Origin of the sequence: Campylobacter sp. US53 (assembly GCF_004378995.1) — a bacterium.
Classification (GTDB): domain Bacteria; phylum Campylobacterota; class Campylobacteria; order Campylobacterales; family Campylobacteraceae; genus Campylobacter_D; species Campylobacter_D jejuni.
On sequence record NZ_RYYH01000003.1, the window covers coordinates 1 to 57,671 of the forward strand.

Genomic DNA, 57,671 nt, shown 5'->3' on the forward strand with positions numbered 1-57,671 from the left:
AAGGTTGTTAAACTCTTTTTGGATTGCAATCATTCTTTTAAAGTATTTTAAAAACTCAACAAAAATTATAACAATACAATTATTTTAAATTATTTTAATACGAATAAAAAGAAGTGAAGAGGATTAAAGATTAATACATTTGGTTGCGAAGGGGAGATTTGAACTCCCGACCTTCGGGTTATGAGCCCGACGAGCTAACCACTGCTCTACTTCGCGGCATATAAGATATTTGAAATATAAAATAAGAAGTGGATGGGGTAAAGGGATTCGAACCCCTGAATGACAGGACCAAAACCTGTTGCCTTACCGCTTGGCGATACCCCAATAAATATTTTTTTAAAAGTGTGATTATAATGAATTTTAATTTATTTGTCAAGCAATTTAAGTTATAATTTTAAAAATTTTAAGGAAATAAAGATGAAATTTGTTAGTGTAGAACAAGCAATTAAGGATTTACAAGCAGGAAAAATGCTTGTTATGGTAGATGCAGAAGATAGAGAAAATGAAGGCGATTTAATCTTTCCTGCACAATTTAGCACCCAAGAAAAAGTAAATTTCATGATAAAAGAAGCTCGTGGTGTGGTTTGTGTAGCCTTAGATGAAGCTTTAGCAAAAAAATTTGAACTTCCTTTAATGGTGCCTAAAAATACTTCAAACCACGAAACTGCTTTTACTATAACCGTAGATGCAAAAGATACTACAACGGGAGTTAGCGCCTATGAAAGAAATATGACTATACAAATTTTTGCCGATGATAATGCTAAAGCGAGTGATTTTGTAAGACCAGGGCATATCAATCCTTTAATCGCAAAAAAAGGTGGGGTTTTAGAACGCACAGGTCATACAGAAGGCACGGTTGATCTTTGTAAATTAGCAGGATTAAAAGGTGCTTGTGTGATTTGTGAAATTGTAAAAGATAATGGAGATATGGCAAGAAGAGAAGATCTAGAAATTTTTTGCCAAAAACATGATTTAAATATGATAGCCGTAAGCGATCTTATAGAATATCGCCTAAAACATGAAAGTCTTATTAAGCTTGAAGAAAAAAGTCAAAGTGTTTTAGCAGGCTTTAAAGCAGAAAAATTTATCTTTAGTGATCATAATCAAACCCAACACATAGCTTTTTGCTTTAAAGATATCAAAAAATGCGAAAATGTTAAATTTCATATCAGTGGTAGTGATTTTGAGCTTTTAACTTCAGATAAATTTTCAAAACTTTTAGAGCAAATCAAATTTCTTAGTGAAAATGGTGGCGTTATAGTTTTCATGCAAGGAGAAAAATCCAGTACCACTCAATACAAAAACTATGGTATAGGAGCACAGATTTTAAGATATTTTGGTATAGAAGAAATTAAACTTTTATCTCAAAGTTGTGATAAAGACTATATAGGCTTAGAAGGTTTTGGTTTAAACCTTAAAGCTTGTAATTTTAACTAAAAAGGAAAAAAATGACTTTAAAAGAACAAATTTTAAACGATATCAAAGAGGCAATGAAACAAAAAGATGATTTTAAAAGAGATAGTTTAAGAACTCTAAATGCAGCTTTTAAGCAAATAGAAGTGGATGAAAGAATAGAATTAGATAATGAAAGAATTTATAAAATCATTGCAAGTGAAATCAAAAAACGCAAAGACGCAATCGAACTTTATCTTAAGGCAAATCGTGAAGATTTAGCACAAAAAGAACAAAATGAAATAAGTCTTTTTGAAATTTATCTGCCTAAACAACTAAGTGATGAGGAGTTAACTTTAGTCTTAAAACAACTTATAGAAGAATTGGGTGTAAGTTCACTAAAAGAACAAGGTTTGGTAATGAAAGAAGCTAAAATAAAATTAGGTGCGAGTGTTGATGGCAAAAGACTTAATTTAGCACTTAAAGAGCTTTTACAATAATTTTTTGGAGTGTTATTATGAAAGAGTTAAGCGGTTCAGCAATGATTTGCGAGGCTTTAAAAGAAGAAAATGTTAAAATTGTTTTTGGTTATCCTGGAGGCGCTGCACTTAATATTTATGATGAAATTTACAATCAAAAATATTTTAAACATATTTTAGTGCGTCATGAACAAGCGGCCTTGCATGCTGCTGATGCTTACGCAAGAATGAGCGGAGAAGTGGGTGTAGCTATAGTTACAAGCGGACCAGGTTTTACAAATACTATTACAGGTCTAGCTACGGCTTATAGTGATTCTATCCCTTTGGTGTTGATTTCAGGGCAGGTAGCAAATTCTCTTATTGGTACAGATGCTTTTCAAGAAATTGATGCAGTAGGTATTTCAAGACCTTGCGTGAAGCATAATTATTTAGTTACTTGCATAGAAGAGTTTCCACGCATTTTAAAAGAGGCTTTTTATATAGCAAGAAGTGGTAGGCCTGGGCCTGTGCATATAGATGTGCCAAAAGATGTAAGTGCAACTTTGGGACTTTGGGAATATCCTAAAGAAATTTCTATGAAAACTTATAAACCCGTTTATAAGGGTAACTCAAAGCAAATTAAAAAATTTGCAGAGCTTTTAAAAGAAGCAAAAAGACCTTTATTTTACTTGGGTGGAGGTTGTATCAGTTCTAATGCAAGTGAGCAAATCAGAGAGCTTATAAAATTTACAAAAATTCCAGCAGTTGAAACCTTAATGGCGCTTGGAACTTTAAGAAGTGATGATGTTTTTAATCTTAAAATGGCAGGTATGCATGGAAGCTATGCTGCTAATATGGCTTTAAGTGAGTGTGATTTGCTTGTGAGTGTAGGAGCAAGATTTGATGATAGGATTACAGGAAAAACAAGTGAATTTGCTAAACATGCGACTATAGTTCATGTTGATATTGATCCTAGTTCTATTTCAAAGATTATCAATGCACATTATCCTATAGTAGGAGATATTAAAGAAGTTCTTAAAGAGCTTTTAGAAGAGCTTAAAAAGGAAAATTTTAATACAATTTTTAAAGAATGGCGCGAAACTTTAAAGCGTTATAATGAACTTTATCCGCTTTCTTATGAAGATAGCAATGAGATTTTAAAACCGCAATGGGTGATTGAAGAATGTGCGAAAATGGCTCCAGATGCAAGGATTATTACTGATGTGGGTCAGCATCAAATGTGGGTAGCACAGTTTTATCCTTTTAATTATCCAAGACAACTTGCAACAAGTGGAGGGCAAGGAACTATGGGATATTCTTTACCTGCTGCCTTGGGTGCAAAGCTTGCTGTGGGTGAAGAAGTGGTGATTAATTTCGTAGGCGATGGATCGGTTTTGATGAATATCCAAGAGCTTATGACTGCTCATGAGTATGGTATAAAAACTATAAATATTATTTTAAACAATGCCTTTTTAGGTATGGTAAGACAATGGCAAAGTATGTTTTATAAAGAGCATTTTTCACAAACAGATTTAAATACTCAGCCTGATTTTATCAAAATTGCTCAAGGTTTTGGTTGCGAAGGTTATGAAATTTCAAACAAAGAAGAATTCATTCAAGCTTTTAGCCAAGCTTTAAAAAGCGATAAAACCTCTATTTTAAATGTAAAAATTGATCGTTTTGAAGATGTTTTACCTATGGTACCTGCAGGAGGTGCGATTTATAATATGATTTTACCAAAGGCAAAGGATAGACAATGAGAAGGGTTTTATCGGTAATTGTTTTAAATGAGCATGGGGTTTTATCTCGTATAGTAGGACTTTTTTCAGGAAGAGGCTATAATATTGACTCGCTTACAGTAGCACCTTTGGAAAATAAAGAATTTTCGCGTATTAATATAGTCACTTCAGGAAATGAAAGAACTTTTGAGCAGATAGTCAAACAACTTCATAAGCTTATTCCTACTTATAAAGTGATAGAAAGTGAGGAATTTATTGACAAAGAAATGGCTTTGGTGAAAATTCCTTTAAATGAAAATTTAGGTGGACTTGATGCCGTTTTGAAAGCTTATAATGGTACTATTGCAAATAGCAATGAGAATTTTTTGTTTTTAATGGTTGCTGATGATGCAAATCGCATTGATAATTTTTTAAAAACAATTAAAAAATACAATCCTAGTGATATAGTTCGCAGTGGATCTGTTTTGATGGAGATTAAATGAAATTAAGTGAAATAGCAGAATTTTTAAGCTTGGAATATAAAGGCGAGGATATAGAAATCAGTGCTTTAAATTCTTTATTGAAAGCAAATTTTACAGAGCTTACTTATTGTGATGGTGAGAAAAATACCAAAGATATACCTCACACAGGAGCTGCTGCTATTTTAGTATCTAAAGAATATGAAAATTTAGTACCTAAAGATACTAAAGCTTTGATTACTCAAAGTCCACATTTGAGTTTTGCTTTTTTAAGCAAGCTTTTTGCTAAACCTTTGATAAGCACAGCTAAAGAAAAAGTACAAAATATTGCAAAAAGCGCAAGAATCATGCCTAATGTTTATATAGGTGATAATGTAAATATCGGTGAAAATGTAATCATTATGGCAGGAGCTTATATAGGCGATAATGTCAGCATTGGTGATGAGAGTATTATCCATCCTAATGTAGTTATTTATAATGACACTAAAATCGGTAAAAAATGTCATTTGCTTGCCAATTGTGTAATAGGAAGCGATGGCTTTGGTTATGCGCACAATAAAAACGGCGAACATTATAAAATTTATCATAATGGCAATGTGATTTTAGAAGATTTTGTAGAAGTAGGGGCTTGTACAACTATAGATAGAGCAGTTTTTGATAGCACTATTATCAAAGCAGGTACTAAGGTAGACAATCTAGTTCAAATCGGACATAATTGCAATATAGGTCAAAATTGTATCATTGTGGCGCAAACTGGAATTTCAGGTTCAAGTGAGTTAGGACGCAATGTTATTATGGGTGGTCAAAGTGCAACGAGTGGACATTTAAAAATAGGCGATTTTAGCACCATAGCTGCAAGAGGCGGTGTGAGTAAAAATTTAGAAGGCGGGCGTGTTTATGGTGGTTTTCCTATCATGCTTCAAAAAGATTGGCTAAAACTTCAAGCTAAAATAGCAATAAATTTTAAAGAAAAATCACAAGATTAACATCGCATCGCCATAAGAGTAAAAGCGATATTTTTCTTTTATGGCGAGTTCATAAAGTTTTAAACACTGTTCTCTACCGATAAAAGCTGAAACTAGCATGATAAGAGTAGATTTTGGTAAATGAAAATTGGTTAAAAGATGATTTTGTCTTATAGGTGGATTTTGCGGGTGTAAAAAAAGATCACAAAAACCGCTTTTTGTTTTAGTTCTTGCATAATATTCTATGGTTCTTGTTACCGTTGTTCCTACGCCTAAAATAGCTTGTTTAGAATCTATAATTTCACATGCTTGCTGCGGAATATTAAAAAATTCACTATGCATTTTATGCTCTTGTATATTTTCACATTCCACGCTTTTAAAGGTTCCAGCTCCTACATGTAAGGTTAAATGATAAATTTCGTGTTTTTTTCTTAAATTTTCAAGCATAGTCTCACTAAAATGTAAACTTGCAGTCGGAGCAGCCACTGCACCTAAATTTTTTGCAAAGATACTTTGATAATCTTTCAAATCGCTTTTTTCATCTTCCCTTTTAATATAAGGAGGCAAGGGTATATGTCCTATCTTGTCAAGCAGGTTGTAAAGATTTGAGGTGTCTAAGGTTTTATCATTTTGAAAAAATTGAACCTTTCGAAGACCATCATCTAAAAGTTCTACAACGCGCGCTTTTAAATCCTCTTTAAAATATAAGATTTCATCTTTTTTAACCCGCCCTTTAATTTGAGCTAGAAAAAGCGGATTGTGAGAATTTAAAAAAGGTTGATGTAAGAAAAGCTCTATTTTTCCTCCGCTTGCTTTATTGCCATAAATTCTTGCTTTAATAACTTTGGTATCATTGAAAAAAATCGCGCAGTCGGGTAAAAAGTCTTTTAAATTTTTAAAAGTAGTGTGAAAAATTTCTTTGTTTTTGCGATCAAAAACCAAAAGCTTAGCATCTTCTTTTGGATTTGCAGGATAGTTGGCTATGAGTTTATTAGCTAGAGTGTAATCATAGCTTGAAAGAAGTAAGTCTTTATTCATCGCTTTCTTTATCTTTTGGGGCAGGATTTACCTTTTGAACAATTAAAATAGAAAGTCCATAAAGTCCGCAAAGTGGTCCTGCCATTAAAAATTGAGATAAAACATCAGGTGGAGTCATAAAGGCTGAAAAAACAAAAATAACTAAAACAGCTATGCGAAAATGGCGTTTTAAAAAACTATCATCTATAAGTCCGATTTTAGCAAAGAAAAAGGCAATTACAGGCATTTCAAAAGCTAAGCCAAAAGCCACAACAACTTTCGTAAAAAAATCTACATAAGTTCCTATGGTAATCACAGGATTAAAATCTTCATTTAAACCAAAATTAATCAAAAATTTAAAAGCCAAAGGCACTACAACAAAATAGCAAAAACAAGCCCCCAAGGCAAACATAATGCTTGCAAAGCTAACAAAAGGCACCACAAGGCGTTTTTCATTATCATAAAGTCCTGGAGCTACAAATTTCCAAAATTGCCAAAAAATCACAGGTAGAGAAAAGATAAAGGCTGCAAAAAAACTAACCTTCATTGCGGTAAATAAGGCTTCTTGTACTTCAATTACATTCACATGTTTGGCTACTTCGGGTAAAACAGCTATAAGTGGAGCTTTTAAAATATCTAAGATATAGCTTCGTAGAGCAAAACATACAATAAACATAACTACAATGCAAGCAACGCTTATAAAAAGGCGTTTTCTAAGTTCTATTAAATGAGGTCTTAATTCTTCAAACATTTATTTTTCCGTTTTATCTTGTGTTTCTAATTTGCTAAGATTTGGTTTTTCTTCTGTATTTAAATTTTGTCCGCTAAGGTTATTTTTTACGTTATTATCTCTGCTATCAAAGGTTAAATCTACCTTTGTTTTATCTAAAATATCTCTTTTAAGGTCATCAAATTCTTCAAAACTGAGTTTTTTGCGTATATTTTCATTAGTGCTTGAAAATTCATCTTTGTATTTCTTAGCCTCTTCTTTTAAGTCATTGATGCGTATTTCTTTTTCTATGCTTGATTTTGCATCATCTATGTTGCGTTTTACAGCCTTTAGAATTTTTGCTATTTGTACTATAGCTTCTGGAAGTTTATCAGGCCCTAAGACTAAAATCGCTACAACTAAAATAACTATAATTTCACCAAAACTCATTAATCGTTACTCTTTGATTTGATATTTTAAATAAATATTTTACTTAAAAAACTTAAATTTAAGATGAGAGATATAAAGCAAGTTCGTCGCTAATGAGAAAATTAGGATTAAAATATCTTTTATTTTTGTAAAAAAGTTTTTTTTCTTTTAATAATATATTTATTTTGTCTTTTTGCCATTGATTGAGTTTTGTTTCATCAATCCCTACTATACTTCTAAGTCCTAAAAATAGATGTTCTAAATTCAAGTCTTTGGAGCTTAGTTGCTCTATAGATCTAAAAGTAGGATTTTCTATGTAATTTTTTAAATTTTTTGCTGTATAAAAACGCTTATTTTCATAAAATCCTACCGCACTTAATCCACAAGCTAGGTAGTTTTTTCCTTGCCAATAAGCAAGATTATGTTTGCAAATTTGGGCTTTGGTTTTTGAAAAATTACTGATTTCATATTGAAAAAAGTCAAGCTCTAGAAGTTGTTTGATGAAAAATTTCATTAAATTAGGAGCATTTTTTTTGAAATGTTCTTTTTTGGCAAAGGCTGTGTTTGATTCTATGGTTAAATTATAAGCACTAAGGTGTGTGATTAAAGCCTTGATTTGTTTTAAGTGTAAGAGTTCAAATTCAAGCATTTTTTTATTGTCTAATTTTGTATCATAAATAAGATCTAAATTGATATTTTTAAAACCTACTTTATTTGCATTTTCTAATGCTTTGATAATCATTTCTTGATTATGAATTCTTCCAAGAAAGTGAAGTTTTTTAGGATGAAAACTTTGAGCTCCAAAAGAAATGCGATTAACTCCTAAATTTTTCATATTTTTAAGCCAATTTAATGTTGCTGAGTTGGGATTAGCTTCGCATGAAATTTCTACATTTTTATCTAGTAAGGGATATAAAATTTTAAAAATATCTTCATAATTATACGCATCGACACAACTTGGTGTTCCTCCGCCTATGAATAAGGTTTTAATTTGATTTGATTGAATGTTAAATTGTTTTAATTGAAAAACAATATCTTCTTTTAAAGCCTGAAAATAAGCTTTTTCATAATCATTTTTTTTCAAACTTGTAAAAGCGCAATAATTACATTTGCTTTCACAAAATGGAATATGGATATAAAAATACATAAAAACCCTAAAATATTTTATTAAATTTTTAATGTATTTTAATAAAAATTTGATTTGATTTAGGTTAAAATTATATTCTTGAGATTTAAGGAAAAATATTGTGGAAAACGAGAAAAATTATAGACCAAATGTTGCAGCTATTGTTTTATCAAGTTCTTATCCTTTTGAGTGTAAGATTTTTATAGCTAAAAGAAGTGATATGGATAATATTTGGCAATTTCCACAAGGAGGTATTGATAAAGGTGAAAGTGTCAAAAACGCTTTATTTAGAGAACTAAAAGAAGAAATAGGCACTGATGAGGTTGAAATCATTGCTGAGTATCCAGAATGGTTGAGTTATGATTTTCCGAGTAAAATTGTTAAAAAAATGTATCCTTATGATGGACAGATTCAAAAATATTTTTTAGTGCGTTTAAAGCACGGTGCTACAATCAATATCAATACCAAGCATCCTGAATTTGATGATTATCAATTTGTGAGTGTTAAACAAATTTTTGAAATGATTAATCATTTCAAAAAAAATATTTATGTTAGAGTGATCAAATATTTTGAAGAGAAAGGTTATATCTAAAATGCTTATAGTTCAAAAATATGGTGGAACAAGCGTTGGAACACTTGAGCGTATCGAAGCAGTAGCCAATAGGGTTATCCAAAGTGTACAACAAGGTAATCAACTTGTTGTTGTAGTATCTGCAATGAGTGGGGTGACAAATACTCTTATCGAGCAAGCTGAATATTTTAGTAAAACTCCTAATGGTAAAGATATGGATATGCTTTTAAGCAGTGGAGAGCGTGTAACAAGCGCTTTACTTTCCATCGCTTTAAATGAAAAGGGTTATCCTGCTATATCATTTTCTGGGAGAAAAGCGGGAATTATTACAGATAGTGTTTTTACAAAGGCAAGAATTCATCATATTGATACAAAAGCGATAAAATCAGAACTTCAAAATGGTAAAATAGTTGTTATAGCAGGTTTTCAAGGTGTAGATGAGGAAGGTAATGTAACTACCTTAGGGCGTGGTGGAAGCGACTTAAGTGCTGTGGCGGTAGCAGGTGCCTTAAATGCGGATTTGTGTGAAATTTATACCGATGTTGATGGGGTTTATACAACAGATCCAAGAATTGAACCAAAGGCAAAGAAATTGGATAAAATTTCTTATGAAGAAATGCTTGAACTTGCAAGTTTGGGTGCAAAAGTTTTGCAAAATCGCTCTGTAGAGCTTGCAAAAAAATTAAATGTTAACTTAGTAACTAGAAGTAGTTTTAACAATAACGAAGGAACAATGATAACAAAGGAAGATGGAATGGAACAAGCTTTAGTAAGTGGTATTGCTTTGGATAAAAATCAAGCAAGAGTGACTTTAAGAAATGTAGAAGATAAGCCTGGAATCGCAGCTGAAATTTTTTCTGTTTTAGCAAATGAAAATATTAATGTAGATATGATTATACAAAATGTTGGAGTTGATGGCGCTACAAATTTGGGTTTTACGGTTCCTCAAAATGAACTTGAATTAGCTAAAAATGCTATGCAAAAAATTTTAAGCTCAAAAACAACTATAGAAAGTGATAGTGCCGTAGTAAAAGTTTCTATAGTCGGTGTAGGCATGAAATCACATTCAGGAGTGGCAAGTAAAGCTTTTAAAGCTTTAGCTGATGAGGGGATTAATATCGGTATGATTTCTACTAGTGAAATAAAAATTTCAATGATAGTTCATGAAAAATACGGAGAACTTGCAGTTAGAGCACTACATGAGTGCTACGGACTTGATAAATAAATGAGTGATTTTTTAAGTTTTACTCTTGAAAATATTCGCAATGGCGGAGCTTTTATGGCATGGTTGGAGTCGCGTCGTTTAGAATGGGCTCCTTTGATGGCTGCAAGACTTAAATATCTTTTAGAGGGACGCACTTTTGTCTTAATGTGCGATGAACAAAGATCTTGGTATGAAGAGTATTTTTTAAAAAATATAAATTCAAAAGCCGCTCGTCCCATGCTTCCTTTTGTGTCGTTAAATTCTTTATGCAAGAAGAAAGTACAAAGTTCAGAAGATATAGCTTTACTTAATGACTTGCTTGACATTTCTTTTCCTAATGGTTATGTGTATTTTTACATAGGAAGTGCTTCTGATAATAAATCTTTAATCGCTAAATCAAGAGATGATAGTTTATTGTGGCTTTTTGATGAGCAGTTACAAGATAGTTTTTATTTAAATTCTAAAGATAAAGACTTGGATATCAAGCTTATTAGTTTATATCAACTTTTTGATGTAAGTTTGGATGCAATATTATTTTCCAAGGTGCAATTAGGATAAATATTTTGTTTATTAGTAAGATTATTATCAGTGAAGATTTTTTAGGTATTAAAGAAGAAATGATTAATAATTTTGGTATTAAAAAATTAAGATTTTTTATGCCACAAAATGAATTTTTACTTGATGATGCAAGAGCAGTTGAAAAAGAAAGCTATATCGCAGAAACCGAAGAAAAAATTATTGTTTTAATGGCGGATTCTTATAGGATAGAAGCACAAAATTTTTTACTTAAACTTCTCGAAGAACCTCCAAAAAATATTAAATTTCTTATTGTGGTACCTTCTAAAAATTTACTTTTACCTACTATAAAATCACGTCTTATTTGTGAAAAAAGAAAAGTTGAAAAGGAAGTTAAAAAACTTGATTTAGATCTTAAAAGAATGGATTTAAGAATGCTTTTTGATTTTTTGCAAAAAAATGAAAATTTGGATAAAAATGAACTTATGGATCAAATCGCATTACTTGCTAAAGAATGTGTGAAATATAAAGATTTTAATGCTGAAGAATTAGAGTTTTTTTATGAAGGCTATGAGCTTGCAAAATTAAATTCTAAAAGCGGGGTGCTTTTAGCTACTCTTTTACTAAATTATTATACAAAGAAATAAAATGAAATTTTTTAAAATCAATCCAAATACCGATTTTAATTTGCTTTGTTCTTTCATAAATCCCCATAAAATGGGACAAAAGATTATGAGTGAAAAAACAAAAATTCATTTTATTTTTATCAAAGATATTTCCACTCCTGCAGCAAATATTTTAAAACAAGATGCTTTAAGAGTAGGAGCTGAACTTATTACTCATAAAGAAGTAATTACTGCAAAAATCACTCATTCAAATGCACTTTTAATGGCAAGTAAAGAACAAATTCAAAAGCTTATTGCTAAAGAAAAGCTTCAAGATTTTGGACTTAAAAATTTGGCTCTTTTTTTGCAAAAAGATTTTTTAAAACCAAAAAAAGCTGAGCTTATGGTAGTGATTAATGTCAATGAAGACAGTTTTAATGCAAAAAGTCGTGTGAGCGAAGAAGACTTTGAAAAAAGGCTTAATGACTTTCTTGCTTTAAAGCCTGAATATATCGATATAGGTGCGGTAAGTTCAAGACCTGGGAGTGAGTATTGTGGTAAGGAAGAGGAATTTAAAAGACTGAAAAAAATACTTGACTTAATTTATGAGAAAAATTATCATGAAAAAGCGATTTTTAGTTTAGATAGTTTTGATGAATATTGTCTAGAATATGCTTTAAATAAGGGTTTTAAACTCATTAATGATATTACAAGTTTAAGAAATCTTAATCTAGCCAAACTTGCAAGTAAATATGAGGCAAAATATTGCTTAATGCACATGCAAAACAATCCAAATAACATGCAAGATAATCCTTTTTATGAAGATTTACTTGATGAGATGACTTTATTTTTTAAAGAAAAACTTGAACTTTTAGAAAGTTTTGGAGTAAAAGAAAGTATTTTAGATGTAGGTATTGGTTTTGGAAAGAGTGCGGGGCATAATATGATTTTAATCAAACACTTAGAGCATTTTTTGCAATTTAACAAGCCTTTGCTTATAGGTGCGAGTCGCAAAAGTGTGATTAATGCGTATTTTCAAAGCGAGATTAAAGATCGTTTAGCAGGAACTTTGTATTTGCATTTAAAGGCTTTTGAAAATGGTGCTAGTATTATAAGAGTGCATGATTTATATGAGCACAAACAACTTTTTGCTTTAGCGCAGGCAATGGATAATATAGGAGTTTAGATGAAAAAAGAAGAGTATTTAGAAAAAGTTGCTTTAGCCAATTTGTGGATGAGGGCATATTATGAAAAAGATGAACCCTTGGCTAGCGATGAAGAATACGATGCTTTAATCAGAGAATTAAGAGCTTTTGAAGAACAAAATAAAGATGAAATTTCAAAAGACTCTCCAACGCAAAAAATAGCTCCTACTATACAAAGCGAGTTTAAAAAAATAGCTCATTTAAAGCGTATGTGGTCGATGGAAGATGTGTTTGATGAGAGTGAGCTTAGGGCTTGGGCAAAACGCGCAAAATGTGAAAAAAACTTTTTTATAGAGCCTAAATTTGATGGAGCGAGTTTAAATTTGCTTTATGAAAATGGTAAATTAGTAAGCGGTGCCACTAGGGGCGATGGCGAAGTGGGTGAGGATATAACGCTTAATGTTTTTGAGATAGAAAATATACCTAAAAATATAGCCTATAAAGAAAGGATAGAAATTCGTGGAGAAGTGGTGATTTTAAAAGATGATTTTGAGAAAATCAACGAAAAAAGAGCCCTTTTAAATCAAAGTTTATTTGCCAATCCACGCAATGCTGCAAGTGGGAGTTTAAGGCAGCTTGATACAAGCATCACCAAAGAAAGGAATTTGAAATTTTATCCTTGGGGAGTAGGGGAAAATACCTTAAATTTTACCAAACATAGCGAGGTGATGCAATTTATCAGAGAGCTCGGTTTTTTAAAAGATGATTTTGTAAGACTTTGTGTTAATTTAGACGAGGTTTTAAAAGCTTATGATGAGCTTTTAGCTTTAAGAGAAAAAAAGCCTATGATGATGGATGGTATGGTGGTAAGGGTTGATGATCTTGCACTTTGTGAAGAATTAGGCTATACAGTAAAATTTCCAAAATTTATGGCAGCTTTTAAATTTCCTGCACTTGAAAAAACCACGCGTTTAATAGGTGTAAATTTACAAGTGGGAAGAAGTGGAGTGATCACTCCTGTGGCGGTTTTAGAACCTGTAAATTTAGATGGGGTTGTAGTAAAATCAGCCACACTCCATAATTTTGATGAGATTGCAAGACTTGATGTTAAAATCAATGATTTTGTAAGCGTGATAAGAAGTGGCGATGTTATCCCTAAAATCACTAAGGTTTTTAAAGATCGTAGAGAAGGTTTAGAGATGGAAATTTCACGCCCTAAGCTTTGTCCTACTTGCCAAAGTGAGCTTTTAGATGAAGGAACTTTAATAAAATGTCAAAATATAGACTGTGAAGATAGACTTGTAAATTCTATCATTCATTTTGTTTCTAAAAAATGTCTTAATATCGACGGACTGGGAGAAAATATAGTAGAGCTTTTATACAAGCACAAAAAAATCACTACACTTGAGAGTATTTTTCATTTAAAATTTAGTGATTTTGAAGGTTTGGAAGGCTTTAAGGAAAAGAAAATTAACAATCTTTTAAATGCCATAGAACAAGCAAGAGAATGTGAGCTTTTTCGTTTTATCACAGCTTTAGGAATAGAGCATATTGGCGAGGTTGCGGCTAAAAAATTAAGTTTAAGTTTTGGTAAAGAGTGGCACAAGCAAAGCTTTGAAGCTTATGCCAATTTAGAAGGTTTTGGAGAGCAAATGGCTTTAAGTCTTTGCGAATTTACGCGTGTTAATCGTACAAGAATTGATGAGTTTTACAAGCTTTTAAATTTGAAAATAGAAAAACTTGAAATCAAAAGCGATGGTGTGATTTTTGGTAAAACTTTTGTAATTACAGGCACTCTTTCACGCCCAAGAGATGAGTTTAAGGCTTTGATAGAAAAGCTTGGGGGTAAGGTAAGCGGCTCAGTTTCTAAAAAGACTGACTATGTGCTTTTTGGAGAAGAGGCAGGTTCTAAGCTTAGTAAGGCTAAAGAGCTTGAAGTAAAATGTATAGATGAAAGTGCTTTTAATGAGCTTGTTAAAGAATAGTTCTTATATTTTAACGCTTTTAAGCCTTTTTGGCTTTTTGCTAACTTGGCAAAGGAGTGCTTTTTCTTTATTTTTTTTAATTCCTATTTTTTTAACACTTTTTTGGGAATTCTTTTTATTTTTAAAGCTTAGAAAAAATATTATAAAAGAAGCTACTTTGATTAAGGGAAGTTTGTTTTATCGTATTAGTATGGGGGATTTTTATCTTTATATTTTTAGTTTTTTCTTGGCGATTTTTGGACTTATTTCTTTATTTTTAAATTTTTTAAATCTTGAAAAAATTGATTTTGTTTTTATATTTATAATTTTGCCTTTATTGATGATATTTTTAAAAAAAGAATTACATTTGCAATTTGTAGATAATGCTTATAATGATTTTAGAATAGTTGTTATCGCTAGTTTTTTTACTGCTTTATTTTATGCATTTTATGGGCTTTTTTTTACTTACAATGAACTTTTAAATTTAGAACTTTTTTCTAGGAAAATCATCGCTTATAAAAGTTCTTCTTTTGTTTATTTTGATTTTTTATCTGAATTATTGTATTTTGTTTCAAATTTAAAATTTTTTATTTTTTCTTATTTTGGATATTTGGGATTTAGGGTTTTAAATTTTATTTTTGATTTTTTTAATTTTTTTATGTTTTGTTCTCTTTTAGCTTTTGTTTTTAATTTTGTTTTGAAAATAAAGATAAAAATAATTGTTTTATTTTTGTGTTTTATCATGGTTTTAGGAAGTTATTTTTTAAAAGAGCAAAGAAATAATGCCTTAAAATCCGAACAAGAACAAATACTTTTATGGATGAATAATTTTGATTTTTTAAAAGATCATAATTTAAGTTTAATTCAAAAAGAAAAAGATCTTTTTGAAAAAGATCTTAAAGATCTTAGAGAAATTTTTAAAAAAAATGCTTTTGAAATAGGCATTTGGTGGTTTTCTAAAGAAAAAGAAGACTTAGAAAAAAGAATAAATGAGAGTTTAAAATGAGATTTGATTTTTTTGTTTCAAAGCGTTTAAATATCAGTAGAAATAAAGCCTTAGAGCTTATAGAAAATGAAGAGGTTTTGCTTAATGGTAAAAGTTTTAAAGCTTCTTTTGATGTGAAAAATTTTTTAGAAAATTTAAAAAAAACGCAAGATTTAAATCCTGAAGATATACTTTTAACCAATGAGTTAAAATTGGATCTTTTAAGTGAAATTTATGTTTCAAGAGCAGCTTTGAAATTAAAAAATTTTTTAGAAGAAAATAATATTGAAATAAAACATAAAAATTGTCTTGATATAGGATCTAGCACGGGCGGTTTTGTGCAAATTTTACTTGAAAATCAGGCTTTAAAAATCACTGCTCTTGATGTGGGTAGTAATCAACTCCATCCAAGTTTAAGAGTAAATGAAAAAATTATTTTATATGAAAATACAGATCTTAGAGCCTTTAAAAGTGAAGAAAAATTTGAACTTATTACTTGTGATGTGAGTTTTATTTCTCTTATTAATTTACTTTATTATATCGATAATTTGGCTTTAAAGGAAATTATTTTACTTTTTAAACCTCAGTTTGAAGTGGGAAAAAATATCAAAAGAGATAAAAAGGGTGTTTTAAAAGATGACAAGGCAATCTTAAAAACAAGAATGGATTTTGAAAAAGCATGTGCTAAGTTAGGTTGGCTTTTAAAAAATACGCAAAAATCAAGCATTAAAGGAAAGGAAGGCAATATTGAATATTTTTACTACTATATCAAAAATTAATATTACCTCTTTGGCTATAGGTTGTTTTGATGGCGTGCATTTAGGACATCTAAAACTTGTAAAATGTTTAGATGAGAATGGGGCTTTATTAGTTATTAATAAATTTAAGGGTCAATTTCTTTGCTCAAATCGTCAAAAAGAAGAAATTTCAGGAAAAAAAGTTATAGAAGTGGATTTTGAAAGTATAAAATCTTTAGATGGTAAAGATTTTTTAAGTTTTTTGAAAAAAGAATTTGTCAATTTAAAATTTATAGTAGTGGGATATGATTTTTCTTTTGGGAAAAATAGGGCTTATAGTGCTAAAGATATTGAGTCTTTAAGTGGGATAAAAACTATAATAGTTGATGAATTTAGCATAGGTGGAATAGGTGTTCATGCAAGTTTAATTAAGGATTTTTTATCAAAAGCAAATTTGCAAAAAGCAAAAGAATTTTTAGGAAGAGATTATAGCATCAAAGGGAAGATGATTAAAGGACAAGGTTTGGGTTCTAAGGAACTTTTTGCGACTATAAATTTAGATTGTAAAGGCTATTTTTTGCCTCAAAATGGTGTTTATGCTACTTTGTTAAAAAGCCAAAAAAATATTTATAAAAGTGTGAGTTTTTTAGGTGTAAGATCAAGCGATGAAAATTTTGCTATAGAAAGTCATATTTTAGAAGAATTGGGTGAAAATTTCACACAAGGGGAGTTTTTTGAACTCGAGTTTATATTTTTTCTAAGAGAGAATCAAAAATTTCAGGATCTAAAAAAACTTAAAAATCAAATTACCAAAGACATAGAACAAGCTAGAGAATTATTAAGGAAAAATGATGAAAGATGAACTTTTTAAACAAAGCCCTAAAAAACAATTTGAATTTGATAAAAGCGTGGCTAGTGTTTTTGATGATATGATCAATCGTTCTGTACCATTTTATAGAGAAAATTTAGAACTTTGTGCTAATTTATTGGCTAAAATTTTACCTACAAGTGCAAGTGTTTGTGATTTAGGCTGCTCAAGTGTTAATTTTTTGATTTTTTTGGCAAATCTAAGAAAGGATTTTAAACTTTTTGGCGTGGATAATTCTGCTTCTATGCTTGAAGTTGCAAAGTCAAAAACTAAAGCTTATGGACTTGATATAAGTTTTTTTGAAGCTAATTTATGTGAGTTTGATTTTTTTGTTTGCGATGTTTTTGTGGCAAATTATACCATGCAGTTTATTCGCCCTCCTAAAAGACAAGAATTGCTTGATAAAATTTATAAAAATTTAAACTCTAAAGGCATTTTGATTATGAGTGAAAAAATCCTTTATGAAGATGCTTTTTTGTCTAAAAATATCATAGAACTTTATGCTGATTATAAAGAAAAACAAGGCTATTCTAAGTTTGAAATTGCAACTAAAAGAGAAGCTTTAGAAAATGTTTTAATTCCTTATAGTCAAAAAGAAAATTTAAATATGCTAGAAAAGGCAGGTTTTAAGAAAATAGAAAGTATTTTTAAATGGGCGAATTTTGAAACTTTCATAGCTTTTAAGGATTAGAAATATTTTCATCTTCCCATTCATCTTTTGGAAAACCTACCTTATATGCATTAACACAATCTTGACTGATGATAGCTTTGTGTCTGCATTCTAAACTTCTTTTTTTTGCTTCTTCAGGATGATTTTGATAATATTCTACACTTTTGGTTTGTTCGCATGCTGCAAAAAATATACCAATAAGGCTTAAAAAAAGAGTTATTTTCATGGTAATTTTTCCTGTGTTATATTGATATCATCGCTAAAGATAGAACTTTGATTGTTTTCTGTTGTTTTGGAAGGATAAATTTCAGAAGGTGTTTCTGTTATAGGTGGTATTATAATACTTTTATTATTTTCTGAACTTTGGTTAATATCTTTTGTGGTTTTTTCTTTTTCTAAATCATTTTGTTTTAAAGTTTCTAATATTTGATTATCAGATTTTTTTGGTATGTTCGGACTGTATTTACTCTCTTCATTTGTTGGCTTAATACCAACTTTTAATGCATTAATACAATCTTCGCTAATAGTTCCGCTTTCTTTGCATTCTTTCGCTTTTTCTTTTGCTTCTCTAAGATGATTTTTGTAGTAATTTTCTGTTTTGTTATCGCAAGCTGTTATATTGATAACTATTAAAATCGTAAGTAAAATACTTATTCTTCGCATTTATCAATCTCCTAAAATTTTTAACATCTTAGCAAACTTGTATAAAGCAACGATAAATTATTTTTCTTCATTGTAAGAAAAAATAGGTAAAGACCATTGATATTTGATAGCTAAAAGCCTTGCAAAAACTCCTATAAAAAGAGTTAAAAGTGTGCAAACTAGGGCATTAAGCTCAAGCCAAATTATTAGAGAATAATAGATTGCTCCTGCAATTATGGCAATTCCTGCATAAATTTCTTTTTGAAACACCAAGGGGATTCTCATACATAAAATATCTCTTAAAATTCCACCAAAAACACCGGTAATTACAGCAGCAGCAACGGCTATGATAAACCCATGGTTTTGATCTATAGCTATTTGAGCTCCAAGTATACTAAAAACAACAAGTCCTATAGCATCAAGAGTTAGAAATAAAGTTTCAAGTTTGGTTACTACGCGTGGAATTTTTGTGGCTACAAGGGCGCAAAAACAGATTAAAATAATATATTCAGGATGTTTAACCCAAGTTAAAGGATAATGTCCTAAAAGCACATCTCGTATGCTTCCACCTCCAATTGCTGTTACGAGAGCAATAAAAATAACTCCAAAAAGATCCATTTTATGGCGTCCCGCAGCTAAAGCCCCTGTCATTCCTTCTGCGGAAATACCTATGATATAAAGAGTGGTTATCGTAAGAGCATTTATCTCCATAATTTATACCTTAAAATTTATCACAATTTATTTGATACTGTTTAATATTTTCATCATTTACTTCATGGTTTGGTACTTGATAACATTCTTTAAATTTCGGAGTTTTAATAATTTTTACATAAAAACTTGGTATAGCAATACGGTTTTTAATGTATTGTGGTTCTTTATCGTAAAGTACTAAATTTAAAACTTCGATACTTTGAAATTTTAAAGCTAAACTTCTTTCTCTTTGTTCGATTTCACTCCAAATTTTATTATTTATTTGAGCAATTTGTGGGGTAATATTGCTCATTAAAAATACTGAATTTTGAGCAGCTTTACTAAAGCTAAAAGAAGCATTGGGTGCAGTGTGTCCTCGCGTGTAGCCGCTGTTTTTATAATCATTCCAAGTAGTGCGGTATTTTTTAGGAATATTTGTATCATCTTCAAAGCGCGGCCGTTTTTTAATTTGCTTATCTTTCAAATTTGAAGCTTCTATTTTATAAGCAACGGCTTTTGTACCTTTGAGTTTATAATCATAGCAATTTAGATAAAAAAACTTATCTAAGATTTGCGAACAGTTTATATTGTTAAAATAAGAAGAAAAATTAGCACTAGGCTTGTAAGGTTCTAAGGCAAAAATATTAAGAGATATAGCTAGTGAAAAGATGAAAATTTTCATTTAAGTTCCTTATCTTTACTTTTGCAAAGATGATTTAAAAAACATTCTTTACATAAAGGTTTTTTAGCTTTACAGGTATAACGTCCAAAAAGAACCATGGCTTGATGAAGATAGTTAAGATTGTCTTTAAATACACCTGTTAAATCTTCTTCCGTAGCTTCTGGAGTTTTTGCTTTGCTAAGTCCTAAGCGGTGAGAAACTCTAAAAACATGAGTATCTACAGCCATGAAATTTGCTCCGCACCATTCTATTAAAACTACATGAGCGGTTTTTTGTCCTACGCCTGCTAATGATTTTAAATTTTGTTCATCAAGGGGAATTTTTCCGTTAAAATTTTCACAAACTGCTTTTGCCATTTTTATAAGATTTTGTGCTTTATTATTAAAAAATGAACAAGTTTGTATATAGGTTTTAAGGCTTGATAAATTTGCATTTGCAAGGGATTTGATATCAGGATAAGCCTTAAAAAGATCAGGAGTGATGAGATTGACTCTTTTATCAGTGCATTGGGCTGAAAGCATCACACAGACTAAAAGCTCGTATAGGTTTGAAAATTTAAGCTCTGTTACAGGCTTGTCAAAATGTTTTAAAAAAAGTTCTTTGATTTCTAAATTTCTTTTCATTTTTTAATTTTAGTTAATTAGCTTTAAACCAAGTTTAGATATAATTGATTTTATATACATTTTATTAAAAAGGAAACCTAATGAAAAAATTTTCTTTAGTCACAGCAGCTTTGATTGCAGGTGTAGCTTTAAATGTAAATGCAGCTACGGTAGCCACCGTTAATGGCAAGAGCATTAGTGATACAGAAGTAAGTGAATTTTTCGCCCCTATGCTTAGAGGACAGGATTTTAAAACTTTGCCAGATAATCAAAAAAAAGCTCTTATTCAGCAATATATTATGCAAGATTTAATTTTGCAAGATGCTAAAAAACAAAATTTAGAAAAAGATCCTTTATACACAAAAGAACTTGATCGTGCAAAAGATGCAATACTTGTTAATGTTTATCAAGAGAAAATTTTAAATACTATTAAAATTGATGCGGCTAAAGTTAAAGCTTTTTATGATCAAAATAAAGACAAATATGTAAAACCTGCAAGAGTGCAAGCAAAACATATCTTAGTAGCGACAGAAAAGGAGGCTAAGGATATTATTAACGAACTTAAAGGTTTAAAAGGTAAAGAACTAGATGCTAAATTTAGCGAGCTTGCTAAAGAGAAATCAATTGATCCAGGTTCAAAAAACCAAGGTGGTGAGCTTGGTTGGTTTGATCAATCAACTATGGTAAAGCCTTTTACAGATGCTGCTTTCGCACTTAAAAATGGTACTATTACTACAACTCCGGTAAAAACGAATTTTGGTTATCATGTAATCTTAAAAGAAAATTCGCAGGCTAAAGGTCAAATTAAATTTGATGAAGTAAAACAAGGTATTGAAAACGGACTTAAATTTGAAGAATTTAAAAAAGTTATCAATCAAAAAGGCCAAGATCTTTTAAATAGTGCTAAAGTGGAATATAAATAATGGGTGTTTTAGACATTGTAAAAGCAGGGGTGATTAGCGGAGATGAGCTTAATAAAGTTTATGATTATGCCAAAGCAGAAGGTTTTGCTATCCCTGCTGTTAATGTTGTAGGAACTGATTCTATTAATGCAGTTTTAGAAGCTGCAAAAAAAGTTAACTCTCCAGTTATTATCCAGTTTTCAAATGGCGGGGCAAAATTTTATGCAGGGAAAAATTGTCCTAATGGAGAAGTTTTAGGTGCAATTAGTGGGGCTAAACATGTGCATTTACTTGCTAAAGCTTATGGTGTACCTGTGATTTTACACACTGATCATGCTGCAAGAAAACTTTTGCCTTGGATTGATGGGCTTATTGAGGCAAATGCACAATATAAAAAAACCCATGGACAAGCTTTATTTAGTTCTCATATGCTTGATCTTAGCGAAGAAAGTTTAGAAGAAAATCTTAGCACTTGTGAAGTTTATCTTCAAAAACTTAATGTTTTAGGTGTCGCGCTTGAAATAGAACTAGGTTGTACAGGTGGCGAAGAAGATGGAGTGGATAATACAGGTATTGATAATTCCAAGCTTTATACCCAACCAGAAGATGTAGCACTTGCATATGAAAGACTTGGAAAAATTAGTGATAAATTTTCAATCGCAGCAAGCTTTGGAAATGTACATGGAGTTTACAAGCCAGGAAATGTTAGTTTACAACCTGAAATTTTAAAAAATTCGCAAAAATTTGTAAAAGATAAATTTGCTTTAAATAGCGATAAGCCTATAAATTTTGTATTTCATGGCGGTAGCGGTAGTGAGCTAAAAGATATTAAAGATGCAGTAAGTTATGGCGTAATTAAGATGAATATTGACACAGATACTCAGTGGGCCTTTTGGGATGGGGTGCGTGAATATGAACTTAAAAATAGGGTTTATTTGCAAGGACAAATTGGAAATCCAGAAGGTGATGACAAGCCAAATAAAAAATACTATGATCCGCGTGTTTGGTTAAGAAGTGGTGAAGAAAGCATGATAAAGCGTCTTGAAGTCGCTTTTGAAGATTTAAACTGTATAAACAAAAACTAAGCATTTTAAAGGCTTAGTTTTATTTTGTTTTAAAAATTTTTATCAAATTAAGTAGCAATCTTTAAAATAAAATTTTTAATGAGGTATTGGTTTCATGGATATTAAATCAGATGAAATTTCAGAACTTGTTTTGCCTGAAGGCAAAGATGCAAGAGGTTCTTTGGTTTATTTTAAAATTATTTTTATTCCAGCTTTTCTTTATATTTTGATTTTATTGGGTTATTTTAATGTAATTGACTTTAAGGTTGAATTACATACGGTTATTATGACAGGTGTGATTTTTTTTACAGCATTGATTTTTGCTAGACATAGTGCTGAGTATGCGTATAGTATTTTTGAACAACAAAAAGATGAATTTAAACAGGCTTTAAAAAGATATATTATGAGGCATTTTCTTGCCATAGGTAAAGACACAAAATCAAATGCCAATTTTGATGACTTTGCTTATACATATATTAAAGGTGCAAGAAATGAGAATTTTGCTAGCATAGGTTCGGCAATTTTTCCAATGATGGGAATTTTAGGGACTTTTATCAGCATAGCTTTTTCAATGCCAAATTTTAGCTCTAGTGATACAGCCGCTTTAGAACAAGAAATTGCAGATTTGTTAAGTGGAGTAGGAACTGCTTTTTATGTTTCAATTTATGGAATTTTTCTTGCATTATGGTGGATGTTTTTTGAAAAATATGGTAAAAGTAAAATAGATCGTTTACTAAATCGTCAAAAAAACGCTACAAGTGGATTTTTTTGGACAAAAGAAGAGCTTGATCAAAGATATTTAACCGAGAGTTTGCAACATTTTGAAAAAATTGGAGCAATTTTTAAACAAGTTAGTAATGATGATTTTTTTGCAGAGCTTGATCATGCTATTGATAGAAAATTTGGTATTTTCCAAGATATGCTAAATGTAGAAGAAAAGGCTATTAGATTAAGTAGTGAACACATCAAACAAACCATGGGTGAGCTTAGTAAAGCACAAAGAGATCAACGCGATCTTGGAAAGCTTTATAGTGAAATGTTAAATGGTATAGGTTTGCTCAATCAAAATTTAAAAGAAATCAATACAAGAATGTCAGAACAATATAATCGTTTGCTCGATATCAGTAGTGATAAAATTCATCATCTTGATAAGACGCTAAGTGCATTCGATGAAAAAGTAGAGCGTTTTGGTAAAAATTTTGAACTTTATGAAAAAGCAATGTTGGAAAGTCAAGAAAAGGTTTTTGAGGGATTTAAAGCAAGCTTGTTTGAAGGTATGCATAAATTTAAAGAAGTATACGAAGAAGAAAAAAGTATCGATGCTAAAATCAAAATGATGGATGAGCTTAAAAAAGAAATGAAAGCACTTGATGAAGAAACAAGTCAAATGATGAGCAAGCTTTCTGGGGATGAAAATCAGAATAAAGAAAATGAAACCAAACAAATAGAAGATTTTTCAGAGTCTAAGACTGAAGAAAATCAAGATGAAATTCAAGCAGAAATATCTAAGCAAGAAAGCAATGATGAGTTAAAAAATGAAGATAAAGAAAATAAATGAAAAATGAGTCAAAAGAAGATAGCAATTTTTGGATAGCTTATGCTGATTTAATGGCAGGATTGCTGTTTGTTTTTATTTTGCTAATAGGTGCTATTGTTGTAAAATATGTTTTAACTCAAAGTGATTTAAAAGAAATCAAAGATAATCTCAATAAACAAGAGGCGCGCTTAGAGGAGAGCAAAGAAGAGCTTAGAAATAAAGAAGCCATAGTGTTTAAACTAAGTTCTGATTTAAACAATGCTTCTAGTGCTTTAAATCTTGCTAATTCTCAAAAAGCAGAATTAGAGGCTAATATTACAAATTACAAGCAGTTAAGTAAAGATTTGAACTCAACTTTAGATAATAAAGATAAGCAAATTTTGATTTTACTAGGTCAACTAGAGAAAAAAGATGAAGAGCTTAAAAATTTACAAGAAGATTTTCAAAAAGCTAAAGAAAAGGTGCAAAATCTTGGCTTGATTCGTGAAAATTTAAGCAAGGAATTGCAAAGCAAACTTGATAATAATATCACTATAGATGAAAAGACAGGATCTATTTCTTTGCCTGCTGAAGTACTTTTTGATAAAGATTCTTATGTGTTAAAAAATGAGGCAAAGGCAAGTTTGAGAAAAATCTTAAGCGAATATTTTGATGCTATTCTTGAAGATCCAAAAATTTTTTCTAGCATTGAAAATATCATTATTGAAGGACATACTGATAGTGATGGATCTTATATTTATAATTTAGATTTGTCGCAAAAAAGAGCTTATGAGGTGATGAATTTTATCTATACTTTTTATAAGGGTGATAAGCTTCAAAAGCTTTTAATGGCAAGTGGACGTTCTTTTTCAGATCCTGTGTTTGTCAACGGAGTTGAAGATAAGGATAAGAGTCGTCGCATAGAAATAAAATTTAGCATTAAAAATGATAATGCTTTAAAGGATGTAGAAAAATTCTTTGAATTTCATTAAAACAATTAGTCCTATACAAAAAATCAATTTTAACGGATTTGAATTTTATATTAAAAGAGATGATTTATTAGGAGAAATTAATGGAAATAAAGCTAGGAAACTTGCTTTTTATATCCATCAAAGATATCCTAAAAATCAATCTTTTGTAAGTTATGGAGGAAGCCAAAGTAATGCTTTGGCGGCATTAAGTATTTTTGCTAAACAAAGATCATATAAGCTTGTTTTTGCTTGTGAAAAAATTTCTACTTTTCTTAAGAATAATCCTTGTGGAAACTATGCTTTAGCTTTAGAAAATGGTGTTGATTTTGTAGAAAATATCCATTCTTTATCCTTAAAGCAATTTGCTTTTTCTTTGTGTAAAAAAGATGATATTTTTATAGAACAAGGCATAGCTAATTTAGAAGCTCAATATGGCTATATGGAACTTGCTCAAGAAATTCAAATGCAAAGTCAAAGTTTAAAGCTTGATTTTGATATTTTTTTACCTTCGGGTACAGGCACTTCGGCAGCTTTTTTGGCAAAGTATTCTAAATTTAAAGTATTTACTTGCGCTTGTGTAGGTGATATTAAATATCTTAAAAAACAAATTTTAACATTAGATCCAAGCTATGATTTTTCAAATTTAGAATTTTTAACAAGTGATAAAAAATATCACTTTGCTAGACCGTATAAAGAATTTTATGAGCTTTATATGGATTTAAAGTTAAAGTGCAATATAGAATTTGATTTGTTGTATGATATTTTAGGATTAAGTATAGCATTAAAACAAGAGTGGAAAAAACCATTGCTTTATATACATCAAGGTGGAATTTTAGGAAATTCCACTATGTTAGAGAGATATAAATTTAAAAAATTAGTTTAAAATTCCATAGATAAAAATGATTAAAATAATCAAAGGTGCTATATATTTTACATAATAAAACCAAATTCCAAACCATGAACTTTTAAGTGTATTGTTATTGCTAAGTTCTTTTAGACTTTCTTGTTTGCCTAAAATCCAACCTACATAAATGCAGCAAAAAAATGCAGTTAAAACAAACAAAATATTTCCACTAATGAAATCAAAACTATCAAAAATGTTTTTTCCTTTTATGATAACAATGTCACGCCAAGGCCCATAAGTTAGAATACAAGGAAGATTGCCAAGTATGAAGATAAACCCTAGAGTTAGGTTAATAGAAAGATTTTTAGAATATTTAAATTTTTCTTCTAATACGCTAATAATAACTTGATAAATTGGCAAGCTTGTGGTTAAAGCTGCAATCAAGAGTAAGACAAAAAATAAAATACACACAATGGTGCCAAAATGGATATGAGAAAATGCTATAGGTAAAGTTTCAAAAACCAAAGAAGGCCCGCTATCTGGAGCAAGTCCCGCTGAGAAAAGTGCTGGAAAAATCATAAAACCAGCCAAAACAGCTATGATAGTATTTAAAACCCCTGTATAAATAGCGGTTTTTGCCATATTTTCATTTTTATTAAGATGAGATGAAAGTGTTATCATTACCCCAAAGCCTAGGGATAAAGCAAAAAAGACTTGTCCTAAAACATCGATTAAAAGTTTTGGTGATAAAATTTTACTAAAATCAGGTTCAAGATAAAATTTAACTCCAGCCATAGCTCCATCAAGGGTTAAATTGCGTCCTACAACAATAATAAGACAGATAAATAACAAAGGCATTAAAAATTTTACGGATTTTTCTATACCATCTATAATGCCTCTTTTTAAAATAATATAATTAATAATTACAAAAACAGTGGTAAAAATACCAACTCCTAAAGGATTGAAGGCTATTTTGTCGTTAAAAAACTGATGAGTAAATTCTTTGCTTACTACATTGGCAAGACTAAAATTCCCTAGGGTTAATTCCCAAATATAAACTAAAACCCATCCTCCAAGTACCATGTAGTAAGCCATTATGCCAAAGCTTCCTAAAAGTCCCATATATCCAATACTTTGCCATTTTTGTTTGAAAGCATCTACGCTATTTGTCATCGCTTTTCTGCCTATGACATTTTCAACTAAAATAACAGGAATGCCTATGATAATCATAGCTATACAAAAAACTAATACATAAGCACCGCCACCATTTTCTCCTACAAGATAGGGAAAACGCCAAGTTGCTCCAAATCCTATGGTTGCTCCAGCAACTGTTAGAATATAAGTTAGTGTGCTACTCCATGTTTGTCTTTGCATGATTATCCTTTCGAAAAAGAATTATTTTACCTAAAAATAACTTTAAAAACTTATAAGCTATCCATATAGCTTATATCGTAAGTATTTTTTAAGCGTTTGTGTATCGTTTCGTGCCAATTTTGAGATATGAGAGAGTTTAATTTTTCTAATTTATCTAATAAATTCGGATTTTGTCTAAGAGCTTGATGTGGGGAGTAAAAAAGTTGATTGAGTTCAAATACACTAAGTGAAGTAGAATTTTTTTCTAAAATTTTAATATTTTCATACTTTCGTATTTGTCCAACTTGTAAAACTTTATAATACCATCCACTCAAACCCGTTTTAAAAATTTCATGTGTAAAATTTGGATTATTGTGAATTTTAGAAATTTTTACACAAGGTTTTCTAGGTTCGCTTACTTGCAGTATTGCATTTGAAATTTGATGTATATCACCTATGCAAACATTTTGTTCACAAAGCCCATCGATGCTCAAATTTTCACCCATTGAGCCAAAATTTAGCTTTTTATTAAGAAATCTTTCCCATATAGGATAGTTTTGACAAGAGTTGGCAAAAATAGCCTTATGGTAGCCTCCATGATGAATTTTATCAGCTATTTGATCATCTAAAATACCTAGAAAATCAATTTGTGTTTCTTCTAGGTAAGTATCTTTAATAAATGCGCTTTGGAAATTTTTATAGTTTTTAATTTTCCCTATTTGCAAACTTTGAATTTTCATGGTTCTAGTTTTTTTAATAAATCATCAGCACTGATAAAACCCGTGATTTTTAATTTTTCTTTTCCATTTTCAAAGAAAATTAAAACAGGTGGGCCAAAAACATTAAATTCTTTCATGGTTTTAATTTGTTCATTATTATTTTCGCTTACATCAACTTTGATAAGTTTGTAATTTTGCATTTTTTGTATGATTCTTTCATCGCTAAAGGTTAATTCATCTAAAAGTTTGCAATTTTCACACCAAGATGCAGTAAAATCAAGCATTATGGGCTTTGTATTTGTTTGTATTTCTTGCTTTAATTGTTCAAAATTGTTGATATAATCATAGCTTAAAGCAGGTTTTGAGGCAGATATAGTATTGAAATTTAAAGGATTTAAGAAATTTTTAGCCCCAAAAAGTCCCCCTAGGAAAATACTTAGAGAATAAGCTAAAATAAGAATTAAAATACTTTTTTTAATTTTAGAAATTATTGTAAAACTTTTTTCAAAAATTCCCATAAAAACACTAAAAAATACACCTAAAATTCCATAGGCAATTAAAATGTAATTTTCTTCAATAATTCTAGAAAGTATCCAAATAGCCATAGTCAACATAACAAAACCAAAGAAAATTTTTACTTTTTCCATCCAAAAACCAGGTTTAATAAAACCTAATCCTAAGCCTATGAAAAGCAAAGGTATACCCATGCCAAAACTCATGATAAAAAGCGCACTACCGCCTAATAAAGCATTGCCTGTATTGGCTATATAAATTAAAGCACCTGCTAAAGGAGCTGCTACGCAAGGACCTACTATTAAAGCAGATAAAAATCCCATGATGGCTATACCTAAAACTCCTTTCCCTTTTTCGCTTTTTTTATGTATAAAGGTTTGAAATTTTAATGGCAATTCAAAACGAAAAGCTCCAAACATAGCAAAAGCAAAAGCTATGAAAATTAGAGCAAAAAGAATTAAAATAATAGGTTTTTGTAAAATTCCTTGAATACTTGCTCCTAGAAAACTTGCTATAACTCCAGCAATAGCATAGGCTAAAGACATGAAAAAAACATAGATAAAAGAGAGAAAAAAACTATATTTTTTTGAAAATTTAGCATTACTTTTTGCTACGATAAGAGAAGATAAAATCGGAATCATAGGTAAAATACAAGGTGTTAAGGAGAGTAAAAGTCCATAGCCAAAAAAACTTAGCAAAATCCAAAAAAAGTTATCTGTTGCTAAAAAATTTGCTATAGAGCTTTCTTCAGATTCAATTTTAGTTTTTTTATCTGTTTTTTGAGTTTTGTAAGGTTTTGAAATTTCAAAAGCATCTTTTTTAGAAATGAGATCAAAGTACCAAGTTTGAGGATTATAACACAAGCCTTGTTCGGAACAACCTTGAAATTCGAGTTTGATTAAATTTGTGGTATTTTTTGCAAAGCGCTCTAGTAATAAATTTGGCAAAGCTAAATTTAATTTTTGATAATAAACATTTTCATTATCTCTTGTAGAACTTTGAGGTAGATTAATCAAAGAACTTATATCTTTTTCGTTTATATATAATTTAAGTTTATTAGAATAAAGATAAATATCTTTTCCAAGTTCAATATCAATTGAGATAGAGTTATTATAAGAGTTTGATTTTACATTAAAAGCTTCCTTTAAAGACAATATAGAAGCAAAACATAAACAAAAACTTAATAAAATAATACCAAAAATACGCATAAATTTCCTAAAAACTTATTTTTTCCTTTATTTTTAGCTTCAATTATAATTTATTATGGTAAATTTGCTTTAAATACTTTATAAAGGTTTGAAAATGCAAGAAAATAATTCTCCAAAAACGCAAGTGGCTGTTAAAAAGAATGAAATTTATGTTTCTGTTAAAAGAAAGAAAAGTACAATAGAATATGAAAAAGATTTAAAGAATTTGCAAATTGAGCTTTTGAAATTTCAAAATCATGTTAAAGCCAAAGGTTTAAAGGTTCTTATACTTATAGAAGGGCGTGATGCGGCTGGAAAAGGTGGAGCGATTAAACGTTTGATTGAGCATTTAAATCCGCGTGGTTGCCGCGTTGTGGCTCTTGAAAAACCTAGTGATGTGGAAAAAACACAGTGGTATTTTCAGCGTTATATAGCACATTTGCCCTCAGCCGGTGAGATTGTGATTTTTGACAGATCTTGGTATAATCGTGCAGGAGTAGAACCGGTTATGGGTTTTTGTACACCGCAACAACATAAGGATTTTTTAAGAGAGGTGCCTTTGTTTGAAAATATGATTTCAAATAGTGATATTATTTTTTTTAAATTTTATTTTTCAGTATCAAAAGATGAGCAAAAAAAACGTTTTGAAAAACGCCGAAGTGATCCACTTAAACAATATAAATTATCTCCTGTGGATCAAAAATCGCAAGAATTATGGGATAAATATACTTTAGCTAAATACTCTATGCTTTTAGCATCTAATACTCCAACTTGTCCTTGGACTATTATTTCTTCTGATGATAAGAAAAAAGCAAGATTAAATTTATTGCGTTTTATACTTTCTAAGGTAGAATATCCAAATAAAAAAACTGGAGATTTTTCCAAAATTGATGCAAAATTAGTGCGTAGCGGAGAAGAAGAAATACGAAAAATGGAGGCGAATTTGGAAAAACTTGACAGTAAAAAAGCAGATGAAAAAATAAAAGATTTAGATTAAGGAAAAGAATGCAAAAGCTGGTTGAAAATTTAGCACTAAAGTACTATGATAAAGTAGTTGATTTAAGACATCAAATTCATATGCATCCTGAGCTTGAATTTGAAGAAGAAAATACAGCTCGTTTAGTGTGTAAAATTTTAGATGAGTTTGGCATTAAATATCAAAAAAATATTGCAAAAACAGGAATTTTAGCTACTATAGAAGGAAAAAAGAAGAGTCAGAAAAAACCAAAATGCGTTCTTTTAAGAGCGGATATGGATGCTTTGCTTGTACAAGAAAAAACTAATCTAAGTTATGCTTCAAAAATTGATGGTAAGATGCACGCATGTGGACATGATGGACATACAGCAGGACTTTTGGGAGCTGCTTTGATATTAAATGAGCTCAAAGATGAATTTTGTGGCACGATTAAATTTATGTTTCAGCCCGCAGAAGAGGGAAGCGGTGGAGCTAAACCTATGATAGAATCAGGTGTATTGGAAAATCCTTATGTTGATGCGGTTTTTGGTTGTCATTTATGGGGGTCTTTGCTTGAAAATACTGCTCAAATTGTAAGTGGCGAAATGATGGCTGGAACGGATATTTTTGATTTGGAATTTATTGGCAGAGGAGGACATGGAGCTCATCCGCATACTTGTATAGATCCTATAATTATGGCAACGCAATTTGTAAATAATATACAAAGTGTTGTTTCTAGGCGTTTAGCCCCTTATGAAGCAGGGGTGATTACCGTAGGTCAAATTTGTGCAGGAACTACTTATAATGTTATTCCTACAAATGCTTATTTAAAAGGAACCGTGCGTTTTTTAAATGATAAAACACAAGATATTTTAAAAAGTTCTCTAGAAGAAGTGGCTGCTGCTACAGCAAAATCTAATGGTGGAGATTATAAGCTTAAATATACTAAAGAATTTCCTCCATTGATTAATGATGAAAAAGCTGCTTTAATAGCAAGAAAAGCTTTTGCAAAGGTCTTAGGAGAAGAAAATATCATTGTTTCTTCTAAACCTGACATGGGGGCTGAAGATTTTGCTTTTTTAACACGAGAAAGAATGGGAGCTTATGTATTTGTTGGAATTTCAAAGGATTTAAATCATCCAGCTTTGCACCATAGTTCTACTTTTTGTTGGGATGATGAAAATTTAAAAGTTTTAATGCAGGGTGATGTGATGATGGCTTTAGAATTTTTAAATTTATAAAATAGAATTAAAAATTCACAAAAAATTCACAAAAAATGAGTAAAATTTAATCTTGATTTTTCTTTAGGATTTGTTATTATGAAAAAGAAGATTGTTTTAATCATTTTAATTGCAATACTTGGAAGTGTTGGGGCTTATTTTATTTTTTTTAATAATGATGGAAAAATCAGCTATTTAACTCAAAAAATACAAAAAAAAGATATATCTCAAACCATAGAGGCAGTAGGAAAGGTATATGCCAAAGATCAAGTCGATGTGGGTGCTCAAGTTAGCGGACAAATTATAAAACTTTATGTTGATGTGGGAACTCATGTAAAGCAAGGTGATTTGATCGCTCAAATTGACAAAGATAAACAACAAAACGATTTAGATATTACAAAAGCTCAGCTTGAAAGCGCTAAGGCTAATTTAGAGAGTAAAAAAGTTGCTCTTGAGATTGCGAATAAGCAGTATCAAAGAGAGCAAAAACTTTATGCAGCTAAAGCAAGTTCTCTTGAAAATTTAGAAACTCAAAAAAATAATTATTATACTTTAAAAGCTAATGTTGCAGAGCTTAATGCTCAAGTAGTTCAGCTTGAAATCACTCTTAAAAATGCACAAAAAGATTTAGGTTATACAACCATTACTGCTCCTATGGATGGTGTTGTGATTAATGTAGCTGTAGATGAAGGACAAACAGTTAATGCTAATCAAAACACTCCTACTATAGTCCGTATAGCTAATTTAGACGAAATGGAAGTAAGAATGGAAATAGCAGAGGCTGATGTGAGTAAGATAAAAGTAGGAACAGAGCTTGATTTTTCTTTGCTTAATGATCCTCAAAAAACTTATCATGCTACTATTGCAAGTATAGATCCAGCTGATACTGAAGTGAGTGATTCTAGTACAAGCTCAAGCTCATCAAGTTCGAGTTCTTCAAGCTCAAGCTCATCAAATGCTATTTATTATTACGCAAAATTTTATGTAGCCAATAAAGATGATTTTTTGCGTATTGGTATGAGTATACAAAATGAAATTGTCGTAGCGAGTGCAAAGGCTGTTTTAGCAGTGCCAACTTATGCAATTAAAAGCGATCCAAAAGGCTATTATGTTGAAATTTTAGAAAATCAAAAAGCTGTTAAAAAATATGTCAAACTTGGCATTAAAGATTCTATCAACACTCAAATTTTAGAAGGTGTAAATGAAAATGAAGAATTGATAGTAAGCTCAAGTGCTGATGGCTTAGCTCCTAAAATGAAGTTGAGATTTTAATGATTTTTCTTAAAAATATTTGCAAGAATATAGGCGAAAATGCCATTTTAAAAAATGTAAGTTTAAGTATAGAAAAAGGTGAATTTGTTGCCATTATAGGACAAAGTGGAAGTGGTAAAACTTCACTTTTGAATATCATAGGAACATTAGATACACCAAGTAGTGGAACTTATGTTTTTGATGAGTATGAAGTCACTAAACTTAATAACGATGAAAAAGCAAGATTAAGGCGTGAAAAAATAGGCTTTATATTTCAAAGATATAATCTTTTAAGCTTGCTTAGTGCTAAAGAAAATGTCTCTTTACCTGCAGTTTATGCGGGAAAAAATTTACAAGAAAGAAGTCAAAACGCTAAAAAACTTTTAAATGATTTAGAACTAGCTCATAAGTTAGATTCTAAACCGAATGAATTAAGCGGAGGACAGCAACAACGCGTTTCTATAGCAAGAGCTTTAATCAATGGCGGAGAGCTTATTTTGGCTGATGAGCCAACGGGAGCTTTGGATAGTAAAAGCGGTATTATGGTACTTGAAATTTTACAAAAACTTAACGCGCAAGGTCATACTATAGTCTTAGTAACTCACGATCCAAAAATCGCAGCACAAGCTAAAAGGGTTATAGAGATTAAAGATGGAGAAATTTTAAGCGATACTAAAAAGGAAAAAGCTCAAGAAAAACTCACTTTAAAAACAATGTCTAAAGAGAAAAAAACATTTACTTTGCTTAAAAATCAAGCCTTTGAGTGTTTTAAGATAGCTTATTTTTCTATACTTGCGCACAAACTTCGTTCTATTTTAACTATGCTTGGAATCATCATAGGTATTGCTTCTGTAGTTTGTGTTGTAGCTTTAGGATTGGGCTCGCAAGCTAAAGTGCTTGAGTCTATTGCGAGACTTGGGACAAATACTATTGAAATTCGCCCTGGAAAAGGGTTTGGGGATTTGCGTTCGGGTAAAACAAGGCTTAATTTTAGCGATTTAGAAACGCTAAGATCCCTAGAATATTTAGAAGCAGTGGATGCTCATTCAAATACTTCAGGTGTGGCAACTTATACCAATATTTCTTTAAGTGCAAGAGCTGAAGGAGTGGGGGTAAATAATTTTGCTATAGAAGGTTTAAGGATAGATGCGGGAAGAATTTTAAATAATGATGATGTAAAAAATAGTACCAATGTTGCTGTGCTAGATTTTAATGCTAAAAAAAATCTTTTTCCTGATGAAAAAAGTGAAAATATTTTAGGTCGTGTGGTGCTTTTTAATTCTCAACCTTTTAAGATCATAGGAGTTTTGCAAAAAGATACAGACAAACCTATAGAAGATAATGTAGTGCGTCTTTATATACCCTATACAACACTGATGAATAAGCTTACAGGAGATAGAAATTTGCGTGAAATTATAGTTAAGGTTAAAGATGATGTGAGTTCAACTTTGGCTGAAAATGCTATTATAAGAATTTTAGAAATTAAACGCGGACAAAAGGATTTTTTTACTTTTAATTCTGACACCTTTAAGCAAGCTATTACAGCAAATAAACGCACTACAACCATACTTACCGCTTGTGTGGCTGTGATTGCTTTGATTGTTGGGGGTATAGGAGTGATGAACATCATGCTTGTTTCTGTAAGTGAAAGAACAAGAGAAATAGGCATACGCATGGCTATAGGGGCTAGAAGAGAAGATATTATGATGCAGTTTTTAATCGAAGCGGTTATGATTTGTACTATAGGGGCGATTTTAGGTGTGATTTTATCGATTTTTGTTATTTTTGCTTTTAATACTTTAAGTACTGATTTTCCTATGATTTTAAATGCCTATTCTGTGCTTTTGGGACTTTTAAGTTCTATGTTTATCGGTGTGGTTTTTGGTTTTTTCCCTGCAAGAAATGCAGCAAATTTAAATCCTATTAGTGCATTATCAAAGGAATGATATGAGAGTAATATTTAGCATTTTTTTAGCATTTTTCTTGAGCGCTTGTGGTGCAAAACTTAGCTTGCCTAAAGAAGTTGATTTAACCCAAGAACAAATGAAAGATTTAAATCTTACTTATGATTGGTATAGATCTTATGATAATGCAAAATTAAATGAATTTCTAAATTTTGTTTTATTGAATAATAGCGATATTAATATTGCTAGAAAAACTTTGCTTTCAGCTTTGGCTAGAGCCGATTTGATTGATTATGATTTATATCCGACTTTAAGTGGAAATTTGGGTTTTGGTGGAGATAAAGATTTAAATTCAGGCAAACAAAGTAAAAATTTCAATCATTCTTTAAATTTAAGCTATGAGCTTGATATTTATGGAAAATTAAGAGATAGTGCAAGTGCGAGTGAATTTAGTGCAAAAGCAAGTGCTTATGATCTTGAAAATTTAAAAATAAGCATGATCAATACAGCTTTAAATGATGTTTTTGAGCTGGCTTATTTTAACGATGTAGATAAATTGCTTCGAGCTTATCTTTCAAATTTAGAACAAATGAAAGAGCTTTATAGTTATAAATACAAGCTTGGAAAAATAGAAGAATTAGATCTTTTAAACATAGAACAAAGCTTATTAAGAGCTAAACAAAATTTATTAAGCAATGATCAAAATCGTAATTTACTCATAAAAAATTTACAAGATTTATTAGCAAAGCAAGAAGGTTTTGCTTACATAGAGTATTTTAAAACTTTATCTTTAAATGATTTTAAAACCTTAAGTCCTGATTTTAATATACCTTTAAAAGCTTTAGCGTACCGTGCAGATGTGAGATCTAAACTCAATAGCTTAAAATCAGCCTTTAAGGATTATTCTTCCATACAAAAATCTATTTTGCCTAGTATTTCTTTAGGTGGAGCATTAAGTGGGAGTGATAAAAAAATTGATGATAGTTTTAAATTTGAAATTTTAAGTGGTAATGTTAAGATTTCTTTACCTTTCTTAGATTATGGTAGAGTAAAGCAAAATATCAAAATTTCTCAATTTACCTATGAGCAACTTTTAATTTCTTATGAGCAAGCCTTCCAAAGTGCGATGAATGAATTTGCATTGAATTATAAAGATTATCAAAGTAACACCTTACTTTTGCAAAATTTGCAAAGTATTAACATTAAACAAGAGCTTATCACTAAGGCGTATTATGAAAAATATATTTTAGGAAAAAGTGAATTAAAAGATTATTTGGATGCAAACAATACTTTAAAATCTACCCAGCAAGAATTTTTAAGAGCTAGATTTAATCTTTTAAAAACCATTAATTCTTACTATCAAATCACAGCTTTAAGTTTTAATGATGAAAGCTTAGAATTTCCTAAGTATTAATTTAATAATCGATGATATTTTTTAAATCCTCGAGTAATTTTTTAGCCATCAGCTCATAGCCTTTTATAGTAAGATGTACATCATTGAGCGAAAGCTTTTGCTCTATCCATTTGTTTTTTCCTCCGCTATCTTGCATAAACTGATGCATATCAAAAATAAGAGTTTTTTCTTCTTTAGCAACTTCATATAATGCTTTGCGTATAGTAAAAAAATCAGGAGCAAGCTTGTAGTTTTTACCTTGTTTTTGAACTACTGTTGGTGGAGAGATTAGCATGATAACAGCGTTTTTATTGTAAGTTTTTAAAATGCTAATCCATTTTTTTAAATTATTTTTGAATTTTTGTTTTTCAAACCCTTTAAAGAGTGCATCATTAGAACCATAGGCAAGAATAATCAAATCATTGTGTAAAAGTCCTAGTTCTTTTTTTACAACTGCTTGATTCCAAGAGAGCCATAAATCACTTTTGGCACCATTGATTGCAATGGTATCTAAGAAAACATTATTATTTTTATTTGTGATGAAATATCCTCCTAGTTCAGCATCCTTTTGTAAAGCTGAAATTTGCAAAGGAAGATCAAGTTCTAGTTCTTTATAAGACCATTTGTTAATTTGTGTAGTTCTTAACTCATAGCTTTGGTTTTTTGCATCTTTGATGCTAAAAGCATTGGTATTTTGCTTGGCTTTAAATAAAAATCCTATCTTGAATTTTTTTTTATCTAAGGTTGTATCAAGGTTGATTTTTGCGCCTTTGATTTTTGCTTTGGCTATTATCCCACCTAGTGGAAAATTATGTCCAGTATTAGCAGGATTTCTTGAGTTTAAAATTTCAAAGTTTTTATAAGAATAAACAAGATTAAGATTTTGTTGATATTTGGGCTGTAGAGGATAGGCAAAACCTATAGAGTTAGATCGGATTAAATATCCTCTTATGACACGCGGAAAGAAATCAGCCGCCATATGAGAATCTCCATAAATTCTAATTCCTATGTTTTGATTTTTTTCTAATTTTTTTTCTAGATTTTTAAGATCTTTTTTTAATACATAACTTGTTAAAGCAGAGTGATTTTTGTTTTGATTGAGCATGGAATCTATTGTGTCATTTGTATTTAAATTTTGTGCATAAGAGCTAGTAAAAATAATAAAAAACAATAAGATAATTTTAAATTTATTTACTAGCATTTTCTTCCTTAAGTTTTATGTGTTCTAATAAAAGTTTAGACATTTCTCTTGCGCCACTTGGAGTAAAATGAACCCCATCATCTGTTCTTACTTTTATACTTCTATTGTTTTCATCTTTTATATAAGCTGAGTATTCATCATTGACACTAAAAAATAGCTTAGTGTTGATAAAAATTTCTTTATTTTTAAGAATTTCATCGCTGTAAATTTTATTGAGCACTTGTATTTTTTTGTTCAAATCTTCTTTTTTTACAGGAGGGATTTCAAACCAAAAAACTTTGGCTTTATGTTTTTTAGCGATTTTAATGATTTCATCTACACGATTTGTATAAATATCTATCCAAGAAGGGGAGCCAAAACGATGGTAATTTCCTCCTTTTTTAATATCCCAAGGATCATTAGCGCCAAGAAGAACAACAAGATATTTAATATTTGAGTTTTTAACAAAAGCTTCATTGGTGGCTTTTGACCAGTCAAAATAGGATTTATAAGAAAGGCCTGTATTTTGTTTACTAAGATCGGTTACCTTAAGATTTAAATTTCTTAAATCTCTATTTAAGGCTATTGCAACACCTTGCATTAAAGAATCTCCGATAAATAAAAACTCATCTCCATTTTGTAGTTCTAATTTGGTATTGTCGATAAAACTAATATTTGCATCTTGGATTAAGGTTGGATTTGTTTCTTTATGAGAAGTGTTTTCATCATTTTCTAAAGTGTTTAGAACTTTATCTATTTTACTTAAGTTTTCATCTGTTGATTTACTTTCTTGATTTGTAGTTTCTTCATTGGTTTGAGGCAAGGGTTCGTTGCTTAAAATTGCACGAATTTGTTCTAATTTAATTTTGAAGCCATTGGCTTCTTTTAAAAGATCATTATGAGGATAGAATGCAAAGTGATATTTTTGTTCTATATAAGAGCTAATACTCTGATTCATAACTACAACAACCAAGCCAAGCACTATAATCAAAATGAAGAAAAATCTAACTACACTCATCTAAAAACTCGAATAAATAAAATCAGGAATTCCATCTGGCATAAAAGCAAAAACCAAAAGTAAAATAAAAGCTATGATAAAAGGTTTTAGCAAAAATGGAGTAAGATTTAAAATCTTAATGCAATATTCTTTAAAATTAATAAATAAAGGATAGATCATAAAAAGAACCCCAAAAGCAACCAACATATAAATATCGTTATAAGATGGAATTTGGAAGAAATTATAATAACAAGCTTTAAAATATTCTATTGCATCTTCTAGATTTTTGCTATAATAAAAGAAAATCCAAGTAAAACATACAAATTGAAAGGTTAAAAATCTTCCTAAAGCTGGAATTTTTTTTAAACTAAATTTGCTTAAAGCTAGCAAATGTATAAAAACTATGCCAATACCATGCAATAAACCCCAAACAATAAAAGCAAGTGTATTGCCATGCCACATACCTGAAAGTATAAAAGCGATGAGTATGTTAACTATAGTGCGTGGCATTCCTTTTCTATTGCCCCCTAAAGGTATATAGATATAATCTCTTATAAAGGCTGAAAGACTGATATGCCATCTAGCCCAAAAATCTTTTAGGTTTTTTGCAAGATAAGGCATGTTAAAGTTAGGTGGAAGGGTAAAACCTAACATTAAAGCAAAAGCACAAACTAAATCAACATATCCGCTAAAATCGCAGTATATTTGAATCGCGTAGGCGTAAATTGCGCTTAAAAGTTGTATAAAATTATAAGATTGTGGAAAGTCTAAAATACTTTTAGCATAAATTCCAAGGTAATTGGCTATTAAAACTTTTTTAACTATACCAAAAACAAGCAAGATGATGATTAAATTTGCATGTTTAAATTCGCGTTTTTGATAGGCCTGTTCAAAGAAAAAAGAACTTCGCATAATAGGCCCTGAAAGTAGTGTTGGAAAAAATGATAAGAAGGTTGCTAAATTTAAAAAACTTTCTAAACGCCGTTTTTGATAAACTTCTACAAGATAAGTAATAGAAGTAAAGGTATAAAAACTAATCCCTATTGGTAATACTAAATCAATATTTAAAAATTCTAAACCGAAAAAATTTAATATCTCATCAACACTTCCTTTGATGCTAGGAAAGTATTTAAAAAAACATAAATTTAAAATAATAAAAGCCATGCAAGTAGCGAAAATATAACGCTTGCGACGCACAAAAATTAGCAAGGCAAAATAGTGTATAAAAAAGGTATATATAAATAAAACCAAGGCGAAATAAGGATTGATTAAAATATAAATAATATAAGAGAAAATTAAAATTAAAATATTTTGTATTTTGTAATCATTTTTAAAAGTCCAATAAATAGCAAAAAAAGCTATCATTAAAATACTAAATTCTAGAGAAAAATAAGTCATACCTTCAATCCAAAGCGAGATTTGCCCATAGTAGGGCAAAGATTATTTTTTTCTGCTTAATGCAATATTTTTGATGTATTGATCAGCTAAATAAAGTCCATTTCCGTGTTCTCCGATTAACTTAATCTTGTCAACTATACCGCGGAAAAGTGCTTCTTCTTCGTGTTGTTCGCTTACATACCATTGTAAGAAATTAAAAGTAGAATAATCTTTATGTGTTAGCATGTGTTCAACTAAAGTATTGATTGATTTTGTGATAAATTGCTCATGTTCATAGGTTTTTTCAAAAACATCAAGCAAGGATTTGAAATTTTGTTCAGGCTGTTTTACTTCTTGAAGCTCTACATGAGAATCTGTCTCATTAAGATAAGTGATAAGCTTTTTAGCATGATCGCTTTCTTCGCTTGCATGTGCAAACAAGAAGGCTCCAGCTCCATCAAGACTGTTTTCATAGCACCAAGAACTCATACTAAGATATAAGTTTGCTGCATACATTTCTTTGTTTATTTGTTCATTGAGTAATTTTACAACTTCTTTAGAAAGCATTCTTATCTCCTTATTAAAATTTAAAATGTTTTATAATGATATATTATTTTTTTAAAAACAAGCTAAATTTTTTGATAGTTAAAAATTATATTTAAGAAAAATACAAAATAAAAAATGTTTCCAAAATGTTTCCAAGTTTTTTTAAACTTCCATTACTTTTTTAAAGTTAAGGAGAAAAAATGAAAAAAATTCTATCTTTAAGTGTGGCAAGTCTTGCACTTTGTGGTACTTTAAATGCAGCAGATTTAAAAATCGCAGGTTCATCGACTGTGTATCCTTTTACTTCTTTTGTAGCTGAAGAATACGCTTCGATTAAAAATACCAAAACTCCTATAGTAGAGAGCTTGGGAACAGGGGGTGGATTTAAGGTATTTTGCGAAGGAACTACTGATATTTCTAATGCTTCAAGACCTATGAAATTAAGCGAATTTGAAACTTGCAAAAAAGCAGGAGTAACTGATATAGTAGGGATTATGATAGGTTATGATGGTATAGTTTTAGCCCAAAATAAAACCAATGCTCCATTAAATATCACAAAAAAAGAACTTTTCTTAGCATTAGCAAAAGAAATTCCACAAAATGGAAAACTTATACCAAATCCTTATACAAACTGGAATCAAATCAATAAAAATTTACCAAATCGTAAAATTAGTGTTTATGGCCCACCATCAAGTTCAGGAACAAGAGATACTATAGAAGAGCTTGTAATGAGTGATGTGTCTAAAAAAATTCCTGAGTATAAAGGCGAGTATAAAACCATACGCCAAGATGGTGCTTATATCCCAAGTGGCGAAAATGATAATCTAATCGTTTCAAAACTTACTATTGATAAGGATGCTTTTGGAATTTTTGGTTATAGCTTTTTAGTGAGCAATTCAGACAAAATCAATGCTGCTAATATCGATGGTGTTACGCCAAGCGAAGAAAGCATCGCAGATGAAAAATACGAACTCGCAAGAAGTTTGTTTATTTATATCAATGCTAAGAAAAATCCAAAAGAAGCCTTTGAATTTGCAAAAATTTATATGAGTGATGATTTGGCAAAAAGTGGTGGAGAGCTTGAAAAAATAGGACTTATCCCTTTAAATAATGATAAGTTAAAAGCTTCTCAAAAACATATAGAAGATAGAAAAATTTTAAATGATGAGCTTGTAAAAGCTGGAAAAGTTTTTTAAGGAAAAACTTTGTTAAAAGAAAAAATAATCAAATTTGCACTTTTTTTATGTGCTTTTGTAAGCGTGATAGTAAGTTTTGCTATCATGCTTACAATTTTAATTGAAGCTTTAAAATTCTTTCAAAAAGAAAGCGTTGTTACCTTTTTATTCTCAAGTCAGTGGGCAGCTGATGCAGCTTTTATGAATGCAGATGGTATGAGCAAACAAGGTGTTTTTGGGGCACTATCGCTTTTTTGGGGAACTTTTTATATTTCATTGATTGCTATGCTAACGGCTTTACCTTTGGGGGTTATGTGTGCTATATATTTAGGTGTTTTTGCTGGTAAAAAATCTAAAAATTACTTAAAACCTATTTTAGAAATCATTGCAGGGATTCCTACTGTTGTTTTTGGATTTTTTGCGGCTATAGTTGTAGCACCTTTTATAGTGTGGTTTTTTTCTTTATTTGGCATACAAGCAAGTTTTCAAAGTGCTTTAGGCGCAGGTTTTATCATGGGGATCATGATAGTACCTATAGTGGCTTCTTTATCTCAAGATTGTATTGAAGCAGTAAGTGAGAAAAGGATTAATGGTGCTTATGCTTTAGGTATGACAAAAAAAGAAGTGGTTTTTGCTGTGATTTTACCTGAGGCTATTCCTGGTATAGTTGCAGCTTGTCTTTTAGGACTTTCAAGAGCCTTAGGTGAAACCATGATAGTGGTAATGGCAGCTTCTTTGCGTCCAAATTTAACTTTAAATTTTTTAGAAGATATGACAACGGTAACGGTAAAAATCGTAGAAGCTTTAAGCGGAGATCAAGCTTTTGATAGTTCTTTAGCTTTAAGTGCTTTTTCTTTAGGTTTAGTGCTTTTTATCATCACTTTAATCATCAATATGTTTAGTGTTTATCTTATCAATCGCTTTCACAAAAGGAAAAATTTATGAAAAAACTTTTTAAAAAAAGACAAAAAGCTTCAAAGTCTTTTAAAAGACTTTGTAAAATGGGACTTTATATTAATTTAATTTTTCTTTGTATCTTTTTAGGGAGTGTGGGTTATCTTGGAATTGGATCTTTTAAGCAAACTTATATTTTTGTAGAGGCTAATAGAAATTCTCCTGCTTATGATCTTTTATCTCGCGCTGAGCAAAGAAAGATAAGAACAGGGCAAATCACTGAAAAAACTTGGCTTTTGGCAAATTCAGAAGTGGATCAATATATGAAGCAAAAATATAATCGCCTTAGTGAAAAACAAAGAGCTTTAGTTGATGATCTTGTGCAAAAAGGCGAGATAGAGCTTAAATTTAATAGCAATTTCTTTTTAAATGGGGACTCAAAATCTCCTGAAAATTCAGGAATTTTATCTTCAGTTGTAGGGACTTTGCTTGTTATGCTTGTTTGTATGGTTGTGAGTGTTCCTATAGGCGTTGCAGCGGCAATTTACTTAGAAGAATTTGCACCGCAAAATTTATTTACACATTTTATAGAAGTGTGTATTAATAACCTTGCAAGTATTCCAAGTATCTTGTTTGGACTTTTAGGACTTGGAGTGTTTATCAATCTTTTTGGAATGCCTCGCTCAAGTGCTTTAGTGGGTGGGCTTACTTTGGCTATTATGAGTTTACCTATTATCATTGTTTCAACCAAAGCGGCTTTAAAAAGTGTGGACATTAACATGAAAAATGCCGCTTATGCCTTAGGCATGACAAAGGTTCAAATGGTAAAAGGGATTATGTTACCTTTAGCTATGCCTATGATTTTAACAGGTTCTATTTTGACTTTAGCTGGGGCTATAGGAGAGACTGCACCTTTGATGATTATCGGTATGATAGCATTTATCCCTGATGTAGCTAGTTCGATTTTTGATCCAACTAGCGTTTTGCCTGCTCAAATTTACTCATGGTCGGCTATGCCAGAGCGTGCATTTTTAGAAAGAACAGCAGCGGGTATTATTGTGCTTTTAGGACTTTTAGTCGTGTTAAATCTTAGTGCGATATTATTAAGAAAATATTTTCAAGGAAAATTAAAGTGATAGCAAAAACAACAAATTTAAATTTATTTTATGGAAAAAAACAAGCTTTATTTGATATCAATATGCAAATAGAACAAAACAAAATTACCGCACTCATCGGTGCTTCAGGATGCGGTAAATCCACTTTTTTGCGTTGTTTTAACAGAATGAATGATAAAATCGCAAAAATCGATGGTTTGGTAGAAATTGAAGGAAAAGATGTTAAAAATCAAGATGTAGTAGCTTTGCGTAAAAATGTAGGCATGGTTTTTCAACAACCTAATGTTTTTGTAAAAAGCATTTATGAAAATATCTCTTATGCACCAAAACTTCATGGTATGATTAAAAATAAAGATGAAGAAGAAGCTTTGGTGGTGGATTGTTTGCAAAAAGTAGGACTTTTTGAAGAGGTTAAAGATAAATTAAAGCAAAATGCTCTAGCTCTTTCAGGCGGACAACAACAACGCCTTTGTATCGCAAGAGCTTTAGCAATAAAACCTAAGCTCTTGCTTTTAGATGAGCCAACTTCCGCACTTGATCCTATTAGCTCAGGTGTTATAGAAGAGCTCTTAAAAGAATTAAGTCATAATCTTTCTATGATCATGGTTACGCATAATATGCAACAAGGTAAACGCGTGGCTGATTATACTGCATTTTTTCACCTAGGTGAGCTTATAGAATTTGGTGAAAGTAAAGAATTTTTTGAAAATCCAAAACAAGAAAAAACCAAAGCTTACTTAAGCGGTGCTTTTGGGTGAGATTTATAGAAAAACAAGTATCTTTGTATTAAAATTATATCCTTGAAAAAAATTTCATAAGGATATAGTTTTGTTTGAAACACTTTTAAAACTTAGCGAAGAGCCTTTAAAAAGCAAGATTAAGGATTTGTATTTTTCTAAGTTTAATTATATAGGTACTAAGATTGATTTTTGTATCACTCAAAATTTAGGACTTTTAGGTGAAGTTAATTTACTTTGGGCTGAAGCCAAACAAGGAAAAAGCGAGCTTAAAAAGTCTTTTGTTCAGCTTGTACTTACCATAGGAAAATATAAATTTTATACAGAGCAAACTCCAAATTTACTTTGTGCTTTTGACGCTGAAAAGATAGCCTTTTTACCTTTTTCTTCCTTGCAAGAAATTTTTTATCAAAGCGATATAAACTTTAGTGTAACACCTAGTAATCATAAAAGCGAGCAGTTTTTAAAACTTCTAAAAGAATTAGATAGTATTTTAAATACAGCACAAATTTTTTATTATGAAAAAAATGATGAAGAATTAAAAACTTTCATAAAAGAAAATCTTACAAGCGAAAATATAAGCAAAATTAAAATCGATAAAAACAATTTTGTAAGCATTTATCACAAATGGAATAAAATGGTTAAAGATACTATCAGTATTGATTGGAATTTGGCTAAAAAAAGCGGGATTATAGATGCTGATTTTTATTTGGCTGATTTACTCTCAAACGAAAATGAAACCATCAGTCAAAATTTATTTGCCATTCTTAAAAAAGATTATTATGAGTTTAATAAAACAAAAAGTGATTTAGGCTCTATCATTAACGAACGCACTTCTTTTAAAGATAATCAAAAAGCCCATCATGGATTTTGGGCGATTTACGAGCGTCCTCCAAGGAAAGAATTTTGGGATTATATTATAAAGCGTAGAGATTTACTTGTAGATCAAGATGTAAGAGAGCGAAAAGGAGCATTTTTTACCCCAAGAATTTGGGTGGATAAGGCTTGTGAGTATCTTTCTAAAACTTTTGGGGAGGATTATGAAGAGGAGTATTATATATGGGATTTAGCGGGTGGAACAGGAAATTTGCTAGCAAATTTTACAAATAAAAAAAATATCTTTTGTTCTACTCTTGATAAAGCTGATATAGATGTGATACATGAGCGTATAAAAAATGGTGCGAATTTATTTGAAAATCATGTTTTTCAATTTGATTTTTTAAATGATGAATTCTTTGATAAAGTGGATGATAAGAGTAAAATCATCCAAAAATCAAAATTACCTTTAAATTTACAAGAGATTTTAAAAGATGAAAATAAACGCAAAAAATTAATAATCTTTATCAACCCACCTTATGCGGAGGCTACAAGCGCTACACAGGTTACAAATACAGGAAAAAATAAAGGTAAAGTAGCAAGAGAAAATAAAATTTGTGAAAAATATAAAGACATTTTAGGAAAAGCGAACAATGAGCTTTTTGCACAATTTTTTATCAGAATTTATTGTGAGATAGAAGATTGTTTAATGGCTAGTTTTTCTAAATTAAAATATGTAAATTCTACCAATTTTATAAAATTTAGAGAGAATTTTAAGGCTAAATTTTTAAAAGGCTTTATGGTGCCTGCTAATACCTTTGATAATGTAAAAGGAAATTTTCCCATAGGATTTTTGATATGGGATATGAGTAAAAAAGAAGAAATTAAAAAAATAAAACTTGATACATTTAATAAAAATGGGAGTTTTTTAGGAATAAAAACTTTTTATAATGATCAAAAAGAAAGTATTAATAAATGGATCAAGATTTTTGATGATAAAAAATCACAAGAGAAATTTGGATTTATGGGAAACCCAAGCCCAGATTTTCAACATAATAGCCAATTATATCTTTCTCTTAACAAAGGAATAGAGCATTTTAATTTTTACATATTCTCGCTAAAAAACCTGTTGAATGGTGCTGTATATTTCTCTGTTCGTCATGCTATAAATGCTACTTGGATAAATGATAGAGATCAGTTTTTATATCCTAATGATTTATACAAAAACGATGATGAGTTTAAAAGTGATTGTTTAGCTTTTATGCTTTTTCATGGGCAAAATCGCATAAGTGCAAAAGAAGGGATAAATCATTTTATACCTTTTAGTGAAAAAGAACTAGGTATCACAAAAGAAGCTTTTGAAAGTGATTTTATGTATAAATTTATAAAGGGTAAGATAAAAGATGAAAATTCGCTTTTTGGCGATGAGTTAGCAAAGATAGAATTCAGTCTTGAAGCTCAAGAGCTCTTAAAAGCAGGAAAAGAACTTTTTAAGTATTATCACACACATAGTGAGGATAAAGGCTATCTTGTCAATGCTTCACTTTATGATATAAAAGAATTTTTTCAAGGCAGAGATGAAAAAGATAGGATGAAGCTTCCTAGCCAAGCAAAAGACGAGCATTATAAAATTTTACTAAGTGATTTAAACATAGCTTTAAATGCTTTAGCTAAAAAGTTAGAGCCAAAAATTTATGAATACGGCTTTTTAAAAGAATAATCATGGCAAAAAAACAACTTTCTTTAACAAGACTTAGTATTCCTATATTTTGGGATTTGCTTTCTAAGTATTTAACTGTGATTATCAATACTGCTATGGTGTCGCATTATTCTAATTTTCTTGTGGGTGCTATGGGGGCTGGAAATCAAATTTTAGATCTTTTTATCACTATTTTTTCATTTTTAAGTGTGGGTTGTAGTGTGGTGATAGCTCAGGCTATTGGTGCAAAAGATCATGTTTTAGCAAGAAAAGTGATTCATCAAAGTTTGTTCTTAAATGCACTTTTAGGCTTTGTGTGTGGTGCGCTTATTTTATGGCATGGGGAGTATTTGCTTTATCTTTTAAAAATTCCACAAGAATTGCTTAAAGATAGTGAAATTTACTTACATATGCTTGCAATTTGTTTGTTTTTTGATGCCATAGGAATTGTTTTAGCGGCCATTGTAAGGGTTTATAATATGGCTTATTGGGTGATGCTTATAGGCTTTTTGATGGATATAGTGGTGATTTGTGGAAATTATTATGTTTTGCATTATACAAAATTAGAACTTTTTGGAGTAGGACTTAGTAATATTTTTGCCCGTATTGTTGCTATAGTGGCTTTACTTGTGATACTTTTTTATAAACTTAAAATTCATCTTAAAATCAAAGAAATGATAAAACTTGAAAAAGAAGTTTTAAAAAAGGTTTTAAATATAGGTGGGTTTTCAGCAGGAGAAAATCTTTTGTGGATAGTTCAATACACTATAGCTTTTGCTTTTGTAGCAAGCTTAGGCGAGACGAGTTTGAGTGTGCAAACGATTTATTTTCAAATTTCAATGCTTATTATGCTTATAGGACAAGCTACGAGCATAGCTAATGAAATCATAGTAGGTAAATTAGTCGGTGCTAGATATATAAATATCGCTTATAAACATGCTTGGCGTGCTTTATATTTTAGTGTAATAGCGAGTGCTTTAGTGGCACTTTTGAATTATCTTTGTCAAGATTTTACTATGCAAATTTTAGGGCTTAAAGAAGAGCTAAAAAATTTAATGATACCTTTATTTGCTCTTTCAATCTTTCTTGAAATTTCACGAACTTTTAATATAGTTATGGTTAATTCCTTGCGCGCAAGTGGCGATGCTAAGTTTCCATTTTTTAGCGGACTTGTTTTTATGATGGGGGTATCTTTGCCTGTGGGTTATGTGCTTTGTTTTTATTTTAATCTTGGAATTTTAGGGATTTGGATAGGATTTTGTGCGGATGAGTTTTTGCGTGGAATGGTAAATTCATATAGATGGAAAAGCAAAAAATGGCAAGGCAAAGCTCTAGTTTAAAATCTTTTATTTATAAAGATGAGTGTTATTTTTATTCTAAAAAACGCATAAAAACTTTAAGATTAAGGCTCAATGAAAGGGGTGAATTTGTTCTTAGCATTCCTTATTTTTGCACCTTTAAAAGTGTTTATGAGTTTTTAGATAAATCAAACCCTTGGATAAATGAGGCAAAAAAAAGATTTGATAAAAAAGCTTTAAAAGATGATGAGTTAATCTTTTTGGCTAAAAAATATAAAATTATTTTTGATGAAAATGCTAAAAAAACTTATTTTGATAAAGATAAAATTCTTTGTCAAAATGAAGCAAAATTAGATTTATTTTTAAGACAAAATGCCAAAAAGATTTTTACTTTTTATCTTAAAAAATGGAGTCAAAAAACAGGTTTATTTTACACACACTTAAGCATTAAAAATATGAAAACGCGTTGGGGTTCTTGTAATCATAATAAAGCCTATATCAATTTAAATTTAAAACTCATTCAAAAGAGTTTAAGGGCTATTGAATATGTGATTTTGCATGAAATAAGCCACTTAAAATTCCCTAATCACAGCAAAGAATTTTACGCTTTTATGGAGCATTTTATGAGCGATTTTAGACAAAGAGAGAAAGAATTTTTAAGTTAAAAATGTTATATTTATAGTTTATTTTTCAAAAAAGGCATAATATGACTTTGGATTTTGATTTTATTTATAATGCGGATAATGATATTTTTGAATATTTATTGCGTTTTTATGCGAAAAATTACAATTATACCCTTAGCAAAGAAGAAAATATTTATCATTTTTCTATCGATGCAGATGAAGAAAATTTAAAGACTTTTTGTGATTCCTTAAATTTAATGAGTCATAGTGTTTTTTTGAAAAAATTTGATGTAAAAGCGGGACAGGATTTTAACCCTTGTATGCCAGAAGATAAAGAATTTTCGAAATTTTCTTATATTACGCATTTAAATTCTAATGCTTATCAAGAAAAAAAACTTTTAAATAAAAACGAATGGGGCGTGTTTTGTGAGTGTGAATTTTCAAGCAATTTATCAGAATTTGAAAAAATCAATGAAGAAAATTTCAATATTTTTTTAAATCTTGCCTTTGATTTGTTAAGTCAGGAAAAAAAGATTTATTTAAAAGATAAAAATGGCATTTATGAATTTTCTTTGTTTAAGAACGAATTTATAGGAGATTTTTTGCTTCCTTGTGATATTAAAGCTATAAATTCAGTTTTTGTTTGTTCAAATGAAAATTTAAAACTTCTTGCAAGTTTGGAAAAACCTTTGATGAAGCTAAGGCTTAATGCCATGTTTAGAAAAAATCATAATCTTGATTTTAATGATTTTAAAATCAGACTTGCTAGAGATTTGTTTTGCTTTGCTTTAGGTTTGAAACTTTTTGGAAATGAATATAAATTTTTAAGCGTAAAAAAGATAGAAGAATATCAAAAAGATTTTTATATCAGTGCTTTAGATGAGCAAGTGGTGGTTTTGGAAGGTTTTGAATTTATCAATGCTAAGGCAAGAGAGCTTATTTTTTCTAAAAAAGATAAAAATATGGCAAGAATTTCTTATCTTGTAAGCCGTTATAAGGAAAAGGCTTTTATTTTAGAGCTAAGTAAAGATGATGAAGATATTTTGCTTATCAATAAAGAGCTTAATTTGCTTAAACTTTCTTTACCAAAACACAGCAAAGAGCTTTATGAAGAGATTAAAAAAGATGAAATTGGTGCAAGGCTTTTAGAAAATTTTAGCAAGGAATTTCCTCTTTTAGATGAAAGTTTTGAACTTCGAAATAATTTTTATTCTTTACTTGGCTTAGTGGGTAGAGTGCTAAATTTGGGTAAAAATTTACAAGAGAGTGCTAGTGAGCTTTTAAAAATTGCCGATGAGTCAAAAATGCCTCGTGGAGTAAAGATTGATTATCGTTTGAAAGAAGATAAAAGTTTTGATTATACAAGAACCTTAAGATCTGCTATGAGTTTTATGTTAGCAGGTGTAGATAGTGCTAATATCGCTTATGGAGCGGTTGAAAGTTTGGCTTATTTCTTGCGTGATACTTATGATGAATTAAGAGAGAAAAAGCAAAGCGATTTAGCACTTATAAGTGGATCTTTGTTTGAACATAAATCTTTGCTTAAAAATACTCTCAAACATCTTAAAAATTGTCAATTAAGCGATGTGCCACTTAGGATATAAGATCAAAATTTCAGGTTTAGTTCAAGGGGTGGGTTTTCGTCCCTTAGTTTATGAACTAGCTTTGAAATCAAAGCTTTTTGGAGAGGTAAGAAATGATGGTTTTGGGGTGGAAATCATCCTTTCTTGCACTCAAAAAGAATGTGAAAATTTCATAGAAAATTTAAAAAATAATCTCCCACCTTTAGCAAGAATAGATAAGCTTATAATCACACAAATTTCTATTCCAAACTATGAAAATTTTAGTATCACTCCTTCTTTAAAGAATGCAAAAAGCACACCTATGTTAAGTGATTTTGCGCTTTGTAAAGAGTGTAAAAAAGAATTTTTTGATGAAAAAAATCCACGCTTTTTATATCCTTTTATCACTTGCACACATTGTGGGCCACGCTTTAGTATTATAAAAAGTCTTCCTTATGATAGAACCCATACTTCTATGCAAGAATTATTGATGTGTGAGTTTTGTAAAAGCGAATACGAAGATCCTAAAAATAGGCGTTTTCATGCCCAGCCCATTAGTTGTCCTAAGTGTAAAATCAATGTTTTTCTTAAAAATCCAAAGGGTGAAATTTTAGCTAAAGATCAAGAAGCTTTTATGCAAAGTGCGAAGTTTTTAAAGGAAGGTAAAATTTTAGCCATAAAAGGCATGGGTGGTTTTCATCTCATGTGCGATGCTTTTAATGAAGAAGCTTTAAAAGCTCTAAGACTTAGAAAAAATCGCCCTAAAAAACCTTTTGCTTTGATGTGTAAAGATTTACAAAGTGCTAAAGAACTTGCCTTTATAGATGAAAAAGAAGAAGCTTTGCTTGGTGGGGTTTTAGCTCCTATTGTGATTTTAAAGGCGAAAAAAGCCTTTTCTTTAATCGCACCTGATGTTGATAAAATTGGTATTATGCTAGCTTATACGCCTTTACATCTTTTGCTTTTTGAGTATTTTAAAGGAAGTCTTGTAGCAACAAGTGCGAATTTAAGCGGAGAAAGTATTATTAAAGATGAGTTTAATTTGTGTCAAAAACTTAGCGAAGTATTTGATTTTTATTTAGATTATGATAGAGAAATTATGAATGCAAGTGATGATAGCATAGCTCAAGTGGTAAATGGTGAAACCATGTTTTTGCGTACTTCAAGGGGTTTAAATCCTTTTTATTTGGAAAGAAATTTTAATAAAAAAGGCACTTTTTTAGCTTTGGGAGCGGAGCTTAAAAATGAATTTGTGGTTTTTTATGAAAATAAACTTTTAATTTCTCCTTATATAGGGGATTTGAAAAGCTTAGATGTGTATGAGAGATTTTTTAAACTTTTAGAATTTTTTAAACAAAATTATGATTTGAAATTTGATGCGATTTTATGCGATAAACACCCGCATTTTAGCTATGCAAAAGAATTTGAAGAAAGGATTAAAATTTCTCATCATTATGCGCATTTTTGTGCGGCTTATTTTGAATATGAAGAAAATTTTGCAAAAGATGAAAAGGCTTTAGCTTTTATTTGTGATGGAACAGGTTATGGTGAAGATGGCAAAATTTGGGGTGGAGAAGTTTTTGTAGGAAATTTGAAAGAATATGAAAGAATTGCACATTTTGAAAATTTCACTCTTATAAATAGTGATATTAAAAATATACAAAATTTGGCTCTAAGTCTTATTTTTCATTATGATTTAGAAGATAAGGCTAAGGAGTTTTTAGCAAAAATTCCAAAAATCAAACTTAAAAATCTTAAAAAAATTTATTCACATTCTAACTTACAAACGAGTTCTTTAGGACGCATTATCGATGCTTTTGGAAGTATTGTTTTTAACTTAGAAAAAAGTTCTTATGAAGCTCAAGTTGGTTTAATGTGTGAAGCTTTTTATGATAAAAATCTTGATTTTTCTTACAAGCTTTTTGTAGAAAAAGGGCAGGTTAATTTTAAAAATTTAATCCTAGGGGCTTTACAAGATGAAAAAACTAAGGCAATTACAGGTATGTTTAATGCCTTGGCAAATTTTATCATAGATTTTAGCAAAGATTATGATTTAAAAGTGCTTTTGAGCGGAGGAGTTTTTCAAAACAAAACCTTGCTTGAAATTTTAAAAGCTAAAAATTTTGATTTTTTTGTACCTTTAAAATACCCTTGCAATGATAGCTCCATAGCCTTAGGACAAATGGTACATTTTTTAAATTTAGAAAAATAAAGCAAATATTCTAAAAACTCATAATTTTTTAATGCTTTTAAGGTTAAAATGAAACAAAAAATATAAAAGGAAAGAAAATGTGTAAAGATTGCGGCTGTTCTATAAATTCAAACCATACGCACGATCATCATCATGATCACCACCATGAAAATCCAAGCTTAAAAGAAAGTAAAACCATAGAAGTGATTTCTAAAATTTTAAGCAAAAATGATGAAGAAGCTAAGCACAATAGAGCGCATTTTAATGAAGCTAACACGCTTTGTATTAATTTAATGAGTTCTCCAGGTAGTGGAAAAACCACTCTTTTAGAAAGCACGATTAAGGCTTTGAAAAATGAGTTTAAAATCGCTGTGATTGAAGGGGATTTAGAAACCAATAATGACGCCCTAAGAGTAAAAAATGCTGGAGCTTTGGCATATCAAATCACTACAGGGCAAAGCTGTCATTTGGATGCTTTTATGGTGCATGAAGCTTTGCATCATTTAGCCATTGATGATGTGGATTTGCTTTTTATAGAAAATGTTGGAAATTTAGTTTGTCCTGCAAGTTATGATTTAGGAGAGCATTTAAATGTAGTTTTGCTTTCGGTAACTGAAGGAAGTGATAAACCGCAAAAATATCCTGTGATGTTTAAAAAGGCTGATATAGTTTTAATCACAAAGGCAGATTTGGCTCATCATTTTGATTTTGATGTTAAAGAGGCAACTAAGTTGATTAAAGAATTAAATCCTAGAGCAGATATTATCACTCTTGATGCAAAAAATGGCACTAATATGGAGCTTTGGTATAAGGTGCTTAAACTTAAAAAGGAGCTTTTTTAATGTGTTTATCTATACCTTCTGAAATTTTAGAAATCGATGAGTTAAATAATGCTTTAGTACAAACTTTAGGTGTGAAAAGAAAAGTTAATTTGGATTTGATTGATGAGCCTTTAAAACAAGGCGATTATGTCTTAATCCATGTAGGCGTTGCTATGGAAAAAATCGACAAAGAAGCTGCGCTAGAAAGCATTAAAACCTATCAAGAAATAGTAGAAAAAATGAATAGTGGAGAGATAAAAAGTGATGAGGGAGATTTGGGTTTAAATGAATTTCATCGATGAATTTAGAGATAAAGAAAGCATTTTAGCTTTAAAAAAACTCATAGAACAAGAACTTAAAAATCCTATTAACATCATGGAAATTTGCGGTGGGCATACGCATAGTATCATGAAATATGCCCTGCCTTCTATTTTACCAAAGGAAATTAACTTTATCCATGGGCCAGGATGTCCTGTTTGTGTTATGCCAAGAGTTCGCATTGATACAGCTATTAAACTAGCCTCTATGAAAGATACGATTTTTTGTACTTTAGGAGATCTTTTAAGGGTGCCTGGAAGTGAAATTTCTCTGCTTGATTTAAGAGCTAAAGGGGCTGATGTTAGAGCGCTTTATTCTCCACTTGAGGTTTTGGAAATCGCTAAGCAAAATTTAAACAAAAATATCATCTTTTTTGCTATAGGTTTTGAAACCACTACACCTATGAGCGCTTTACTTCTTCAAAAGGTTATAGAAGAGAAAATAAATAATGTCTTTTTTCATATCAATCATATCACAGTTCCAGCACCTGTAGAAGCGATCATGAATGATGAAAATGTAAAAATCAATGCTTTTTTAGGCCCTTCTCATGTGAGTGTAATAACAGGTTATGGTATTTATGAGCCTTTAGCGGCAAAATTTAAAACCCCTATAGCGGTGAGTGGTTTTGAGCCAGTTGATATTTTAGAAAGTGTGTTAAATATCATAAAACAAAGCAATGAAGGCACTTTTAAAGTGTATAATCAATACAAAAGAGCTGTAAGCAAAGAAGGCAATGTTAAAGCACGAAATTTAGTAAAAAAATACTTTAGAGTGTGTGATTTTGAATTTCGTGGCTTAGGACTTATTAAAGATGGAGGCTTGGAGTTAAAAGAAGAATTTAGTGCCTATGATGCGAGTAAAAAATTTGATTGTACGGTGCAAAGTAAAAATGAAAGCAAAGCCTGTATTTGTGGGCAAATTTTAAGAGGTTTGGCTAAGCCTTATGATTGTAAAGTTTTTGGCAAGGCTTGTACGCCAAGAAGTCCTATAGGAAGTTGTATGGTTTCTGGCGAGGGTGCTTGTGCGGCGTATTATAAATACTCAAAGGTGAATGTATGAAAAATATTTCCTTAGCCCATGGAGGTGGCGGAGAAGAGATGAATGAGCTTTTAGCTAAGCTTTTTAAGATCTTTGATAATGAAATTTTAAACGCAAATAATGATGCGGCAATTTTGGGAAATTTGGCTTTAAGCACGGATTCTTTTGTTTTAAGTCCGATTTTTTTAGATGAAGGGATTAATATAGGCAAACTTTGTGTTTGTGGTTCTGTTAATGATATTTTGATGGTAGGTGCTAAGCCAAAATATCTAAGTTTAGGGCTTATCTTAGAGGAAGGTTTTGAGCTAGAAAAACTAGAACGCATTTTAAAAAGCATTAAAGAAGAATGTGAAAAATGTGGAGTTATGTTGGTTTGTGGTGATACTAAAGTTGTTCCTAAGGGTAAGGCAGATGAAATTTATATCAATACTACAGCCTTAGGTGAAATTATTTCTAAAAAAGAAAGTAAAAATATCAAAGCAGGGCTTAGCATACTTCTTTCAGGCGATATAGGAAGGCATGGAGCTAGTGTTTTAATCAAAAGAAATGAGCTAGAAGCTGATATTAAAAGTGATTGTAAGGCTTTAGATAAAGAGGTTTTAGAGCTTTTAGAAAAAGATATAAAGGTTGTAGCCATGAGAGATGCTACTCGTGGGGGGCTTAGTGCGGTTTTAAATGAGTGGGCAAAGCAAAGCGGAAATGATCTTTTAATCTTTGAAGAAAAAATCATTATTCAAGATGAGGTTTTAGGACTTTGTGAGCTTTTTGGTTATGAAGCTTATGAGCTTGCAAATGAAGGCACTTTTATACTTTGCGTGGAAAAAGAAGATGAGTTAAAAGCCTTAGAAATTCTAAAAAAATACAATGCAAATGCGAGTATTATAGGAGAAGTTTTAGAAGAGAAAAAAGCACGTGTGATCTTACAAAACGCTTATGGGGCAAAACGCTTTTTAGAAAGCCCTAAAGGCGAACTTTTGCCAAGAATTTGCTAATGCACGAATTAAGTATAGTAGAATCTTTAATCGAACTTTGTGAAGAAAATGCCTTAAACAATAAGGTTTGCAATGTGCAAGAAATTTATGTAAAAATTGGGCGTTTAAGCGGTATAGAAGTGGATCTTTTTAAGCGTTGTTTTGAAACTTTTAAAGAAAGCTCAAATATTTGTAAAAATGCTAAACTTTTTATAGAACTTGCCCAGCTTGAAATTTTATGCTTAAAATGTGATCAAACAAGTATTTTAGAAGAAAATGTTTTTAAGTGTCCTAAATGTCAAAGTATAGAATATAAAATCACACAAGGTGAGGACTTACACCTTATGCGACTTGTGATGGAGTGAGATGATAAATTTAGAAACATTGTTTTTTGTTTGATTTTACATAATTTTTAGTATTATAATAAAATAAAATTTTTAATTTTACAAGGATTAAAATATGTTAAAAGATAAATTATTGCAAGATTTAGAAGAACATTTTGAAACTTTAGGACAAGTTAGAAATTTAGCACAAAATTATGATGAGAAATTATTTGATTATCTTTTAGAAGAAAGTAAACATAAAGAAGAATTTAAAAGTAGATTTTTTATTTTTAGCAAAAAAACTTTGGTTTTTAAGCTTAATGATTTTTTGAATTTTTTAGATCTTAGAAGCTTAGGTGGTAGTTTTACAAGCTATGCTAACAAAATAGGACTTGCAAATAAAACAAAATCTCTTTTAAAAACAAATAACGAAGTAGTATTAAATTTTGCTTTTAAAGATGGTGTTATAAAAGGCGGACAAAGCAAAGATGAACAAAAATCAAAAGAAATATTTTTCAATGAAATACTAGCTCGTGATGAAATAGATGTGTTATTTGATAAAAAAGCTTTGCAGAATTTTGAACTAATAGGCGAAAGTAAAAATCTACAAGAATATTTAAAAGATAATCCAAATTTACTTATAAAAGGCAATAACTTACTAGCACTACATTCTTTAAAAAAGCTTTATGCAAATAAAGTAAAATTAATCTATATAGATCCACCTTATAATACAGGCAATGATAGTTTTAATTATAATGATAAATTTAATCATTCTACTTGGCTTACTTTTATGAAAAATCGTCTTGAAATCGCAAGGGAGTTTTTAAGAGATGATGGTGTGATTTTTGTACAATGCGATGATAATGAGCAAGCATATTTAAAAGTACTTATGGATGAGATTTTTGGAAGAGAGAATTTTGTAGGAACTATTATAAGGGTTTCAAAAAAAGGCGGAAATAAAGGTAATTTTATTAAACCTAAAACAGATTTCATCGTTATGTTTTTTAAAGATATATCTAAAATAAATGTAGAAAATTATGGACTATACTATTCCACAAAAAACAGTAATTATAATTTTATAGAAGAAGAATTTAATGGAGAGATAAGAAAATTTATAAAGGGGGAAATTCCTTATAGGGATAAATTGGATTCTAGAGCTAATCAAAGATATTATATAGAATGTCCAGATAAAAGTCTAATTATTCCAAAGGGTAATGTTTTTCCAAAAATAAAAGCTGATGGCGAAAGTATTAGACCAGAAACCAATGAAGATAAATGTTGGACTTGGAGCCAAAAAAGATATTTAGAAGAAAAGTCACACGGTAGATTTTATTTTTATAAAACAAAAAACAGTCCGTACTTAAATGAACACGGTGAAAAATCCGAATGGGGTGTATGTAAAAAAATCTTTGATACGGAATTAAATGAGATAAAAAGAGAAATTTTTTCTTCTCTTATAATTATAGAAGATGCTGAAAATCAAAAAGCTACAAAAGAGCAAGAGAATTTAAATATTCAATTCTCATTTCCCAAGCCAGAAATATTATTAAAGAAAATTATAGAAATTTCCACAAATGAAAACGATATAGTAATGGACTTTTTTGCAGGAAGTGGCACTACTTTAGCCGTTGCTCATAAAATGAAACGCAAATGGATAGGCATAGAACAAATGGATTATATAGAAACTATCACAAAAGAAAGACTCAAAAAAGTCATAGAAGGTGAGCAAGGCGGTATCAGCAAAGCAATAAATTGGCAAGGTGGTGGAAATTTTGTTTATGCTGAGCTTATGCCACTTAATGCAATTTATAAAGAAAAAATACAAAATTTAAATGATGAAAAAGAGCTAGATGGTATTTATCAAGAGTTAAAAACTAAAGCTTTTTTAGATTATAGAGTAGATATAAATGAAATTTTAAAAGATAAAGAATTTGAAAATTTAGACTTAGAAAGCAAAAAAGAAATTTTAAAGCTTGTTTTAGATTCTAATATGGATTATGTTTTATATGGTGATATAAAAGATG

General features: G+C 30.2%; 55 protein-coding genes, 2 tRNA genes and 1 pseudogene (1 of these 58 running past the window's edge). 40 read left to right on the forward strand and 18 right to left on the reverse strand.

What is annotated here, in order from left to right; translation table 11 throughout:
* Positions 1-140: 140 nt before the first annotated feature.
* Positions 141-216 (reverse strand) — tRNA-Met (locus tag ELQ05_RS03130).
* Between the two features lie 33 nt (positions 217-249).
* A tRNA-Gln gene (locus ELQ05_RS03135) sits at positions 250-324 on the reverse strand.
* Between the two features lie 93 nt (positions 325-417).
* Between ELQ05_RS03135 and ELQ05_RS03140 the strand changes: the two genes are divergently transcribed.
* From ELQ05_RS03140 to lpxD, 5 genes are read left to right on the forward strand one after another with little or no spacing between them, the layout of a single operon-like run.
* On the forward strand, positions 418-1,437 hold the full coding sequence (locus ELQ05_RS03140) for a bifunctional 3,4-dihydroxy-2-butanone 4-phosphate synthase/GTP cyclohydrolase II (protein WP_070316907.1): 1,020 nt from the start codon (positions 418-420) through the stop codon (positions 1,435-1,437).
* A gap of 11 nt (positions 1,438-1,448) precedes the next feature.
* Positions 1,449-1,892 carry a GatB/YqeY domain-containing protein gene (locus ELQ05_RS03145; protein ID WP_002881863.1) on the forward strand — a complete coding sequence of 148 codons (444 nt, stop codon included), beginning with the start codon at positions 1,449-1,451 and terminating at the stop codon, positions 1,890-1,892.
* Positions 1,893-1,909: 17 nt separating this feature from the next.
* On the forward strand, positions 1,910-3,610 hold the full coding sequence (locus tag ELQ05_RS03150) for an acetolactate synthase large subunit (protein WP_070316908.1): 1,701 nt from the start codon (positions 1,910-1,912) through the stop codon (positions 3,608-3,610).
* A complete protein-coding gene (ilvN, locus tag ELQ05_RS03155) occupies positions 3,607-4,071 on the forward strand; it encodes an acetolactate synthase small subunit (protein WP_002852211.1) in 465 nt (154 codons plus the stop codon). Before ELQ05_RS03150 ends, ilvN begins: the two co-directional genes overlap by 4 nt.
* Positions 4,068-5,033, forward strand: coding sequence for a UDP-3-O-(3-hydroxymyristoyl)glucosamine N-acyltransferase (lpxD, locus tag ELQ05_RS03160; protein WP_002855215.1), 966 nt, complete (start codon positions 4,068-4,070; stop codon positions 5,031-5,033). Before ilvN ends, lpxD begins: the two co-directional genes overlap by 4 nt.
* Here the strand turns inward: lpxD and queA are convergent.
* The 4 genes and pseudogenes from queA to hemW form a co-directional block, all read right to left on the reverse strand.
* Positions 5,022-6,050: a tRNA preQ1(34) S-adenosylmethionine ribosyltransferase-isomerase QueA gene (gene queA, locus ELQ05_RS03165; RefSeq protein WP_096703018.1), complete on the reverse strand. Its 1,029-nt coding sequence runs from the start codon at positions 6,048-6,050 to the stop codon at positions 5,022-5,024. The genes lpxD and queA overlap by 12 nt on opposite strands.
* Complete coding sequence (gene tatC / locus ELQ05_RS03170) at positions 6,043-6,780, reverse strand: twin-arginine translocase subunit TatC (RefSeq protein WP_002856930.1); 738 nt, start codon at positions 6,778-6,780, stop codon at positions 6,043-6,045. Before tatC ends, queA begins: the two co-directional genes overlap by 8 nt.
* Positions 6,773-7,188, reverse strand: a pseudogene (gene tatB, locus ELQ05_RS03175) (Sec-independent protein translocase protein TatB). The gene tatC and the pseudogene tatB overlap by 8 nt, the downstream one beginning before the upstream one ends.
* 58 nt (positions 7,189-7,246) lie before the next feature.
* Positions 7,247-8,314 (reverse strand): radical SAM family heme chaperone HemW, encoded by a 1,068-nt coding sequence (hemW, locus tag ELQ05_RS03180; RefSeq protein WP_002933508.1) that lies wholly within the window; start codon positions 8,312-8,314, stop codon positions 7,247-7,249.
* A gap of 100 nt (positions 8,315-8,414) precedes the next feature.
* Here hemW and ELQ05_RS03185 point away from each other — a divergent pair, with 100 nt between their 5' ends.
* From ELQ05_RS03185 to cmoA, 10 genes are read left to right on the forward strand one after another with little or no spacing between them, the layout of a single operon-like run.
* Positions 8,415-8,885, forward strand: coding sequence for an RNA pyrophosphohydrolase (locus ELQ05_RS03185; protein WP_032581179.1), 471 nt, complete (start codon positions 8,415-8,417; stop codon positions 8,883-8,885).
* A 1-nt stretch (position 8,886) separates the two neighbouring features.
* Positions 8,887-10,089, forward strand: coding sequence for an aspartate kinase (locus tag ELQ05_RS03190; RefSeq protein ID WP_052823846.1), 1,203 nt, complete (start codon positions 8,887-8,889; stop codon positions 10,087-10,089).
* The gene (locus tag ELQ05_RS03195; protein WP_002861289.1) at positions 10,090-10,626 is read left to right on the forward strand and encodes a HobA family DNA replication regulator; all 537 of its coding nucleotides are present in this window, start codon (positions 10,090-10,092) and stop codon (positions 10,624-10,626) included.
* Between the two features lie 5 nt (positions 10,627-10,631).
* Positions 10,632-11,231 (forward strand): DNA polymerase III subunit delta', encoded by a 600-nt coding sequence (locus tag ELQ05_RS03200; protein ID WP_002867699.1) that lies wholly within the window; start codon positions 10,632-10,634, stop codon positions 11,229-11,231.
* 1 nt (position 11,232) lies between these two features.
* Positions 11,233-12,375 (forward strand): dihydropteroate synthase, encoded by a 1,143-nt coding sequence (gene folP, locus ELQ05_RS03205; protein WP_096703014.1) that lies wholly within the window; start codon positions 11,233-11,235, stop codon positions 12,373-12,375.
* The gene (gene ligA / locus ELQ05_RS03210) at positions 12,376-14,319 is read left to right on the forward strand and encodes an NAD-dependent DNA ligase LigA (protein ID WP_096703012.1); all 1,944 of its coding nucleotides are present in this window, start codon (positions 12,376-12,378) and stop codon (positions 14,317-14,319) included. It begins immediately after the preceding gene.
* The gene (locus ELQ05_RS03215; RefSeq protein WP_079862141.1) at positions 14,300-15,304 is read left to right on the forward strand and encodes a hypothetical protein; all 1,005 of its coding nucleotides are present in this window, start codon (positions 14,300-14,302) and stop codon (positions 15,302-15,304) included. The genes ligA and ELQ05_RS03215 overlap by 20 nt, the downstream gene beginning before the upstream one ends.
* Positions 15,301-16,062, forward strand: a complete 762-nt coding sequence (locus ELQ05_RS03220) for a TlyA family RNA methyltransferase (RefSeq protein WP_070316916.1) — start codon at positions 15,301-15,303, stop codon at positions 16,060-16,062. The genes ELQ05_RS03215 and ELQ05_RS03220 overlap by 4 nt, the downstream gene beginning before the upstream one ends.
* Complete coding sequence (locus ELQ05_RS03225) at positions 16,028-16,882, forward strand: bifunctional riboflavin kinase/FAD synthetase (protein WP_079862135.1); 855 nt, start codon at positions 16,028-16,030, stop codon at positions 16,880-16,882. The genes ELQ05_RS03220 and ELQ05_RS03225 overlap by 35 nt, the downstream gene beginning before the upstream one ends.
* A complete protein-coding gene (gene cmoA / locus ELQ05_RS03230) occupies positions 16,869-17,579 on the forward strand; it encodes a carboxy-S-adenosyl-L-methionine synthase CmoA (protein WP_079862136.1) in 711 nt (236 codons plus the stop codon). The genes ELQ05_RS03225 and cmoA overlap by 14 nt, the downstream gene beginning before the upstream one ends.
* Here the strand turns inward: cmoA and ELQ05_RS03235 are convergent.
* The 5 genes from ELQ05_RS03235 to nth are packed head-to-tail and all read right to left on the reverse strand — an operon-like array spanning position 17,569 to position 20,195.
* Positions 17,569-17,790: an EexN family lipoprotein gene (locus ELQ05_RS03235; RefSeq protein ID WP_079005306.1), complete on the reverse strand. Its 222-nt coding sequence runs from the start codon at positions 17,788-17,790 to the stop codon at positions 17,569-17,571. The genes cmoA and ELQ05_RS03235 overlap by 11 nt on opposite strands.
* Positions 17,781-18,221, reverse strand: coding sequence for an EexN family lipoprotein (locus ELQ05_RS03240; RefSeq protein WP_096703010.1), 441 nt, complete (start codon positions 18,219-18,221; stop codon positions 17,781-17,783). Before ELQ05_RS03240 ends, ELQ05_RS03235 begins: the two co-directional genes overlap by 10 nt.
* A gap of 57 nt (positions 18,222-18,278) precedes the next feature.
* A complete protein-coding gene (locus ELQ05_RS03245) occupies positions 18,279-18,911 on the reverse strand; it encodes a trimeric intracellular cation channel family protein (RefSeq protein ID WP_002852232.1) in 633 nt (210 codons plus the stop codon).
* Between the two features lie 10 nt (positions 18,912-18,921).
* Positions 18,922-19,572, reverse strand: a complete 651-nt coding sequence (locus ELQ05_RS03250) for a DNA/RNA non-specific endonuclease (RefSeq protein ID WP_088303742.1) — start codon at positions 19,570-19,572, stop codon at positions 18,922-18,924.
* A complete protein-coding gene (nth, locus tag ELQ05_RS03255) occupies positions 19,569-20,195 on the reverse strand; it encodes an endonuclease III (RefSeq protein ID WP_088303741.1) in 627 nt (208 codons plus the stop codon). Before nth ends, ELQ05_RS03250 begins: the two co-directional genes overlap by 4 nt.
* A gap of 80 nt (positions 20,196-20,275) precedes the next feature.
* Between nth and peb4 the strand changes: the two genes are divergently transcribed.
* From peb4 to ELQ05_RS03280, 5 genes are all read left to right on the forward strand, one after another.
* Positions 20,276-21,097 (forward strand): peptidylprolyl isomerase PEB4, encoded by an 822-nt coding sequence (gene peb4 / locus ELQ05_RS03260; RefSeq protein WP_070316922.1) that lies wholly within the window; start codon positions 20,276-20,278, stop codon positions 21,095-21,097.
* The gene (gene fbaA, locus ELQ05_RS03265) at positions 21,097-22,161 is read left to right on the forward strand and encodes a class II fructose-bisphosphate aldolase (protein ID WP_070316923.1); all 1,065 of its coding nucleotides are present in this window, start codon (positions 21,097-21,099) and stop codon (positions 22,159-22,161) included. Before peb4 ends, fbaA begins: the two co-directional genes overlap by 1 nt.
* A 94-nt stretch (positions 22,162-22,255) precedes the next feature.
* The gene (locus ELQ05_RS03270) at positions 22,256-23,698 is read left to right on the forward strand and encodes a MotA/TolQ/ExbB proton channel family protein (protein WP_088303739.1); all 1,443 of its coding nucleotides are present in this window, start codon (positions 22,256-22,258) and stop codon (positions 23,696-23,698) included.
* Positions 23,695-24,648, forward strand: a complete 954-nt coding sequence (locus ELQ05_RS03275; RefSeq protein ID WP_134239932.1) for an OmpA family protein — start codon at positions 23,695-23,697, stop codon at positions 24,646-24,648. The genes ELQ05_RS03270 and ELQ05_RS03275 overlap by 4 nt, the downstream gene beginning before the upstream one ends.
* A complete protein-coding gene (locus tag ELQ05_RS03280) occupies positions 24,635-25,510 on the forward strand; it encodes a 1-aminocyclopropane-1-carboxylate deaminase/D-cysteine desulfhydrase (protein ID WP_088303737.1) in 876 nt (291 codons plus the stop codon). Before ELQ05_RS03275 ends, ELQ05_RS03280 begins: the two co-directional genes overlap by 14 nt.
* Here ELQ05_RS03280 and ELQ05_RS03285 read toward each other — a convergent pair.
* From ELQ05_RS03285 to dsbD, 3 genes are read right to left on the reverse strand one after another with little or no spacing between them, the layout of a single operon-like run.
* The gene (locus tag ELQ05_RS03285; protein ID WP_134239933.1) at positions 25,502-26,845 is read right to left on the reverse strand and encodes a sodium-dependent transporter; all 1,344 of its coding nucleotides are present in this window, start codon (positions 26,843-26,845) and stop codon (positions 25,502-25,504) included. The two genes, ELQ05_RS03280 and ELQ05_RS03285, sit on opposite strands and share 9 nt — an antisense overlap.
* Positions 26,846-26,895: 50 nt before the next feature.
* A complete protein-coding gene (locus ELQ05_RS03290) occupies positions 26,896-27,564 on the reverse strand; it encodes an MOSC domain-containing protein (protein ID WP_058000790.1) in 669 nt (222 codons plus the stop codon).
* Positions 27,561-29,264, reverse strand: coding sequence for a protein-disulfide reductase DsbD (gene dsbD / locus ELQ05_RS03295; protein WP_088303735.1), 1,704 nt, complete (start codon positions 29,262-29,264; stop codon positions 27,561-27,563). The genes ELQ05_RS03290 and dsbD overlap by 4 nt, the downstream gene beginning before the upstream one ends.
* 94 nt (positions 29,265-29,358) lie before the next feature.
* On the opposite strand from dsbD, the gene ppk2 reads away from it, so the two are divergent.
* The 5 genes from ppk2 to ELQ05_RS03320 all read left to right on the forward strand — a co-directional run bounded on the left by ppk2 (position 29,359) and on the right by ELQ05_RS03320 (position 35,987).
* Positions 29,359-30,240, forward strand: a complete 882-nt coding sequence (ppk2, locus tag ELQ05_RS03300; protein ID WP_070316929.1) for a polyphosphate kinase 2 — start codon at positions 29,359-29,361, stop codon at positions 30,238-30,240.
* 8 nt (positions 30,241-30,248) lie between these two features.
* A complete protein-coding gene (locus ELQ05_RS03305) occupies positions 30,249-31,439 on the forward strand; it encodes a M20 family metallopeptidase (protein ID WP_070316930.1) in 1,191 nt (396 codons plus the stop codon).
* Positions 31,440-31,517: 78 nt separating this feature from the next.
* Complete coding sequence (locus ELQ05_RS03310) at positions 31,518-32,690, forward strand: efflux RND transporter periplasmic adaptor subunit (RefSeq protein ID WP_134239934.1); 1,173 nt, start codon at positions 31,518-31,520, stop codon at positions 32,688-32,690.
* The gene (locus ELQ05_RS03315) at positions 32,690-34,615 is read left to right on the forward strand and encodes an ABC transporter permease (RefSeq protein ID WP_134239935.1); all 1,926 of its coding nucleotides are present in this window, start codon (positions 32,690-32,692) and stop codon (positions 34,613-34,615) included. Before ELQ05_RS03310 ends, ELQ05_RS03315 begins: the two co-directional genes overlap by 1 nt.
* A 1-nt stretch (position 34,616) precedes the next feature.
* Positions 34,617-35,987 carry a TolC family protein gene (locus ELQ05_RS03320; RefSeq protein ID WP_134239936.1) on the forward strand — a complete coding sequence of 457 codons (1,371 nt, stop codon included), beginning with the start codon at positions 34,617-34,619 and terminating at the stop codon, positions 35,985-35,987.
* Position 35,988: 1 nt separating this feature from the next.
* Here ELQ05_RS03320 and ELQ05_RS03325 read toward each other — a convergent pair whose 3' ends face one another.
* Genes ELQ05_RS03325 through ctf form a run of 4 tightly spaced genes read right to left on the reverse strand, consistent with a single transcriptional unit; the run spans position 35,989 to position 40,087 of the window.
* The gene (locus tag ELQ05_RS03325) at positions 35,989-37,167 is read right to left on the reverse strand and encodes an SGNH/GDSL hydrolase family protein (RefSeq protein ID WP_088303731.1); all 1,179 of its coding nucleotides are present in this window, start codon (positions 37,165-37,167) and stop codon (positions 35,989-35,991) included.
* The gene (locus tag ELQ05_RS03330; RefSeq protein ID WP_096702999.1) at positions 37,154-38,164 is read right to left on the reverse strand and encodes a GDSL-type esterase/lipase family protein; all 1,011 of its coding nucleotides are present in this window, start codon (positions 38,162-38,164) and stop codon (positions 37,154-37,156) included. The genes ELQ05_RS03325 and ELQ05_RS03330 overlap by 14 nt, the downstream gene beginning before the upstream one ends.
* Positions 38,165-39,541 carry an MBOAT family protein gene (locus ELQ05_RS03335; protein ID WP_096702997.1) on the reverse strand — a complete coding sequence of 459 codons (1,377 nt, stop codon included), beginning with the start codon at positions 39,539-39,541 and terminating at the stop codon, positions 38,165-38,167. It abuts the gene before it with no gap.
* A 42-nt stretch (positions 39,542-39,583) separates the two neighbouring features.
* Positions 39,584-40,087 carry a non-heme ferritin gene (gene ctf / locus ELQ05_RS03340; protein WP_002852256.1) on the reverse strand — a complete coding sequence of 168 codons (504 nt, stop codon included), beginning with the start codon at positions 40,085-40,087 and terminating at the stop codon, positions 39,584-39,586.
* Between the two features lie 179 nt (positions 40,088-40,266).
* On the opposite strand from ctf, the gene ELQ05_RS03345 reads away from it, so the two are divergent.
* The 15 genes from ELQ05_RS03345 to ELQ05_RS03415 all read left to right on the forward strand — a co-directional run.
* Positions 40,267-41,262: a substrate-binding domain-containing protein gene (locus ELQ05_RS03345; RefSeq protein ID WP_070316936.1), complete on the forward strand. Its 996-nt coding sequence runs from the start codon at positions 40,267-40,269 to the stop codon at positions 41,260-41,262.
* Positions 41,263-41,271: 9 nt separating this feature from the next.
* Positions 41,272-42,186, forward strand: a complete 915-nt coding sequence (pstC, locus tag ELQ05_RS03350; RefSeq protein WP_070316937.1) for a phosphate ABC transporter permease subunit PstC — start codon at positions 41,272-41,274, stop codon at positions 42,184-42,186.
* Complete coding sequence (gene pstA / locus ELQ05_RS03355) at positions 42,183-43,271, forward strand: phosphate ABC transporter permease PstA (protein WP_134239937.1); 1,089 nt, start codon at positions 42,183-42,185, stop codon at positions 43,269-43,271. The genes pstC and pstA overlap by 4 nt, the downstream gene beginning before the upstream one ends.
* Positions 43,268-44,008, forward strand: a complete 741-nt coding sequence (gene pstB / locus ELQ05_RS03360; RefSeq protein WP_002776307.1) for a phosphate ABC transporter ATP-binding protein PstB — start codon at positions 43,268-43,270, stop codon at positions 44,006-44,008. Before pstA ends, pstB begins: the two co-directional genes overlap by 4 nt.
* Before the next feature lie 70 nt (positions 44,009-44,078).
* Positions 44,079-46,523: a hypothetical protein gene (locus ELQ05_RS03365; RefSeq protein WP_134239938.1), complete on the forward strand. Its 2,445-nt coding sequence runs from the start codon at positions 44,079-44,081 to the stop codon at positions 46,521-46,523.
* Positions 46,524-46,525: 2 nt separating this feature from the next.
* Positions 46,526-47,842 (forward strand): MATE family efflux transporter, encoded by a 1,317-nt coding sequence (locus ELQ05_RS03370; protein WP_134224795.1) that lies wholly within the window; start codon positions 46,526-46,528, stop codon positions 47,840-47,842.
* Positions 47,818-48,465 (forward strand): M48 family metallopeptidase, encoded by a 648-nt coding sequence (locus tag ELQ05_RS03375; protein ID WP_134239939.1) that lies wholly within the window; start codon positions 47,818-47,820, stop codon positions 48,463-48,465. The genes ELQ05_RS03370 and ELQ05_RS03375 overlap by 25 nt, the downstream gene beginning before the upstream one ends.
* 41 nt (positions 48,466-48,506) lie before the next feature.
* Positions 48,507-50,027: a hypothetical protein gene (locus tag ELQ05_RS03380; protein ID WP_134239940.1), complete on the forward strand. Its 1,521-nt coding sequence runs from the start codon at positions 48,507-48,509 to the stop codon at positions 50,025-50,027.
* Positions 50,008-52,197, forward strand: coding sequence for a carbamoyltransferase HypF (gene hypF, locus ELQ05_RS03385; protein WP_134239941.1), 2,190 nt, complete (start codon positions 50,008-50,010; stop codon positions 52,195-52,197). The genes ELQ05_RS03380 and hypF overlap by 20 nt, the downstream gene beginning before the upstream one ends.
* 77 nt (positions 52,198-52,274) lie before the next feature.
* Positions 52,275-53,018, forward strand: coding sequence for a hydrogenase nickel incorporation protein HypB (hypB, locus tag ELQ05_RS03390; protein ID WP_052835097.1), 744 nt, complete (start codon positions 52,275-52,277; stop codon positions 53,016-53,018).
* Positions 53,018-53,299: a HypC/HybG/HupF family hydrogenase formation chaperone gene (locus ELQ05_RS03395; RefSeq protein ID WP_002776342.1), complete on the forward strand. Its 282-nt coding sequence runs from the start codon at positions 53,018-53,020 to the stop codon at positions 53,297-53,299. Before hypB ends, ELQ05_RS03395 begins: the two co-directional genes overlap by 1 nt.
* The gene (hypD, locus tag ELQ05_RS03400) at positions 53,283-54,374 is read left to right on the forward strand and encodes a hydrogenase formation protein HypD (protein ID WP_052835098.1); all 1,092 of its coding nucleotides are present in this window, start codon (positions 53,283-53,285) and stop codon (positions 54,372-54,374) included. The genes ELQ05_RS03395 and hypD overlap by 17 nt, the downstream gene beginning before the upstream one ends.
* Entirely contained in the window at positions 54,371-55,345 is a 975-nt protein-coding gene (gene hypE / locus ELQ05_RS03405) for a hydrogenase expression/formation protein HypE (RefSeq protein ID WP_134239942.1), read from the forward strand. The genes hypD and hypE overlap by 4 nt, the downstream gene beginning before the upstream one ends.
* Positions 55,345-55,689, forward strand: coding sequence for a hydrogenase maturation nickel metallochaperone HypA (hypA, locus tag ELQ05_RS03410; RefSeq protein ID WP_052835100.1), 345 nt, complete (start codon positions 55,345-55,347; stop codon positions 55,687-55,689). Before hypE ends, hypA begins: the two co-directional genes overlap by 1 nt.
* A 94-nt stretch (positions 55,690-55,783) precedes the next feature.
* On the forward strand, positions 55,784-57,671 hold the 5' portion of the coding sequence (locus ELQ05_RS03415; RefSeq protein ID WP_134239943.1) for a site-specific DNA-methyltransferase. It continues 68 nt past the right edge of the window; 1,888 of the gene's 1,956 nt are visible here — the first part of the coding sequence; its start codon is at positions 55,784-55,786; its stop codon lies beyond the right edge, outside the window.

What these genes read in the sequence shown, in the direction of transcription:
- ELQ05_RS03140 (WP_070316907.1), top strand. Translation starts at nt 418, where the DNA reads ATGAAATTTGTTAGTGTAGAACAAGCAATTAAGGATTTACAAGCAGGA.
- ELQ05_RS03145 (WP_002881863.1), top strand. Translation starts at nt 1,449, where the DNA reads ATGACTTTAAAAGAACAAATTTTAAACGATATCAAAGAGGCAATGAAA.
- ELQ05_RS03150 (WP_070316908.1), top strand. Translation starts at nt 1,910, where the DNA reads ATGAAAGAGTTAAGCGGTTCAGCAATGATTTGCGAGGCTTTAAAAGAA.
- ilvN (WP_002852211.1), top strand. Translation starts at nt 3,607, where the DNA reads ATGAGAAGGGTTTTATCGGTAATTGTTTTAAATGAGCATGGGGTTTTA.
- lpxD (WP_002855215.1), top strand. Translation starts at nt 4,068, where the DNA reads ATGAAATTAAGTGAAATAGCAGAATTTTTAAGCTTGGAATATAAAGGC.
- queA (WP_096703018.1), bottom strand. Translation starts at nt 6,050, where the DNA reads ATGAATAAAGACTTACTTCTTTCAAGCTATGATTACACTCTAGCTAAT.
- tatC (WP_002856930.1), bottom strand. Translation starts at nt 6,780, where the DNA reads ATGTTTGAAGAATTAAGACCTCATTTAATAGAACTTAGAAAACGCCTT.
- hemW (WP_002933508.1), bottom strand. Translation starts at nt 8,314, where the DNA reads ATGTATTTTTATATCCATATTCCATTTTGTGAAAGCAAATGTAATTAT.
- ELQ05_RS03190 (WP_052823846.1), top strand. Translation starts at nt 8,887, where the DNA reads ATGCTTATAGTTCAAAAATATGGTGGAACAAGCGTTGGAACACTTGAG.
- ELQ05_RS03195 (WP_002861289.1), top strand. Translation starts at nt 10,090, where the DNA reads ATGAGTGATTTTTTAAGTTTTACTCTTGAAAATATTCGCAATGGCGGA.
- folP (WP_096703014.1), top strand. Translation starts at nt 11,233, where the DNA reads ATGAAATTTTTTAAAATCAATCCAAATACCGATTTTAATTTGCTTTGT.
- ligA (WP_096703012.1), top strand. Translation starts at nt 12,376, where the DNA reads ATGAAAAAAGAAGAGTATTTAGAAAAAGTTGCTTTAGCCAATTTGTGG.
- ELQ05_RS03215 (WP_079862141.1), top strand. Translation starts at nt 14,300, where the DNA reads ATGAGCTTGTTAAAGAATAGTTCTTATATTTTAACGCTTTTAAGCCTT.
- ELQ05_RS03220 (WP_070316916.1), top strand. Translation starts at nt 15,301, where the DNA reads ATGAGATTTGATTTTTTTGTTTCAAAGCGTTTAAATATCAGTAGAAAT.
- cmoA (WP_079862136.1), top strand. Translation starts at nt 16,869, where the DNA reads ATGATGAAAGATGAACTTTTTAAACAAAGCCCTAAAAAACAATTTGAA.
- ELQ05_RS03240 (WP_096703010.1), bottom strand. Translation starts at nt 18,221, where the DNA reads ATGCGAAGAATAAGTATTTTACTTACGATTTTAATAGTTATCAATATA.
- ELQ05_RS03245 (WP_002852232.1), bottom strand. Translation starts at nt 18,911, where the DNA reads ATGGAGATAAATGCTCTTACGATAACCACTCTTTATATCATAGGTATT.
- ELQ05_RS03250 (WP_088303742.1), bottom strand. Translation starts at nt 19,572, where the DNA reads ATGAAAATTTTCATCTTTTCACTAGCTATATCTCTTAATATTTTTGCC.
- nth (WP_088303741.1), bottom strand. Translation starts at nt 20,195, where the DNA reads ATGAAAAGAAATTTAGAAATCAAAGAACTTTTTTTAAAACATTTTGAC.
- peb4 (WP_070316922.1), top strand. Translation starts at nt 20,276, where the DNA reads ATGAAAAAATTTTCTTTAGTCACAGCAGCTTTGATTGCAGGTGTAGCT.
- fbaA (WP_070316923.1), top strand. Translation starts at nt 21,097, where the DNA reads ATGGGTGTTTTAGACATTGTAAAAGCAGGGGTGATTAGCGGAGATGAG.
- ELQ05_RS03270 (WP_088303739.1), top strand. Translation starts at nt 22,256, where the DNA reads ATGGATATTAAATCAGATGAAATTTCAGAACTTGTTTTGCCTGAAGGC.
- ELQ05_RS03275 (WP_134239932.1), top strand. Translation starts at nt 23,695, where the DNA reads ATGAAAAATGAGTCAAAAGAAGATAGCAATTTTTGGATAGCTTATGCT.
- ELQ05_RS03285 (WP_134239933.1), bottom strand. Translation starts at nt 26,845, where the DNA reads ATGCAAAGACAAACATGGAGTAGCACACTAACTTATATTCTAACAGTT.
- ELQ05_RS03290 (WP_058000790.1), bottom strand. Translation starts at nt 27,564, where the DNA reads ATGAAAATTCAAAGTTTGCAAATAGGGAAAATTAAAAACTATAAAAAT.
- dsbD (WP_088303735.1), bottom strand. Translation starts at nt 29,264, where the DNA reads ATGCGTATTTTTGGTATTATTTTATTAAGTTTTTGTTTATGTTTTGCT.
- ppk2 (WP_070316929.1), top strand. Translation starts at nt 29,359, where the DNA reads ATGCAAGAAAATAATTCTCCAAAAACGCAAGTGGCTGTTAAAAAGAAT.
- ELQ05_RS03305 (WP_070316930.1), top strand. Translation starts at nt 30,249, where the DNA reads ATGCAAAAGCTGGTTGAAAATTTAGCACTAAAGTACTATGATAAAGTA.
- ELQ05_RS03310 (WP_134239934.1), top strand. Translation starts at nt 31,518, where the DNA reads ATGAAAAAGAAGATTGTTTTAATCATTTTAATTGCAATACTTGGAAGT.
- ELQ05_RS03315 (WP_134239935.1), top strand. Translation starts at nt 32,690, where the DNA reads ATGATTTTTCTTAAAAATATTTGCAAGAATATAGGCGAAAATGCCATT.
- ELQ05_RS03320 (WP_134239936.1), top strand. Translation starts at nt 34,617, where the DNA reads ATGAGAGTAATATTTAGCATTTTTTTAGCATTTTTCTTGAGCGCTTGT.
- ELQ05_RS03325 (WP_088303731.1), bottom strand. Translation starts at nt 37,167, where the DNA reads ATGCTAGTAAATAAATTTAAAATTATCTTATTGTTTTTTATTATTTTT.
- ELQ05_RS03330 (WP_096702999.1), bottom strand. Translation starts at nt 38,164, where the DNA reads ATGAGTGTAGTTAGATTTTTCTTCATTTTGATTATAGTGCTTGGCTTG.
- ELQ05_RS03335 (WP_096702997.1), bottom strand. Translation starts at nt 39,541, where the DNA reads ATGACTTATTTTTCTCTAGAATTTAGTATTTTAATGATAGCTTTTTTT.
- ctf (WP_002852256.1), bottom strand. Translation starts at nt 40,087, where the DNA reads ATGCTTTCTAAAGAAGTTGTAAAATTACTCAATGAACAAATAAACAAA.
- ELQ05_RS03345 (WP_070316936.1), top strand. Translation starts at nt 40,267, where the DNA reads ATGAAAAAAATTCTATCTTTAAGTGTGGCAAGTCTTGCACTTTGTGGT.
- pstA (WP_134239937.1), top strand. Translation starts at nt 42,183, where the DNA reads ATGAAAAAACTTTTTAAAAAAAGACAAAAAGCTTCAAAGTCTTTTAAA.
- ELQ05_RS03370 (WP_134224795.1), top strand. Translation starts at nt 46,526, where the DNA reads ATGGCAAAAAAACAACTTTCTTTAACAAGACTTAGTATTCCTATATTT.
- ELQ05_RS03375 (WP_134239939.1), top strand. Translation starts at nt 47,818, where the DNA reads ATGGCAAGGCAAAGCTCTAGTTTAAAATCTTTTATTTATAAAGATGAG.
- ELQ05_RS03380 (WP_134239940.1), top strand. Translation starts at nt 48,507, where the DNA reads ATGACTTTGGATTTTGATTTTATTTATAATGCGGATAATGATATTTTT.
- hypF (WP_134239941.1), top strand. Translation starts at nt 50,008, where the DNA reads ATGTGCCACTTAGGATATAAGATCAAAATTTCAGGTTTAGTTCAAGGG.
- hypB (WP_052835097.1), top strand. Translation starts at nt 52,275, where the DNA reads ATGTGTAAAGATTGCGGCTGTTCTATAAATTCAAACCATACGCACGAT.
- ELQ05_RS03395 (WP_002776342.1), top strand. Translation starts at nt 53,018, where the DNA reads ATGTGTTTATCTATACCTTCTGAAATTTTAGAAATCGATGAGTTAAAT.
- hypD (WP_052835098.1), top strand. Translation starts at nt 53,283, where the DNA reads ATGAATTTCATCGATGAATTTAGAGATAAAGAAAGCATTTTAGCTTTA.
- hypE (WP_134239942.1), top strand. Translation starts at nt 54,371, where the DNA reads ATGAAAAATATTTCCTTAGCCCATGGAGGTGGCGGAGAAGAGATGAAT.
- hypA (WP_052835100.1), top strand. Translation starts at nt 55,345, where the DNA reads ATGCACGAATTAAGTATAGTAGAATCTTTAATCGAACTTTGTGAAGAA.